Origin of the sequence: Methylophilus sp. VKM B-3414 (genome assembly GCF_032248435.1) — a bacterium.
Classification (GTDB): Bacteria; Pseudomonadota; Gammaproteobacteria; order Burkholderiales; family Methylophilaceae; genus Methylophilus; species Methylophilus glucosoxydans.
This window is the reverse complement of sequence record NZ_JAVTLI010000003.1, coordinates 519,045-576,120: the sequence shown is the minus strand read 5'-3', so window position 1 is coordinate 576,120 and position 57,076 is coordinate 519,045. Positions and strand designations below refer to the sequence as shown.

60 protein-coding genes and 5 tRNA genes (2 of these 65 only partly in view) are annotated in these 57,076 nt (G+C 50.8%); 7 read left to right on the top strand and 58 right to left on the bottom strand.

The window, feature by feature from the left end; genetic code table 11:
- The 26 genes from rplC to Q9292_RS04860 all read right to left on the bottom strand — a co-directional run.
- Positions 1–151, bottom strand: partial view of a 50S ribosomal protein L3 gene (gene rplC / locus Q9292_RS04985; protein WP_049637763.1) — the 5' end (the start) only. It extends 500 nt beyond the left edge of the window; the window shows 151 of its 651 coding nt (coding positions 1–151); the start codon lies at positions 149–151; its stop codon lies beyond the left edge, outside the window.
- A gap of 138 nt (positions 152–289) precedes the next feature.
- Positions 290–598: a 30S ribosomal protein S10 gene (rpsJ, locus tag Q9292_RS04980; RefSeq protein ID WP_018986280.1), complete on the bottom strand. Its 309-nt coding sequence runs from the start codon at positions 596–598 to the stop codon at positions 290–292.
- A 58-nt stretch (positions 599–656) separates the two neighbouring features.
- Positions 657–1,847, bottom strand: coding sequence for an elongation factor Tu (gene tuf / locus Q9292_RS04975; RefSeq protein WP_194748734.1), 1,191 nt, complete (start codon positions 1,845–1,847; stop codon positions 657–659).
- A 36-nt stretch (positions 1,848–1,883) separates the two neighbouring features.
- Positions 1,884–3,977: an elongation factor G gene (fusA, locus tag Q9292_RS04970; protein ID WP_194748735.1), complete on the bottom strand. Its 2,094-nt coding sequence runs from the start codon at positions 3,975–3,977 to the stop codon at positions 1,884–1,886.
- A gap of 55 nt (positions 3,978–4,032) precedes the next feature.
- Positions 4,033–4,503: a 30S ribosomal protein S7 gene (rpsG, locus tag Q9292_RS04965; protein WP_194748736.1), complete on the bottom strand. Its 471-nt coding sequence runs from the start codon at positions 4,501–4,503 to the stop codon at positions 4,033–4,035.
- Between the two features lie 98 nt (positions 4,504–4,601).
- On the bottom strand, positions 4,602–4,985 hold the full coding sequence (gene rpsL, locus Q9292_RS04960) for a 30S ribosomal protein S12 (protein ID WP_194748737.1): 384 nt from the start codon (positions 4,983–4,985) through the stop codon (positions 4,602–4,604).
- Positions 4,986–5,192: 207 nt separating this feature from the next.
- Positions 5,193–9,452 carry a DNA-directed RNA polymerase subunit beta' gene (rpoC, locus tag Q9292_RS04955; protein ID WP_194748738.1) on the bottom strand — a complete coding sequence of 1,420 codons (4,260 nt, stop codon included), beginning with the start codon at positions 9,450–9,452 and terminating at the stop codon, positions 5,193–5,195.
- 23 nt (positions 9,453–9,475) lie between these two features.
- Positions 9,476–13,648, bottom strand: coding sequence for a DNA-directed RNA polymerase subunit beta (gene rpoB, locus Q9292_RS04950; protein WP_313985441.1), 4,173 nt, complete (start codon positions 13,646–13,648; stop codon positions 9,476–9,478).
- Between the two features lie 243 nt (positions 13,649–13,891).
- Positions 13,892–14,269, bottom strand: coding sequence for a 50S ribosomal protein L7/L12 (gene rplL / locus Q9292_RS04945; protein WP_194748740.1), 378 nt, complete (start codon positions 14,267–14,269; stop codon positions 13,892–13,894).
- 33 nt (positions 14,270–14,302) lie between these two features.
- Positions 14,303–14,800, bottom strand: a complete 498-nt coding sequence (gene rplJ / locus Q9292_RS04940) for a 50S ribosomal protein L10 (protein ID WP_194748741.1) — start codon at positions 14,798–14,800, stop codon at positions 14,303–14,305.
- Positions 14,801–15,076: 276 nt separating this feature from the next.
- Positions 15,077–15,763 (bottom strand): 50S ribosomal protein L1, encoded by a 687-nt coding sequence (gene rplA / locus Q9292_RS04935; protein ID WP_194748742.1) that lies wholly within the window; start codon positions 15,761–15,763, stop codon positions 15,077–15,079.
- A gap of 1 nt (position 15,764) precedes the next feature.
- A complete protein-coding gene (gene rplK, locus Q9292_RS04930) occupies positions 15,765–16,196 on the bottom strand; it encodes a 50S ribosomal protein L11 (RefSeq protein ID WP_029147986.1) in 432 nt (143 codons plus the stop codon).
- Between the two features lie 90 nt (positions 16,197–16,286).
- Entirely contained in the window at positions 16,287–16,823 is a 537-nt protein-coding gene (gene nusG, locus Q9292_RS04925) for a transcription termination/antitermination protein NusG (protein ID WP_194748743.1), read from the bottom strand.
- Positions 16,823–17,170 (bottom strand): preprotein translocase subunit SecE, encoded by a 348-nt coding sequence (secE, locus tag Q9292_RS04920; protein WP_275357986.1) that lies wholly within the window; start codon positions 17,168–17,170, stop codon positions 16,823–16,825. Before secE ends, nusG begins: the two co-directional genes overlap by 1 nt.
- Before the next feature lie 43 nt (positions 17,171–17,213).
- Positions 17,214–17,289: transfer RNA gene (locus tag Q9292_RS04915), tRNA-Trp, on the bottom strand.
- A 58-nt stretch (positions 17,290–17,347) separates the two neighbouring features.
- The gene (tuf, locus tag Q9292_RS04910; protein ID WP_194748734.1) at positions 17,348–18,538 is read right to left on the bottom strand and encodes an elongation factor Tu; all 1,191 of its coding nucleotides are present in this window, start codon (positions 18,536–18,538) and stop codon (positions 17,348–17,350) included.
- Between the two features lie 122 nt (positions 18,539–18,660).
- A tRNA-Thr gene (locus Q9292_RS04905) sits at positions 18,661–18,735 on the bottom strand.
- Positions 18,736–18,755: 20 nt separating this feature from the next.
- Positions 18,756–18,831, bottom strand: a tRNA-Gly gene (locus Q9292_RS04900).
- A 70-nt stretch (positions 18,832–18,901) separates the two neighbouring features.
- A tRNA-Tyr gene (locus tag Q9292_RS04895) sits at positions 18,902–18,986 on the bottom strand.
- A gap of 62 nt (positions 18,987–19,048) precedes the next feature.
- Positions 19,049–19,124, bottom strand: a tRNA-Thr gene (locus tag Q9292_RS04890).
- 128 nt (positions 19,125–19,252) lie between these two features.
- Complete coding sequence (locus Q9292_RS04885; RefSeq protein ID WP_194748745.1) at positions 19,253–19,660, bottom strand: ClpXP protease specificity-enhancing factor; 408 nt, start codon at positions 19,658–19,660, stop codon at positions 19,253–19,255.
- Positions 19,661–19,721: 61 nt separating this feature from the next.
- Complete coding sequence (locus Q9292_RS04880; protein ID WP_194748746.1) at positions 19,722–20,321, bottom strand: glutathione S-transferase N-terminal domain-containing protein; 600 nt, start codon at positions 20,319–20,321, stop codon at positions 19,722–19,724.
- A gap of 65 nt (positions 20,322–20,386) precedes the next feature.
- The gene (locus Q9292_RS04875) at positions 20,387–21,097 is read right to left on the bottom strand and encodes a cytochrome c1 (RefSeq protein WP_313985429.1); all 711 of its coding nucleotides are present in this window, start codon (positions 21,095–21,097) and stop codon (positions 20,387–20,389) included.
- On the bottom strand, positions 21,097–22,383 hold the full coding sequence (locus Q9292_RS04870; RefSeq protein ID WP_275357632.1) for a cytochrome b: 1,287 nt from the start codon (positions 22,381–22,383) through the stop codon (positions 21,097–21,099). Before Q9292_RS04870 ends, Q9292_RS04875 begins: the two co-directional genes overlap by 1 nt.
- Positions 22,384–22,388: 5 nt before the next feature.
- Positions 22,389–23,009, bottom strand: a complete 621-nt coding sequence (petA, locus tag Q9292_RS04865; RefSeq protein WP_194748749.1) for a ubiquinol-cytochrome c reductase iron-sulfur subunit — start codon at positions 23,007–23,009, stop codon at positions 22,389–22,391.
- A 116-nt stretch (positions 23,010–23,125) separates the two neighbouring features.
- Positions 23,126–23,872, bottom strand: a complete 747-nt coding sequence (locus Q9292_RS04860) for a Nif3-like dinuclear metal center hexameric protein (RefSeq protein ID WP_313985422.1) — start codon at positions 23,870–23,872, stop codon at positions 23,126–23,128.
- 67 nt (positions 23,873–23,939) lie between these two features.
- Between Q9292_RS04860 and Q9292_RS04855 the strand changes: the two genes are divergently transcribed.
- Positions 23,940–25,097, top strand: coding sequence for a S1C family serine protease (locus Q9292_RS04855; RefSeq protein WP_194748751.1), 1,158 nt, complete (start codon positions 23,940–23,942; stop codon positions 25,095–25,097).
- 13 nt (positions 25,098–25,110) lie between these two features.
- On the opposite strand, the gene tatC is transcribed toward Q9292_RS04855, so the two are convergent.
- The 28 genes from tatC to Q9292_RS04715 all read right to left on the bottom strand — a co-directional run bounded on the left by tatC (position 25,111) and on the right by Q9292_RS04715 (position 46,457).
- Positions 25,111–25,848 (bottom strand): twin-arginine translocase subunit TatC, encoded by a 738-nt coding sequence (gene tatC / locus Q9292_RS04850; protein WP_194748752.1) that lies wholly within the window; start codon positions 25,846–25,848, stop codon positions 25,111–25,113.
- A gap of 31 nt (positions 25,849–25,879) precedes the next feature.
- Positions 25,880–26,401 carry a Sec-independent protein translocase protein TatB gene (tatB, locus tag Q9292_RS04845; RefSeq protein WP_194748753.1) on the bottom strand — a complete coding sequence of 174 codons (522 nt, stop codon included), beginning with the start codon at positions 26,399–26,401 and terminating at the stop codon, positions 25,880–25,882.
- Between the two features lie 13 nt (positions 26,402–26,414).
- Complete coding sequence (tatA, locus tag Q9292_RS04840; RefSeq protein ID WP_194748754.1) at positions 26,415–26,597, bottom strand: Sec-independent protein translocase subunit TatA; 183 nt, start codon at positions 26,595–26,597, stop codon at positions 26,415–26,417.
- 25 nt (positions 26,598–26,622) lie between these two features.
- Positions 26,623–26,952 carry a histidine triad nucleotide-binding protein gene (locus Q9292_RS04835; protein ID WP_194748755.1) on the bottom strand — a complete coding sequence of 110 codons (330 nt, stop codon included), beginning with the start codon at positions 26,950–26,952 and terminating at the stop codon, positions 26,623–26,625.
- Positions 26,949–27,269 (bottom strand): phosphoribosyl-ATP diphosphatase, encoded by a 321-nt coding sequence (locus Q9292_RS04830; protein ID WP_194748756.1) that lies wholly within the window; start codon positions 27,267–27,269, stop codon positions 26,949–26,951. The genes Q9292_RS04835 and Q9292_RS04830 overlap by 4 nt, the downstream gene beginning before the upstream one ends.
- A complete protein-coding gene (gene hisI / locus Q9292_RS04825) occupies positions 27,262–27,645 on the bottom strand; it encodes a phosphoribosyl-AMP cyclohydrolase (RefSeq protein WP_194748757.1) in 384 nt (127 codons plus the stop codon). The genes Q9292_RS04830 and hisI overlap by 8 nt, the downstream gene beginning before the upstream one ends.
- A complete protein-coding gene (gene hisF / locus Q9292_RS04820) occupies positions 27,642–28,406 on the bottom strand; it encodes an imidazole glycerol phosphate synthase subunit HisF (RefSeq protein WP_313985411.1) in 765 nt (254 codons plus the stop codon). Before hisF ends, hisI begins: the two co-directional genes overlap by 4 nt.
- 2 nt (positions 28,407–28,408) lie before the next feature.
- Entirely contained in the window at positions 28,409–29,152 is a 744-nt protein-coding gene (hisA, locus tag Q9292_RS04815) for a 1-(5-phosphoribosyl)-5-[(5-phosphoribosylamino)methylideneamino]imidazole-4-carboxamide isomerase (protein ID WP_194748759.1), read from the bottom strand.
- Positions 29,153–29,205: 53 nt separating this feature from the next.
- Entirely contained in the window at positions 29,206–29,850 is a 645-nt protein-coding gene (gene hisH, locus Q9292_RS04810) for an imidazole glycerol phosphate synthase subunit HisH (RefSeq protein ID WP_313985806.1), read from the bottom strand.
- Between the two features lie 14 nt (positions 29,851–29,864).
- Complete coding sequence (gene hisB, locus Q9292_RS04805; protein ID WP_313985406.1) at positions 29,865–30,455, bottom strand: imidazoleglycerol-phosphate dehydratase HisB; 591 nt, start codon at positions 30,453–30,455, stop codon at positions 29,865–29,867.
- A 152-nt stretch (positions 30,456–30,607) separates the two neighbouring features.
- Positions 30,608–31,492, bottom strand: a complete 885-nt coding sequence (hxlA, locus tag Q9292_RS04800) for a 3-hexulose-6-phosphate synthase (RefSeq protein ID WP_194748761.1) — start codon at positions 31,490–31,492, stop codon at positions 30,608–30,610.
- Positions 31,493–31,708: 216 nt separating this feature from the next.
- The gene (gene hisC / locus Q9292_RS04795; protein ID WP_313985401.1) at positions 31,709–32,773 is read right to left on the bottom strand and encodes a histidinol-phosphate transaminase; all 1,065 of its coding nucleotides are present in this window, start codon (positions 32,771–32,773) and stop codon (positions 31,709–31,711) included.
- A 9-nt stretch (positions 32,774–32,782) separates the two neighbouring features.
- Positions 32,783–34,078 carry a histidinol dehydrogenase gene (gene hisD, locus Q9292_RS04790; RefSeq protein WP_313985803.1) on the bottom strand — a complete coding sequence of 432 codons (1,296 nt, stop codon included), beginning with the start codon at positions 34,076–34,078 and terminating at the stop codon, positions 32,783–32,785.
- A 13-nt stretch (positions 34,079–34,091) separates the two neighbouring features.
- Positions 34,092–34,733 carry an ATP phosphoribosyltransferase gene (gene hisG, locus Q9292_RS04785; RefSeq protein WP_275357652.1) on the bottom strand — a complete coding sequence of 214 codons (642 nt, stop codon included), beginning with the start codon at positions 34,731–34,733 and terminating at the stop codon, positions 34,092–34,094.
- A gap of 2 nt (positions 34,734–34,735) precedes the next feature.
- Entirely contained in the window at positions 34,736–36,001 is a 1,266-nt protein-coding gene (murA, locus tag Q9292_RS04780; protein WP_313985396.1) for a UDP-N-acetylglucosamine 1-carboxyvinyltransferase, read from the bottom strand.
- 2 nt (positions 36,002–36,003) lie between these two features.
- Complete coding sequence (gene grxD / locus Q9292_RS04775) at positions 36,004–36,312, bottom strand: Grx4 family monothiol glutaredoxin (protein ID WP_194748765.1); 309 nt, start codon at positions 36,310–36,312, stop codon at positions 36,004–36,006.
- 30 nt (positions 36,313–36,342) lie between these two features.
- Entirely contained in the window at positions 36,343–36,588 is a 246-nt protein-coding gene (locus Q9292_RS04770; RefSeq protein ID WP_194748766.1) for a BolA family protein, read from the bottom strand.
- A 54-nt stretch (positions 36,589–36,642) separates the two neighbouring features.
- Positions 36,643–37,449 carry an ABC transporter permease gene (locus Q9292_RS04765; RefSeq protein ID WP_194748767.1) on the bottom strand — a complete coding sequence of 269 codons (807 nt, stop codon included), beginning with the start codon at positions 37,447–37,449 and terminating at the stop codon, positions 36,643–36,645.
- A complete protein-coding gene (locus Q9292_RS04760) occupies positions 37,446–38,360 on the bottom strand; it encodes an ABC transporter ATP-binding protein (protein WP_313985388.1) in 915 nt (304 codons plus the stop codon). The genes Q9292_RS04765 and Q9292_RS04760 overlap by 4 nt, the downstream gene beginning before the upstream one ends.
- 74 nt (positions 38,361–38,434) lie before the next feature.
- Complete coding sequence (locus Q9292_RS04755) at positions 38,435–38,728, bottom strand: lipid asymmetry maintenance protein MlaB (RefSeq protein WP_313985385.1); 294 nt, start codon at positions 38,726–38,728, stop codon at positions 38,435–38,437.
- A gap of 31 nt (positions 38,729–38,759) precedes the next feature.
- Complete coding sequence (locus tag Q9292_RS04750) at positions 38,760–39,362, bottom strand: phospholipid-binding protein MlaC (protein ID WP_194748769.1); 603 nt, start codon at positions 39,360–39,362, stop codon at positions 38,760–38,762.
- Positions 39,363–39,386: 24 nt separating this feature from the next.
- Positions 39,387–39,932 carry an outer membrane lipid asymmetry maintenance protein MlaD gene (mlaD, locus tag Q9292_RS04745; RefSeq protein ID WP_275357661.1) on the bottom strand — a complete coding sequence of 182 codons (546 nt, stop codon included), beginning with the start codon at positions 39,930–39,932 and terminating at the stop codon, positions 39,387–39,389.
- 34 nt (positions 39,933–39,966) lie between these two features.
- Positions 39,967–40,761, bottom strand: a complete 795-nt coding sequence (gene mlaE, locus Q9292_RS04740; RefSeq protein ID WP_194748771.1) for a lipid asymmetry maintenance ABC transporter permease subunit MlaE — start codon at positions 40,759–40,761, stop codon at positions 39,967–39,969.
- Complete coding sequence (locus tag Q9292_RS04735) at positions 40,761–41,564, bottom strand: ABC transporter ATP-binding protein (RefSeq protein ID WP_194748772.1); 804 nt, start codon at positions 41,562–41,564, stop codon at positions 40,761–40,763. Before Q9292_RS04735 ends, mlaE begins: the two co-directional genes overlap by 1 nt.
- A 129-nt stretch (positions 41,565–41,693) precedes the next feature.
- Positions 41,694–42,332, bottom strand: coding sequence for a prepilin-type N-terminal cleavage/methylation domain-containing protein (locus Q9292_RS04730; RefSeq protein ID WP_313985379.1), 639 nt, complete (start codon positions 42,330–42,332; stop codon positions 41,694–41,696).
- Between the two features lie 204 nt (positions 42,333–42,536).
- Entirely contained in the window at positions 42,537–43,679 is a 1,143-nt protein-coding gene (ccsB, locus tag Q9292_RS04725) for a c-type cytochrome biogenesis protein CcsB (protein WP_194748774.1), read from the bottom strand.
- Between the two features lie 24 nt (positions 43,680–43,703).
- The gene (locus tag Q9292_RS04720) at positions 43,704–45,623 is read right to left on the bottom strand and encodes a cytochrome c biogenesis protein ResB (protein ID WP_313985376.1); all 1,920 of its coding nucleotides are present in this window, start codon (positions 45,621–45,623) and stop codon (positions 43,704–43,706) included.
- Positions 45,624–45,827: 204 nt separating this feature from the next.
- A complete protein-coding gene (locus Q9292_RS04715) occupies positions 45,828–46,457 on the bottom strand; it encodes a c-type cytochrome (RefSeq protein ID WP_313985373.1) in 630 nt (209 codons plus the stop codon).
- Positions 46,458–46,567: 110 nt separating this feature from the next.
- Between Q9292_RS04715 and yihA the strand changes: the two genes are divergently transcribed.
- A complete protein-coding gene (gene yihA, locus Q9292_RS04710) occupies positions 46,568–47,203 on the top strand; it encodes a ribosome biogenesis GTP-binding protein YihA/YsxC (protein WP_313985370.1) in 636 nt (211 codons plus the stop codon).
- 36 nt (positions 47,204–47,239) lie between these two features.
- Here the strand turns inward: yihA and trmB are convergent, their stop codons facing one another.
- Positions 47,240–47,950 carry a tRNA (guanosine(46)-N7)-methyltransferase TrmB gene (trmB, locus tag Q9292_RS04705; RefSeq protein ID WP_313985367.1) on the bottom strand — a complete coding sequence of 237 codons (711 nt, stop codon included), beginning with the start codon at positions 47,948–47,950 and terminating at the stop codon, positions 47,240–47,242.
- Between the two features lie 173 nt (positions 47,951–48,123).
- Positions 48,124–49,293 (bottom strand): class I SAM-dependent methyltransferase, encoded by a 1,170-nt coding sequence (locus Q9292_RS04700; RefSeq protein ID WP_313985364.1) that lies wholly within the window; start codon positions 49,291–49,293, stop codon positions 48,124–48,126.
- A gap of 40 nt (positions 49,294–49,333) precedes the next feature.
- Between Q9292_RS04700 and Q9292_RS04695 the strand changes: the two genes are divergently transcribed.
- The 4 genes from Q9292_RS04695 to topA all read left to right on the top strand — a co-directional run bounded on the left by Q9292_RS04695 (position 49,334) and on the right by topA (position 54,088).
- A complete protein-coding gene (locus tag Q9292_RS04695; protein WP_313985361.1) occupies positions 49,334–50,086 on the top strand; it encodes a pteridine reductase in 753 nt (250 codons plus the stop codon).
- Between the two features lie 7 nt (positions 50,087–50,093).
- Positions 50,094–50,414, top strand: a complete 321-nt coding sequence (locus Q9292_RS04690; protein WP_313985358.1) for a hypothetical protein — start codon at positions 50,094–50,096, stop codon at positions 50,412–50,414.
- 68 nt (positions 50,415–50,482) lie between these two features.
- Entirely contained in the window at positions 50,483–51,424 is a 942-nt protein-coding gene (gene ttcA / locus Q9292_RS04685; protein ID WP_275357675.1) for a tRNA 2-thiocytidine(32) synthetase TtcA, read from the top strand.
- 111 nt (positions 51,425–51,535) lie between these two features.
- On the top strand, positions 51,536–54,088 hold the full coding sequence (gene topA / locus Q9292_RS04680) for a type I DNA topoisomerase (RefSeq protein WP_194748783.1): 2,553 nt from the start codon (positions 51,536–51,538) through the stop codon (positions 54,086–54,088).
- 49 nt (positions 54,089–54,137) lie between these two features.
- Here topA and Q9292_RS04675 read toward each other — a convergent pair whose 3' ends face one another.
- Positions 54,138–55,391 carry an HD-GYP domain-containing protein gene (locus Q9292_RS04675; protein ID WP_313985352.1) on the bottom strand — a complete coding sequence of 418 codons (1,254 nt, stop codon included), beginning with the start codon at positions 55,389–55,391 and terminating at the stop codon, positions 54,138–54,140.
- A gap of 113 nt (positions 55,392–55,504) precedes the next feature.
- Positions 55,505–56,668: a methionine adenosyltransferase gene (gene metK, locus Q9292_RS04670; RefSeq protein ID WP_313985349.1), complete on the bottom strand. Its 1,164-nt coding sequence runs from the start codon at positions 56,666–56,668 to the stop codon at positions 55,505–55,507.
- A 165-nt stretch (positions 56,669–56,833) separates the two neighbouring features.
- Between metK and dapF the strand changes: the two genes are divergently transcribed.
- On the top strand, positions 56,834–57,076 hold the start of the coding sequence (dapF, locus tag Q9292_RS04665; RefSeq protein WP_194748786.1) for a diaminopimelate epimerase. Its footprint extends 588 nt past the window's final position; 243 of the gene's 831 nt are visible here — the first part of the coding sequence; its start codon is at positions 56,834–56,836; its stop codon lies beyond the right edge, outside the window.

Here is a 57,076-nt window from a genome sequence, read left to right as displayed (position 1 = left end):
CCTGAAGGCCAGTATAACCATCAGTTGCGACTGTCTTTACTTGTGTCACGCGGTTAGGAATCACTTCCAGCACTGTTACAGGAACGCTTGCGCCTTCTTCTGTAAAAATGCGGGTCATGCCCACCTTGCGACCAATAAGCCCTAAGCTCATGATCAGTTCCTTATAATAGTTAAAGTGAACGATTACAATTGACCGTCCACCGAAGAGCGCGGATTATACCGAACTATTCTTGATTTGACAATAACCTTTTTCTTTCGAAAAGGTTATTTCTAATGACAACTTTAAAAATTAAAGCTTGATTTCTACATCTACGCCAGCTGGCAAATCCAATTTCATCAATGCATCTACAGTCTTGTCTGTAGGATCAACGATATCCATCAAACGCTGATGGGTACGGATTTCAAACTGGTCACGGGAGGTTTTGTTCACGTGTGGTGAACGCAGAATGTCAAAGCGTTCGATACGTGTTGGCAATGGCACTGGACCTTTTACAACTGCACCAGTACGTTTCGCAGTATCCACAATTTCCAAAGCAGATTGGTCGATCAAACGATAGTCAAATGCTTTCAGACGGATACGAATTTTTTGAGCTGCCATGTTTTTTCCTTAAAAAGAGCAAAAAGCGGCAGGATACGCCTGCCGCTCATAAAAAGAATTACTCGATGATTTTGGCAACGACGCCAGCACCAACGGTACGACCACCTTCACGAATCGCGAAGCGCAGACCATCTTCCATCGCGATAGGTGCGATCAATGTCACAGTGATAGATACGTTATCACCTGGCATCACCATTTCGGTACCTGCTGGCAATTCAACTGCACCAGTCACGTCAGTGGTACGGAAGTAGAACTGTGGGCGGTAGCCGTTGAAGAATGGTGTATGACGACCACCTTCATCTTTACCCAACACGTAGATCTCAGCTGTGAACTTGGTGTGTGGTTTGATAGAACCGGATTTAGCCAGCACTTGACCACGCTCAACTTCTTCACGCTTGGTACCGCGCAGCAGTACGCCTACGTTGTCACCCGCTTGACCTTGGTCCAGCAGTTTACGGAACATTTCAACACCAGTACAGGTGGTTTTCAAGGTTGGCTTCAGACCAACGATTTCGATTTCGTCACCGACTTTAACGATACCACGCTCAACACGGCCTGTTACTACAGTACCACGACCAGAGATAGAGAATACGTCTTCTACTGGCATCAGGAAGGTACCGTCAATGGCACGCTCTGGGGTTGGGATGTAGCTGTCCAATGCGTCAGCCAATGCGAAGATCGCTGGTTCGCCGATTTCTGATTGGTCGCCTTCAAGGGCCAATTTAGCAGAACCTTTGATGATTGGGGTGTCATCACCTGGGAAGTCATACTTGCTCAGCAAGTCACGCACTTCCATTTCAACCAGTTCCAACAACTCAGCGTCGTCAACCATGTCAGCTTTGTTCAGGAACACAACGATGTATGGTACGCCAACCTGACGGGCCAACAGGATGTGCTCACGTGTTTGTGGCATAGGGCCGTCAGCAGCGGAACATACTAGGATCGCGCCGTCCATCTGGGCAGCACCGGTAATCATGTTTTTAACGTAGTCGGCGTGGCCTGGGCAGTCAACGTGTGCGTAGTGACGGCTTGCAGTCTCGTACTCAACGTGTGCTGTGTTGATGGTAATACCACGTGCTTTTTCTTCTGGTGCCGCGTCAATTTGGTCGTAAGCTTTTGCTTCGCCACCAAATTTCTTGGTCAACACTGTGGTGATCGCCGCTGTCAATGTTGTCTTACCGTGGTCAACGTGACCAATCGTACCAACGTTCACGTGTGGCTTGGTACGTTCAAATTTGCCTTTTGCCATGATGTTTTTCCTTTAATTCAATACTTTAAAAATCAATTATTTTTTGTTGATGATTGCATCAGCAACGTTTTTCGGCGCATCTGCGTAGTGTTTGAATTCCATGCTGTAGGTTGCACGACCTTGTGACAAGGAACGCACGACAGTGGAGTAACCAAACATCTCTGACAGCGGCACTTCAGCTTTAATCGCTTTACCGCCACCAGGCATATCATCCATGCCCTGAATGATGCCACGACGAGATGACAAGTCACCCATCACATCACCCATGTACTCTTCAGGCGTTTCAACTTCAACCGCCATCATTGGCTCCAGCAAGACTGGATCTGCTTTACGCATACCATCTTTGAAACCGATAGAAGCAGCCATCTTGAACGCGTTTTCGTTCGAGTCAACGTCATGGTAGGAACCATCAAACAGGGTCACTTTTACGTCGACCACTGGGAAGCCTGCCAGAACACCTGCTGGAATCGTTTCACGCAACCCTTTATCTACTGCAGGGATAAATTCACGTGGCACAGTACCGCCTTTAATGGCATCCACGAACTCGTAACCTTTACCAGCCTCATTTGGCTCCATTTTGAGCCATACGTGACCGTACTGACCTTTACCACCGGACTGTTTAACGAATTTACCTTCAACCTCAACCGCTTTACGGATCGCTTCACGGTAAGCCACTTGTGGCGCACCTACGTTGGCTTCAACGTTGAATTCACGCTTCATACGGTCAACCAGAATCTCCAGGTGCAATTCACCCATACCGGAAATAATGGTTTGGCCAGACTCTTCGTCGGAACGCACGCGGAAAGAAGGGTCTTCTTGTGCCAAACGACCCAATGCCAAGCCCATTTTTTCCTGATCGCTCTTGGTTTTTGGCTCAACAGCCACGTGAATCACTGGCTCAGGGAATACCATGCGTTCAAGGATGATAGGCTTGTCTGGAGAGCACAGAGATTCACCTGTGGTCACTTCTTTCAAACCGATACAGGCTGCAATGTCGCCTGCCAACACTTCATCCACTTCTTCACGGTTATTCGCATGCATCTGAACGATACGACCGATACGCTCTTTTTTACCCTTCACAGAGTTGAGTACGGTATCACCCTTGTTCAACACACCAGAGTAAACACGGATAAAAGTCAACTGACCGACAAACGGGTCTGTCATCAATTTAAATGCCAGCGCAGAGAACCCCTCTTTGTCATCTGCTTTACGGCTGGCTGGTTTGCCATCATCATCTTCACCGGTCACATCAGGAATATCTACTGGAGATGGCAGGAACTGAATCACCGCATCCAGCATACGTTGCACGCCTTTGTTTTTAAAGGCAGAACCGCACAGCATCGGCTGAATTTCACCCGCAATGGTACGCGTACGCAGACCAAACACGATGTCCTTCTCTTCCAGATCACCGTTTTCCAGGTATTTGTTCATCAGATCTTCGCTGGCTTCAGCCGCAGATTCAACCATCTGCTCGCGCCATTTTTTAGCAGTCTCAACCAGATCAGCCGGAATCTCACCGTAAGTAAATTTCATGCCTTGAGAAGCCTCATCCCAGATGATGGCTTTCATTTTCATGAGATCAACGACGCCAGTGAAAGTATCTTCACGGCCAATTGGGATCACCACAGGCACTGGGCTTGCGCGCAGACGCGTTTTCATCTGCTCAACCACTTTGAAGAAGTCGGCACCAGAACGGTCCATTTTGTTCACAAAGGCCAAGCGAGGCACTTTGTATTTGTTGGCCTGACGCCAAACAGTTTCAGATTGTGGTTGCACACCACCTACCGCACAGTACACCATGCAGGCGCCATCCAGCACACGCATGGAACGCTCAACTTCAATCGTGAAGTCTACGTGCCCAGGGGTATCAATAATGTTGAATCGATGCTCAGGCAAAGACAGGTCCATGCCTTTCCAGAAACAGGTGGTCGCAGCGGAAGTAATGGTAATCCCACGCTCCTGCTCTTGTTCCATCCAGTCCATGGTCGCTGCACCATCGTGCACCTCACCAATTTTATGGTTCACACCAGTGTAGAACAGAATACGTTCTGTCGTGGTTGTTTTACCTGCGTCAATGTGCGCAGAAATACCAATATTACGGTAGCGTTCAATAGGGGTTTTACGTGCCACGATGCTTTACCTTTGCTATCAATTCAACTAATTATTAAAGAACGAGGTCGTTTAATTAAAAACGGAAGTGTGAGAAAGCCTTGTTGGCTTCTGCCATACGATGAACTTCTTCACGCTTCTTCATTGCGGCGCCGCGGCCTTCTGAGGCTTCAAGCAACTCAGCAGCCAGACGCAAGCCCATGGACTTTTCGCCACGCTTGCGCGCTGCATCACGCAACCAACGCATTGCCAAGGCGCTACGACGGCTAGGACGCACTTCAACAGGCACCTGATAGTTAGCACCACCGACGCGACGGCTTTTCACTTCAACGATAGGGCGCAGATTGTTCAACGCTGTGGTGAATAATTCCAGCGGATCTTTGCCACTCTTGCTGGCTACTTGATCAAATGCACCGTAAACAATACGCTCAGCAACAGATTTCTTACCACCTGTCATCAGTACGTTTACGAATTTGGATACTTCCTGGCTACCAAATTTTGGATCCGGCAAGATATTACGTTTGGGAACTTCTCTACGTCTAGGCATAACTATTCTCTTTCAATTAAATTTTGCTAGCTACAACACTGCAAGGCATTTCAGCCGCTATTAAAAATTGGACCAATGTCCGAAACCAACTTAACAAATTAAGCTTTAGCTTCTTTAGGACGTTTAGCACCGTATTTGGAACGTGACTGTTTACGATCTTTCACACCAGCCGTATCCAAGCTACCGCGCACCATGTGGTAACGCACACCTGGCAAGTCTTTTACACGACCACCGCGAATCAGTACCACAGAGTGCTCTTGCAGGTTATGGCCTTCACCGCCGATGTAGCTAATGACTTCGTAACCGTTAGTCAGGCGCACTTTGGCAACCTTACGCAACGCGGAGTTTGGCTTTTTAGGAGTAGTGGTGTACACACGGGTACATACACCACGCTTTTGTGGGCAGGATTCCAGGGCTGGAACCTTGCTCTTGGTTACCACTTTAACGCGTGGTTTACGTACTAACTGATTAATGGTTGGCATTGCCTTAACCTCTTCACCTTAAAAAATCCACCAACTGAGCAGGAAACTCAGGACCGGCGGCATATCAACAATAACACCTTATTGAGACAATAAGGCTATTCTGAGAAACCCAGCATTTTAATAAACGAGTCAAGGGGTGTCAAGCATTATTCATACTTGAACACCCCTTGTTTTATTACCCGGCCTGACGACCGGTAAAGCCTAAAATTACTCGGTCGCGTTGTCGTCCGTTGCGGTTTCTTCAACCACTTCTTCTGGTGCAAACATCGCTTCAGCGGCCAACATCGCTTCTGAAGGCTCAGCGACATTTGGCGTCAACGACGCAATTGCTGCACGCTTGCGAGACTCGTGATACGCCAAACCGGTACCGGCTGGAATCAGACGGCCGACAATCACGTTTTCTTTCAAGCCACGCAGATCGTCGCGTTTGCCCAAGATCGCAGCCTCGGTCAACACTCTTGTCGTTTCCTGGAAGGATGCGGCAGAGATGAAGGAGTCCGTAGACAGCGATGCCTTGGTAATCCCCAGCAATACGTACTCGAATGTTGCCGGACGTTTGTTTTCGGCAATGACGCGTTCGTTTTCAGTCAACAAGTCTGCACGTTCTACCTGCTCACCCGGGATGAAGCTGGTATCACCAGCATCTTGCACTTTCACACGGCGCAACATCTGACGCACAATGACTTCAATGTGCTTGTCGTTAATCTTCACGCCCTGCAAACGATACACGTCTTGTACTTCGTCAATGATGTAACGTGCCAGTGCCTCACGACCTTGCAGACGCAAGATGTCTTGCGGATCTGCCGGGCCGTCGACAATCGTTTCACCCTTGGTGACCACTTGACCATCGTGCGCGGTCACGTGCTTGTCCTTGGCAATCAGGAACTCGCTGGTAATACCGTCGAGGTCAGTAATGACCAGACGCTGCTTACCCTTGGTGTCCTTACCAAATGACACAGTACCGGTCACTTCTGCCAGCATGCCGGCATCTTTGGGTGAACGCGCTTCGAACAGTTCAGCCACACGTGGCAGACCCCCGGTAATATCCCGTGTTTTGGAGGATTCTTGCGGGATACGTGCCAGCACTTCACCCACACCCACTTCCTGACCATCTTTCACGGTAATGATACAACCCAGCTGGAAGGTGACGTTGACCGGCGTTTCAGTACCGGCAATTTTAACTTCCACACCATTGGCATCCAGCAATTTCACCTGTGGACGCAAGCCTTTAGTCGAGCCCGCTCTTTGTTTAGGATCAATCACCACCAGTGAGGACAAGCCAGTGACTTCATCCACCTGCTTGGCAACCGTGACGCCTTCTTCAACGTTCTCGAACTTCACGCGACCCGCATACTCGGTAATAATCGGACGAGTATGTGGATCCCAAGTCGCCAAGGCCTGACCCGCTTTAACCGTCTTACCATCATTGATGGTCAGCGTCGCACCGTAAGGCACTTTATGACGCTCACGCTCACGGCCATTGTCGTCAGAAATCACAACCTCACCGTTACGGGAAATCACGATTTGCTCACCACGTGAGTTGGTCACGTAACGCATGGTCGATGTGAAGCCAGCAGTACCGTTAGACTTGCTCTCTACTTGTGACACAGAAGCTGCACGGGATACCGCACCACCAATGTGGAATGTACGCATGGTCAACTGTGTACCAGGCTCACCGATGGACTGTGCCGCAATCACGCCGACAGACTCGCCGATACTGATCAGCTTGCCACGACCCAAGTCACGACCATAACACTTGGCACAAATCCCGTAACGTGTGTCGCAAGTCAGGGCAGTACGCACTTTGACTTCATCAATGCCCAACGCATCAATTTTCTCGACTTCGTCTTCACCCAGCAAAGTACCGGCTGCGAATACCACTTCCTGTGTTTCAGGATGCAAGATATCCAGAGCAGAGGTACGACCCAGGATACGGTCATGCAAGGGCTCAACCACTTCACCGCCTTTAACCAGCGCCTTGGTGACCAAGCCTTCGGTGGTGCCACAATCGGTCTCGGTCACAACCAAGTCTTGTGTCACGTCTACCAGACGGCGTGTCAGGTAACCGGAGTTCGCTGTTTTCAGCGCCGTATCGGCCAGACCCTTACGCGCACCGTGGGTTGAAATAAAGTATTGCAACACGTTCAAGCCATCACGGAAGTTCGCCTTGATCGGCGTTTCAATAATGGAACCATCTGGTTTCGCCATCAGGCCACGCATACCAGCCAGCTGACGCACCTGCGCTGCGGAACCCCGCGCACCGGAGTCGGCCATCATGTAAATCGCGTTAAAGGATTCCTGACGAACAGCTTTACCGTCTTTGGTGACCACGTTGCCGTCAGCGTCCTTGACATCTTCTTCGCGCAACTGCTTCATCATGGCCTCAGCCACTTTGTCACCAGCACGACCCCAGATGTCGACCACCTTGTTGTAACGCTCACCCTGTGTCACCAGACCGGATACATACTGGTCTTCGATCTCTTTCACTTCAGCATCGGCAGCCGCAATCAATTGCTCTTTCTCTGGTGGCACCAACATGTCATTGATGCTGATAGAGATACCGGCTTTGGTTGCGTATGAGTAACCGGTGTACATCAGTTTATCCGCGAAGATCACGGTTTCACGGATGCCTACCTTACGGAAGCTGGCATTGATCAGGCGTGAAATTTCTTTTTTCTTCAGTGCCTTGTCAATGTAGCTGTATGGCATGCCTGGTGGCAGAATTTCAGACAGCAAAGCACGGCCAACGGTGGTGTTATACCGATTGAATTTCTCGGTTTTGTGACCGGTCACATCCATCTCGAACTCACGGATACGCACCGTAATCTTGGCGTGCAAATCGATCAGCCCCTGGTCGTACACACGTTGTACTTCCTTGATGTCACTGAAGATCATACCTTCGCCACGTGCAGCCACTTTTTCGCGAGTCATGTAATACAGACCCAACACGATATCCTGCGAAGGCACAATGATAGGCTCGCCGTTGGCTGGAGACAGTACGTTGTTGGAAGCCAACATCAAGGTGCGGGCTTCCATCTGTGCTTCCAGGCTCAATGGAACGTGTACCGCCATTTGGTCACCGTCAAAGTCAGCGTTAAAGGCTGAACACACCAATGGGTGCAACTGGATCGCTTTACCTTCGATCAGCACGGGCTCAAATGCCTGGATACCCAAACGGTGCAGCGTAGGCGCACGGTTCAACAACACCGGATGCTCGCGGATCACGTCTTCCAGGATATCCCAAACTTCTGGTCCTTCTTCTTCCACTTTCTTCTTGGCAGCCTTGATGGTGGTTGCCAAGCCTAACACTTCCAGCTTGTGGAAAATGAAAGGCTTGAACAATTCCAGCGCCATTTTCTTAGGCAAACCGCACTGATGCAGTTTCAACTGCGGACCGACCACGATCACGGAACGGCCGGAGTAGTCCACACGTTTACCCAACAGGTTTTGACGGAAACGACCGCCTTTACCTTTGATCATGTCAGCCAGTGATTTGAGCGGACGCTTGTTGGCGCCGGTCATCACTTTACCGCGACGACCGTTATCCAGCAGAGAGTCAACAGCCTCTTGCAACATACGTTTTTCGTTACGGACGATGATTTCAGGCGCTTTCAGCTCTAACAAACGCTTCAAGCGGTTGTTACGGTTGATCACACGGCGATACAGGTCGTTCAGATCCGAGGTCGCAAAGCGGCCACCATCCAGTGGCACCAATGGACGCAGCTCTGGTGGCAACACTGGCAAGATTTCCAGAATCATCCACTCTGGCTTGATGCCAGATTTCTGGAAGGCTTCCAGCACTTTCAGACGCTTGGCGATCTTCTTGATTTTGGCTTCAGAGCTGGTCGCGGACAGTTCGCTACGCAATGTTTCAATCTCGCGCTCAATGTCCATGGTGCGCAACAATTCACGCACGGCTTCAGCACCCATCACGGCGTTGAATTCGTCACCGTATTCTTCCACCTTGGCCAGGTAGTCATCTTCAGTCAGCAACTGGCCACGGGTCAGCGGCGTCATGCCTGGATCAATCACGATGAATGCTTCAAAGTACAACACACGTTCGATGTCACGTAAGGCGATATCCAGCACCATGCCCAAGCGGCTAGGCAGGGATTTCAGGAACCAGATGTGGGCGACAGGTGAGGCCAGCTCGATGTGACCCATGCGCTCACGACGCACTTTGCTCAGTGTGACTTCAACGCCACATTTTTCACAAATCACACCGCGGTGTTTCAAACGCTTGTATTTACCGCACAAGCACTCGTAATCTTTGATCGGGCCAAAGATTTTGGAGCAGAACAAACCGTCCCGCTCAGGTTTGAAGGTACGGTAGTTGATGGTTTCTGGCTTTTTCACTTCGCCATAGGACCATGAACGGATTTTTTCAGGTGAAGCCAGCGCGATCTTGATCGCGTCGAACTCTTCTTCTTGCGTAACCTGTTTAAATAAATCTAATAACGCTTTCATAGAGACTCTCCTAATGGCGGGGCTTAGTTACGGTCCAAATCAATATCAATGGCCAGTGAACGGATTTCTTTCACCAGCACGTTGAATGATTCAGGCATACCCGCATCAATTTTGTGCTCACCTTTGACGATGTTTTCGTACACTTTGGTACGGCCATTCACGTCATCTGATTTCACGGTCAACATCTCTTGCAAGGTGTATGACGCACCATAGGCTTCCAGTGCCCACACTTCCATCTCACCGAAGCGCTGGCCACCGAACTGGGCTTTACCACCCAGCGGCTGCTGTGTCACCAGGCTGTAAGGACCGGTAGAACGTGCGTGCATCTTGTCGTCGACCAAGTGGTGCAGTTTCAGCACGTGCATGTAACCGACAGTCACTGGACGCTCGAACGCATCACCGGTACGGCCATCAAACAATTTGACCTGTGTTTTGCCAGCGTGGAACTGCAATTTCTTGGTGTGCTCGTCATCATCAGGGAAAGCAAGATCCAGCATGGCTTTAATGTCAGACTCAGCGGCACCGTCAAACACTGGTGTCGCGAACGGCACGCCGTGTTTCAGGTTCTGCGCAAGGTCAATCACTTCCACATCTGTCAGACCAGCAATGTCTTCTTTCTTGCCAGTGCTGCTGTTATAGATCTTGTCCAGGAAGCCTCGGATTTCGGCCACTTTGGCTTCTGCTTGCAGCATATCGCCAATGCGTTTGCCCAGACCTTTGGCAGCCCAACCCAGGTGGGTTTCCAGAATCTGACCGATGTTCATCCGTGAAGGCACGCCCAGCGGGTTCAACACGATATCCAGCGGTGTACCATCAGCCATGTATGGCATGTCTTCGACCGGGCAGATTTTTGAAATCACACCCTTGTTACCGTGACGACCGGCCATCTTGTCACCAGGCTGAATACGACGTTTCACGGCCAGATAGACTTTGACCATTTTTTGTACACCTGGTGGCAGTTCGTCACCTTGTGTCAGTTTACGCTTCTTCTCTTCGAATTTGTTATCGAATTCGATGCGGGCCTGGCTCAAGCTGTCTTTCAACTGCTCAAGTTGACGGGCAGCCTCTTCATCGCTCAAACGGATGTCAAACCAGTCATAACGACCCACGCTCTCCAGATATTCCTGAGTCAGGGTGTCGCCTTTTTTCAGCTTGTTCGGACCACCTGTGGCCACTTTACCCGTCAACAGACGGCTGATGCGGCCAAAAGTATCGTCTTCTACAATACGCATCTGGTCGCCCAAATCTTTCTTGTAGTGAGATAACTGATCATCAATAATTTGTTGCGCACGGGCATCACGGTCGATACCTTCGCGTGTGAACACTTGTACGTCGATCACAGTACCGGTCATGCCAGAAGGCACGCGCAGTGAAGTGTCTTTCACGTCAGACGCTTTTTCACCGAAAATCGCACGCAGCAGCTTTTCTTCTGGCGTTAAAGTGGTTTCACCTTTAGGGGTCACTTTACCGACCAGCACGTCACCCGCTTCCACCTCGGCACCAATATAGATAATCCCGGAGTCATCCAGACGGCCCAGCATGCGCTCGGACAGATTGGAAATATCGCGGGTAATCTCTTCAGGTCCCAGTTTGGTATCACGTGCCACCACTGACAGCTCTTCAATGTGGATGGAGGTGTAACGGTCATCAGCCACTACGCGCTCGGAGATCAGAATCGAGTCTTCGTAGTTGTAACCGTTCCAAGGCATAAAGCCAACCAGCATGTTCTGACCCAGCGCCAACTCACCCATATCCGTAGAAGCACCATCCGCCACCACGTCGCCTCGGCTAATGATATCGCCTACTTTAACCAGCGGACGCTGGTTAATATTGGTGTTCTGGTTAGAACGGGTGTACTTGGTCAGGTTGTAGATATCCACACCCACTTCGCCGGCTTGCGCTTCAGCATCGTGGACACGAATCACAATACGGCCTGAGTCGACGTAATCGACCACGCCACCACGACGGGCAGTCACGACAGTCCCGGAGTCCACCGCGACTGTACGCTCAATGCCTGTACCGACCACGGCTTTTTCAGCACGCAGACAAGGCACGGCTTGACGTTGCATGTTGGCACCCATCAAGGCACGGTTCGCGTCATCGTGTTCCAGGAAAGGAATCAATGAAGCCGCAACAGACACGATCTGGCCTGGTGCGACGTCCATATACTGCACGCGCTCAGGTTGCGTCATGGTAAATTCGTTGTGGAAACGCGCAGAGACCAATTCCTCCTTGAAGCCACCGTCTGTAGACAGTTCGGTGTTAGCCTGTGCAATCACATACTGGCTTTCTTCAATGGCTGACAGGAAATCAATCTTGCCTGACACCTTGTTGCCTTCAACCAGACGATAGGGGGTTTCCAGGAAACCATATTCGTTGGTACGGGCATACAGCGCCAGTGAGTTGATCAAACCAATGTTTGGACCTTCAGGCGTTTCAATTGGACAAACTCGGCCATAATGGGTGGTGTGTACGTCACGCACCTCGAAGCCGGCACGCTCACGGGTCAAGCCACCTGGGCCCAAAGCGGAGATACGGCGTTTGTGCGTAATCTCGGACAATGGGTTAGTCTGGTCCATAAACTGCGACAACTGGCTAGAACCGAAAAACTCACGAATCGCACTGGAGACTGGCTTGGCGTTGATCAAGTCATGCGGCATCAGATTCTCGGACTCAGCCTGTGACAGACGCTCTTTGACGGCACGCTCAACACGGACCAGACCGGCACGGAACTGGTTCTCGGCCAATTCACCCACGGAACGGATACGACGGTTACCCAAGTGGTCAATATCGTCAATCTCGCCACGGCCATTGCGCAACTCAATCAGCACGCCAATGACAGCGAGGATATCTTCATTGGATAGCACATTGCTACCGGTATCGCCTTGTGGGCCGACTTTTTCGTAGAAACGACGCATCCAGGTTGCTGAACGTTCTTCCAGCTTGCTTGGATAAGCACGGCGGTTGAATTTCATACGCCCCACTACGGACAGGTCATAGCGATCTTCAGAGAAGAACAAACCATTAAACAAGGCCTCTACAGCCTCTTCGGTTGGCGGCTCGCCTGGGCGCATCATGCGGTAAATCGCTACACGTGCACTGTACTGGTCAGGAATCTCATCACTGCGCAATGTTTGCGAAATGAAATTACCATGATCCAAGTCGTTGGTGTAAATGGTGTCGATTTCTGAAATCTTTGCCGCGACCAATTTTTCAAGCAATGATGGTGTCACTTCATCATTGGCGTTAGCAATCAGCTCACCGGTTTCAGTATCAATAATGTTTTTGGCAACTGCGCGACCCATCATAAAGTCGGTCGGTACCGCCATGGTGGTTACGCCCGCTTTTTCGATGTCACGGATATGTTTAACGGTGATACGTTTGTCTTTTGCAACCAGCACATTACCGTCTTTGTCAGTAATGTCGAATTTGGCAACTTCACCACGCAGGCGGTCTGCCACCAACTCAAACTCCACGCCTTTCGGGCCGATGTGGAAAGTGTCGGTGTCGTGGAAGGTTTCCAGAATTTGTTCTGGGGTGTAGCCCAATGCCTTCAGCAGGATGGTCACTGGCATCTTGCGGCGACGATCCACACGGAAGTACAGATAATCTTTAGGGTCAAACTCAAAGTCTAACCAGGAGCCACGGTAAGGAATAATCCGTGCAGAGAACAACAACTTACCGGAGCTGTGGGTTTTACCACGATCGTGCTCAAAGAATACGCCAGGGCTGCGGTGCAATTGGGACACAATGACACGCTCGGTACCATTAATCACGAAAGAGCCATTTTCGGTCATGAGCGGCAATTCACCCATGTAGACTTCTTGTTCTTTGACTTCTTTGACGGTTGGTTTGGACGCTTCACGGTCCATAATGGTCAGACGCACCTTGACACGCAGTGGCACGGCGTAAGTCAGCCCACGTTGCTGACATTCTTTCACGTCAAATGGCTCTGCGCCTAATTGGTAGCTCACATAGTCCAGACGGGCATTCTCTGAATGGCTCACAATCGGGAAAATGGAACGGAAAGTCGACTCTAGGCCTTCGTTTTTACGTTGGTCCGCTGGTACATTTTCCTGCAGGAATGATTTATAGGACTCCAGCTGCATGGCCAGCAGATAAGGTACCTCTTGAACGCTGTCACGCTTGGCAAAGCTTTTGCGAAGGCGTTTCTTTTCGGTAAAGGAATAGCTCATAGCGTCTCCTGAAATTTTTGAGGGTAGAAGACAAAACACTTTTCATCCACTGCAATGTTTTGACATCTAACTTCGCATTTAAAATCAGCCACTTAAATTAGCCGGTTAGCTTATCTATATGTGGCCACAATACCGCTTTTACAACAGGCTTCCAGACAATTACAGTTTATTTACAATCTGCAACGCTAGAAATGGCGAAGGCCGACGGTCTCCCGTCAGCCCAGCCAGATTCACAATTGTGAATTATTTCATCTCAGCAGTAGCGCCCGCTTCGATCAATTTCTTCACAGCGGCTTCAGCGTCAGCTTTGCTTACGCCTTCTTTAACCGCTTTAGGTGCGCCGTCTACCAGGTCTTTAGCTTCTTTCAAGCCCAAACCTGTCAGTTCACGAACTGCTTTAATCACACTCACTTTGTTGTCGCCAGCGCCATTCAAGATGACGTTGAACTCAGTTTGCTCAGCAGCAGCTGGAGCAGCACCAGCAGCAGCGCCGCCAGCAGCCACTGCAACAGCAGCAGCAGAAACACCAAACTTCTCTTCGATTTCTTTGATGAACGCAGTCAGTTCCAATACGGTCATGCCACCGATTGCATCTAAGATGTCAGCATTAGAAATTGCCATGATATAAATTTCCTAAAATAATTTGATTAAAAATTAAGCCGCTTGCTTTTCTTTTTCGTCGCGTATTGCAGCAACGGCACGAGCAAACTTGGTTGGGACTTCGTTGAGTGTGCCAGCCAATTTGGACAGCAACTCATCACGGCTCAATGTAGATGCCAACGCTTGCACGCCAGCCACATCAAGACGCTCATTAGGCATCGCGCCCGCTTTCAGTACGAACAATTCGTTATCTTTTGCGAAATTGTTCATGACTTTGGCGGCAGCAACTGGATCGGTAGAAATACCGTACACCAGTGGCCCAACCATGTCGTCAGCCAATGCGGCAAAAGGCGTACCTTCTACTGCACGACGAACCAAGGTGTTTTTCAACACACGCAGATACACACCTGCATTACGTGCATCAGCACGCAGTTTCGTCATATTGGCTACGCCAATACCACGATACTCAGCAAGTACGATTGCTTGTGCGTTTGCTACTTGCGCAGCAACCTCGGCAACGACTTCTTTTTTCTCTGTAAGATTAAGACTCAAGGTCTGTTCTCCTTCCGTTAATGAAAGCCCGGTTAAATCACCGGGCCACTCACGGCGTCCTTGTGCAGGGCATGGATATATCCTGTGTTGGGGATCGCCATCTGCGTTGGTTTCAAACTGCTGCAAACAGAGGATTACTCACCCATTTGCATTCAATTTTCAATTAAGTAAAACACCAACGGTCTTTGATGTTCTTGAGTGCTTACAAAATTGCATAAACACTCAAGCCCAAAGTACTTGCCCGATCCATTAACGGACCGGGACTTGATTCAATGCTTAAGCAGCGACTGAAGCTTGGTCAACACGTACGCCAGGACCCATGGTGCTGGAGACGGACAATTTCTTCAGGTATACGCCTTTGGAGCTGGCTGGCTTGGCTTTGTTCAATGCTTCGATCAAAGCAGACAGGTTGCCTTGCAGTTGCTCAACAGTAAATGAAGCACGGCCGATGGTGCAGTGAACGATACCGCCTTTATCAGTACGGTATTGCACTTGACCCGCTTTAGCATTTTTAACTGCAGTCGCTGCGTCTGGAGTCACTGTACCGACTTTAGGGTTAGGCATCAAACCACGTGGACCCAACACTTGACCCAAGGCACCAACGATACGCATCGCATCAGGTGTAGCAATGGCTACATCAAAATCCAACATACCGCCTTTGACTTGCTCGGCCAGATCTTCAAAACCAACGATATCAGCACCAGCTGCTTTTGCAGCTTCAGCTTGTGCGCCTTGTGCAAACACCGCCACACGCACTGTTTTACCAGTGCCGTTAGGCAATACGATCGCGCCACGCACCAGCTGATCAGATTTACGTGGGTCGATACCCAAGTTAATCACTGCGTCTACAGATTCGTTAAATTTGGCAGTTGCGCCTTCTTTTACCAGACTCAGCGCATCAACTACCGGGTACAGCTTGTTGCGGTCAATCTTTGCACGCAACGCATCAATTCTTTTAGCCATGTTATACACCCTCCACTTCGATACCCATGCTGCGTGCGCTACCAGCGATGGTGCGAACGGCTGCGTCCATGTCGGCAGCGGTCAGGTCAGGCATTTTTGTTTTGGCGATTTCTTCGGCTTGTGCACGAGTAATCTTGCCAACTTTGTCCGTATGAGGACGTGGAGACCCTTTTTCCAGCTTGGCTGCTTTTTTGATCAGCACAGTTGCCGGAGGGGTTTTCATCACGAATGTGAAGCTCTTGTCTGCAAACGCAGTGATCACCACTGGGATAGGCAGACCTGGTTCAACGCCTTGTGTTGCCGCGTTAAACGCTTTACAGAATTCCATGATGTTCAGACCACGTTGACCCAGTGCTGGACCGACTGGTGGGCTTGGGTTGGCTTTACCTGCAGGGATCTGCAGCTTGATATAGCCAATGACTTTCTTTGCCATGTTTGACTCCTTGAATGGGTAATAGCGCCTGTGGCAGGCTCCCCGTTAAAAAATATCGACCGCCAGTCAGGCCGTCGACACAATGCACAACTAGACTTCTTTTTCTACTTGTGCAAAATCCAGTTCAACCGGTGTCGCACGGCCAAAAATGACCACTGAAACACGCAGTTTGTTTTTGTCGTAGTTCACTTCCTCTACGCTGCCAGAGAAGTCCTTGAATGGACCATCGATCACACGAACACTCTCGCCCTTTTCAAAGGTCATCTTCTGTGTCGGATTAGATTTGCTGTCATCCATGCGACGCAGAATAATTTCGACTTCCTTATCCTTGATCGGGGTTGGACGTTGTGCAGTGCCACCGATGAATGAAGTCACACGTGGTGTACTTCTCACCAAATGCCAACTTTCGTCAGTCATTTCCATTTGCACCAACACGTAACCAGGATACAAGCGACGCTCAGAAATGGTCTTCTGACCATTTTTCAGCTCAATCACCTCTTCTACCGGCACCAGAATGTCACCGAACTGATCCGGGATATTCGATCTTGCGACGCGCTCTTCCAAACCGGCCTTGACGGATTTCTCCATGCCGGAGAAGGCCTGAACTGCATACCAACGCATAGCCATTAAGCCCCCCTACCCATAATCCATTGCACCATGTAGGCAAAACTGATGTCTACCAACGCCAAGAAAGCAGCCATGATCACAACCAGCACCACAACAGCCAGTGTCGTTTGCATAGTTTCCTGACGCGTTGGCCACACCACACGCTTGGCTTCAGCAACAGACTCATTAAAGAAAACCAGCGCCTGCTTACCTTGTGGCGCAGTCCACGCGACCGCTACAGACGCGACAATACCTGCCAACACGGCAAGTATCCTGATAACCATTGCTTTATCTTCAAAAAGATAAAAACCGGCAATCCCCAAAGCTAATAACAACAGGGATAAAGCCAGTTTGATTTTATCGATCATATACTTAACTTTATGATTAACACCACAGACTATTCTGGGTGTTTGGCAGGCCAAGAGGGTCTCGAACCCCCAACCCTCGGTTTTGGAGACCGATACTCTACCAATTGAGCTATTGGCCTGTACTCTTTAAAGCGAAAGCTGCACGGGTTGTAGCGCAGCTTTCACCTACATCAACAATTACTCGATGATTTTGGCAACGACGCCAGCACCAACGGTACGACCACCTTCACGAATCGCGAAGCGCAGACCATCTTCCATCGCGATAGGCGCGATCAATGTCACAGTGATAGATACGTTATCACCTGGCATCACCATTTCGGTACCTGCTGGCAATTCAACTGCACCAGTCACGTCAGTGGTACGGAAGTAGAACTGTGGACGGTAGCCGTTGAAGAATGGTGTATGACGACCACCTTCATCTTTACCCAACACGTAGATCTCAGCGGTGAACTTGGTGTGTGGTTTGATAGAACCGGATTTAGCCAGCACTTGACCACGCTCAACTTCTTCACGCTTGGTACCGCGCAGCAGTACGCCTACGTTGTCACCCGCTTGCCCCTGGTCCAGCAGTTTACGGAACATTTCAACACCAGTACAGGTGGTTTTCAAGGTTGGCTTCAGACCAACGATTTCGATTTCGTCACCGACTTTAACGATACCACGCTCAACACGGCCTGTTACTACAGTACCACGACCAGAGATAGAGAATACGTCTTCTACTGGCATCAGGAAGGTACCGTCAATGGCACGCTCTGGGGTTGGGATGTAGCTGTCCAATGCGTCAGCCAATGCGAAGATCGCTGGTTCGCCGATTTCTGATTGGTCACCTTCAAGGGCTAATTTAGCAGAACCTTTGATGATTGGGGTGTCATCACCTGGGAAGTCATACTTGCTCAGCAAGTCACGCACTTCCATTTCAACCAGTTCCAACAACTCAGCGTCGTCAACCATGTCAGCTTTGTTCAGGAACACAACGATGTATGGTACGCCAACCTGACGGGCCAACAGGATGTGCTCACGTGTTTGTGGCATAGGGCCGTCAGCAGCGGAACATACCAGGATCGCGCCGTCCATCTGGGCAGCACCGGTAATCATGTTTTTAACGTAGTCGGCGTGGCCTGGGCAGTCAACGTGCGCGTAGTGACGGCTTGCAGTCTCGTACTCAACGTGTGCTGTGTTGATGGTAATACCACGTGCTTTTTCTTCTGGTGCCGCGTCAATTTGGTCGTAAGCTTTTGCTTCGCCACCAAATTTCTTGGTCAACACTGTGGTGATCGCCGCTGTCAATGTTGTCTTACCGTGGTCAACGTGACCAATCGTACCAACGTTCACGTGTGGCTTGGTACGTTCAAATTTGCCTTTTGCCATGATGTTTTTCCTTTATTAGTACTAAATAAAGCCAATAATATTGTTTTCACAAATTATGCGACGCGGATGACAGCACCCTTGCGCGACTACTTACCAAGCCCCATATCACTACAGAGCGCATCTGGTGCCCATGGCGGGAATCGGACCCGCGACCTCTCCCTTACCAAGGGAGTGCTCTACCACTGAGCCACATGGGCGTTTTGCCTTTTGTTATTGTTGGAGCGGGCGACGAGGTTCGAACTCGCGACATCTTGCTTGGAAGGCAAGTGCTCTACCAACTGAGCTACACCCGCACTATGCAGAACACCCAAGGAAGGCTCTCACCAACCCGCTTTACAGCAACACCTACAGGCAATCATTTTTTGGTGGAGGGGGCTGGATTCGAACCAGCGTACTCAGAGAGAACGGATTTACAGTCCGTCGCCTTTAACCACTCGGCCACCCCTCCAAAAAATCGACCGCGATTATCGCGGTTTATGTCATCAACGTCAATGTCAACTGACATAAATTTGGTGCCGGGTATCGGAATCGAACTGATGACCTTCGCATTACAAGTGCGCTGCTCTACCAACTGAGCTAACCCGGCATTTCAGGAAGGCGCAACTATATCACTTTTTTTGGGATGTGATCTAGTGCTTTTATGAATTTTTTTATTTTTTGTTGAAAAAATTGCATTCAAAATGAAGCATCGGCTAAACACCGAGCACAGCAGCCTTACTTCACTACTTTAAGGTGTGACTTTTTCGCTTGCGCATCCACCGCAGACGCTACCGGGGACACCATTTTTTCAGGCGCTGGCGGCACACCATCCACAACTTCAAAAAACATACCTTGCCCATTCTCCCTGGCAAATACGCCTCCGATCCGGTTTATCGGGACATAAATATGTTGCGCAACGCCATTAAAGCGTGCAGAGAATACAACCGCATCATTATCAATATGCAAATCTTTAACAGCGGTGTAGTTCACATTCAGCACAATCTCGCCATTTTTGACATAAGCCATCGGCACACGCGTCTGCGCATCCACTTTGACCAGCAAATGCGGCGTCAGATTATTATCCAGACACCATTCATGTATGGCGCGAATCAAATAAGCCGTGGTCGGAATCAATGTACTCATGTTGGACTTCCTTAAAAAAACAGCGCGAATATGGATTCGCGCTGTTTATGCATGACTGATGTTATTTACGCATCGCCTTTTCAGAGGGCGTCATAGCCTCTGCATACATTGGGCGCGAGAACAAACGCTCGGCATACTTGAGCAATGGCGAAGCCTGGTTTGGCAACTCAATGCCATAATGCCCTAAACGCCATAACAATGGCGTGATCGCCACATCCAGCATGGAGTACTCGTCGCCCATCAGGTAGTTTTGCTTGCCAAAAATCGGCACCAACTGCGTCAGGTTATCGCGAATGACCTTGCGTGCACGATCCGCGGTTTCCTGATTATCAGATTCAACATCCTTGATATGACTGAACAAGTCTTTTTCAAAGTTATACAAGAACAGTCTTGCACGTGCGCGCATGACCGGGTCAGCTGGCATAAGCTGAGGATGCGGAAAACGCTCATCGATATACTCATTGATGATATTGGCTTCTGACAAGACCAGGTCACGCTCGACCAACACCGGCACTTCACCATACGGATTCAAAATGGCCAGATCTTCAGTTTTATTGGTCAAGTCCACATCAATGACTTCAAAGTCCATGCCCTTCTCGAACAGCACGATACGGCAACGGTGACTGTAAGGATCAACGGTACCCGAATACAATCTCATCATAATTTATTTTCCCTATAAAAAAAGACACCAAGGCCTCACGCCTTGGTGTCAGACTTGGTTGGCAATTAGCGAATATCTTTCCAGTATTCGGCTTTGATTTTTTTCACCAAGAAGAACAATCCTGACAGGAACAGCAACACTGCCACCCCAATCCACAAACGGGATTGTTTGGCTGGCTCTGCCATAAATGCGAGGAAGTTAGTCAGATCACCGACAAACTGGTCATACTCTTGCGGATTGAGCTTACCGGCTTTGTCCAGTTTAAGGGCGTGTGTTTCGTGATCGAGCACTTGCACGCCTTGCAACTCATATAGCACATGCGGCATGGCTACCTTGTCAAACACCAGGTTATTCCAGCCAGTGGGACGTGACTCATCCTTGTAAAAGCTGCGCAGATAGGCATACACCCAATCCGCACCACGCGCACGCACTTCAACGCTCAAATCAGGCGGTGCAGCACCAAACCATTTTTTCGCATCTTTAGGATTCATGCTAATGCGCATGGTTTCGCCCACCTTCTCACCGGCAAACAACAGATTGTCTTTAATCTCTTTGTCGGTCAGGCCAATGTCCTGCAAGCGGTTGTAACGCATGTAGTTGGCGCTGTGGCAATTCAGACAGTAATTTACAAAGATCTTGGCACCACGCTGCAATGACGCTTTATCCGTCATCTTGATTGGCGCCTTGACATCAATATGCACCTCATTTGCAAACGCCATCACTGACGCCAAGAGGGCCAGACCTGCAAAGGCCTGCAAAAACAATTTTTTCATCATTAGTATGTCACCCTTTCTGGCACAGGCTTGGTTTGATCTTTTTTGGTATACCAAGGCATCAAGACAAAGAATGCAAAGTACACCACTGAACAAATACGAGCCAACACAGTCGCGCGGTCTGCACGACCCATCCATGGTCCAAATTGACCCCAGACATCACCTGGCACGGTTCCCAGATAACCCAGGATCACGAAGCTGATCACAAAAGCAGCCAACCAGCGTTTGTACAACTTGCCACGGTAACGAATAGACTTCACCGGACTCTTGTCCAACCACGGCAAGAACGCAAAGGCCACGACTGACAAGCCCATGGCTACCACACCAGGGAATTGCGAGATACCGATAGGCGGCACTGCACGCAAAATGGAGTAGTAAGGCGTGAAATACCAGACTGGCGCAATATGCGGCGGTGTTTTCAAAGGATCTGCCGGAATAAAGTTATTCGCTTCGAGGAAGTAACCACCCATTTCAGGCATAAAGAACACAATCGCAAAAAACACCATCAGGAAGACAACTACACCCACCAGATCTTTCACAGAGTAGTAAGGGTGAAATGGAATGCCATCCAATGGAATACCGGTTGCCTTGTCTTTATAGGCCTTGATTTCAACGCCATCAGGGTTGTTAGAGCCCACTTCATGCAAAGCCACGATATGCACAGCAACCAGCCCCAGCAACACCAGCGGTAAGGCGATCACGTGGAAAGCAAAGAAACGGTTCAGGGTAGCATCGGAAACCAGATAGTCACCACGCAACCACTCAGACAAGTCAGGACCAATAAACGGCACAGTTGAGAACAGGTTCACAATCACCTGCGCACCCCAGTAAGACATTTGACCCCATGGCAGCAGGTAGCCAAAGAACGCTTCGCCCATCAGCACCAGGAAAATGCCCACACCAAACAACCAGATCAACTCACGCGGCGTGCGATAAGATCCGTAAATCAGGCCACGGAACATATGCAAATAGACCACCACAAAGAACATGGAGGCGCCGGTCGAGTGCATGTAACGGATAATGTTGCCGCCAAATACGTCCCGCATGATGTATTCCACCGAAGCAAAGGCCAACTCGGCATCCGGCTTGTAGTTCATGGTCAGAAAAATACCGGTGACAATTTGCAGCACCAGCACCAACAAAGCCAATGACCCGAAGAAATACCAGAAGTTGAAATTTTTCGGTGCGTAATACTCGGTAAGGTGTCCCTTGATGGTACTGGTCAGCGGGAATCTGGCATCAAACCAACCCAGTAAACCAGTGGCAGTTGTTTTTTTAGTCGTTGCCATGATAGTTAAGCCTCCGCCTTTTTGTCATCGCCAATCAGCAAGGTCGTGTCAGTCAGATATTGATGCGGCGGCACCAGCAGATTTTTTGGTGCCGGAGAGCCTTTGAACACACGGCCAGCCAAGTCAAATTTAGAGCCGTGGCAAGGACAAACAAAACCACCATCCCAGTCTGCTGTCATTGCAAAGTTGTCGTTTGGTGAACAACCCAGATGCGTACAGGTCCCCAACATGACCCCGAACTCTGGCTTGATAGAACGATCCTTGTTTTTACAATACTCAGGCTGTTGCGGCACCTCCAGATTCGGATCCGACAACTGGTCATCATGCTTGACCAACTTATCCAGCATTTCTGGCGTACGACGCACGATCCACACCGGTTGACCACGCCATTCAGCCGTCATTTTCTCGCCCGGCTTCAACTTGCTGATATCCACCTCGACAGGTGCGCCCGCCGCTTTGGCACGTTCACTTGGCAGCATGCTACCAACAAACGGTACCGCTACCGCAGCAACCCCAACAGCCCCGGTGGCGGCAGTCGCTTTCACCAAAAAATCGCGTTTTTGCAAATCCACCTCAGATGGCTGGCAAAACGACAAACAGTTGTTGTCAATTTTGTTTTCTGACATTGGCTTCCTTAATCTACCCTTTTGAGGTAACAGTGAGTATAAAACTTGAGTCGCGATTATACATTTTTCGCAGAAACAAGCCAAATTTATTTCAATAAGTCATTGATATTAATCAATTAAACAGGGTTACCCAACTCAACATAAACATGCTCCAAGCCATGCGTTTGTGCAAGCCACTGCCCAAGCGCCTGGACGCCATAACGCTCAGTGGCATGATGCCCGGCACTGAGGTAAGCCGTGCCTGATTCGCAGACGGTATGCCAGGTTTGCTCGGAGACTTCACCACTGATAAACAGGTCCACGCCAGCAGTGACCGCCTGTTGAATATAAGATTGGGCAGCGCCAGTACACCAGGAGACAGTGTGTACTAACTTATCAGGGGCCCCAAGCACTTGTGGCTGCCGCCCCAATCGTTGGGCAACATGCTCTGCCACCTGCGCCAGCGACATCGGTTGCGGCAAGGTGGTCACAGGCAGCATATTCTTATCATCGAGATAGCGTGTCACCGGCCAGCCGAACACCTGTCCCAGTTGCACATTGTTTCCCACCTGCGGATGTGCATCTAGCGGCAGGTGATACGCCAGCAGGCTGATATCATGTGTGAGCAAGCGCTTGAGGCGCTGACGCTTGAGCCCAGTCACCTCTGCTGGCTCGCCACGCCAGAAATAGCCATGATGCACTAGAATCGCATCCGCATTGGCGGCAATGGCCGCCTCAATCAGCGCCTGACTGGCAGTCACGCCACTGATAATGCGCCGCACTTGGGGCCGCCCCTCCACCTGCAAGCCGTTGGGGCAATAGTCCTGGAATTTGCTTACTTGCAAAAAATTAGCCAATTCACTAACAAGAAGATTCAATTCCATCTCTGAGTCTCATATACTAGTCGTTGTTAAAGACATTCACTTATTGCACATTTCTCTTTTGGCATCTATGCGACATCTCTGGTCTATCTTCTCACAAGCAGTCACCGTTTGTCTGGGCATTTTGTTTGTCTTAAAACTTTTTTATCCCACCCTGCTCACGCAACCCGTGAACAAAACCCTGGTGATCAAGGAAACGGCCGCCACTAGCCAGGCCATGGTCGCGAAGTCCGGCTACCGCAATGCCGTGAGCAAGGCCATGCCCTCAGTGGTGAATATTTTCACCACTGCCCGCATGAGCCAGGATCCACACCGCGCATTGAAGAATGACCCATTGTTTCGTCATTTTTTCGGTGATGAAATTGAAGAAGAGGATGAACAACCTGAAAACAGCCTCGGTAGCGGCGTGATTGTCAGTGCCGATGGCCTGATCCTGACCAATAACCATGTGATTAGCTCAGCCGATCAAATTGAAGTTGCGCTTAGCGATGGCAGCAAGTCCTCAGCCACAGTGGTCGGGACCGATCCCGAGACCGATCTGGCCGTACTCAAAATAGACCGCAAACAACTTCCCGCCATTACATTCAGCAATAGTGACCAGATGAAGGTAGGGGATGTCGTCCTGGCAATTGGCAACCCGTTTGGCGTTGGACAAACCGTGACCCAAGGCATTATTAGCGCACTGGGACGCAACCATCTGGGCATCAATACATTTGAGAACTTTATTCAAACCGATGCCTCCATTAACCCTGGCAACTCCGGTGGCGCGCTGATCGATGTCAACGGCAACCTGATCGGCATCAATAGTGCCATTTATTCCCGCAATGGCGGCAGCATGGGGATAGGCTTTGCTATTCCGGTCAGCATCGCCAAACAGGTCATGGAACAAATTACCTTTAATGGGTCGGTGACGCGTGGCTGGATAGGCATAGAAGCGCAAGACATTACCCCAGAACTCGCGGAATCCTTTAACCTTAAGAATGTCAACGGCTCCTTGATTGCCGGTGTGTTGTTAGACAGTCCGGCTGATCGCGCCGGCTTGCGTCCTGGCGACATCCTGATTGCCATCGACAACAAACCTGTGTCTGACAGCCAGGCAATGCTAAATATAATCGCCATGCTCAAGCCACGTGACAAGGCAACATTGGCAATCTTGCGCGCAGGCAAGAAAATGGAGATCAGCCTGATCGTAGGTAAGCGCCCACTGCCAAGCAAAGTAGCGCAATAACTAGAAAGTGGAATTAAGTTGGTGTAGCACTGTCTGCTGGCGATTGCGGCAACCAGCGAACCACCAGCAGGCCCAGCTCATAGAGCAACCACAACGGGATGGCCAGCATGCATTGAGAGACAATGTCTGGTGGCGTAAAAATGGCGCCCAACACAAAAGCGCCTACGATTACATAAGAGCGCGCCTCCTTGAGTTGCGCCAAAGTCACCCACCCCATCAATGATAACAATATGACGGCGATGGGCACTTCAAACGCAAAGCCAAACGCCAGAAACATGCCGATGACAAAGTCGAGATACTCAGCAATATCCGTCATCACCGCGACACCCGCCGGCGCACTGCCCACCAGAAAGCCAAACACAACCGGGAACACGGCAAAATAGGCAAAGGCCATGCCCATAAAGAATAACCCGATGGCCGCCGCAAGCAGGGGCCGAATCAATCGTTTTTCATGTGCGTATAACCCCGGTGCGATAAATGCCCAGCACTGATAAATCATCCATGGCAACGCGATCAAAAAGGCTGCCATCATGGTCACTTTCATCGGCACAAAGAAGGGCGTGGTGACTGCTGTCGCTATCATTTGCGCCCCTTGCGGCAACTTTGCCAGCAAGGGTGCCGCCAGCAAATGATAAATGCGGTCAGCAAACGGAAATAAAGCCACAAAAATGACCAGCCAGCCCGCAACCGCACGCAACAAACGGTTACGCAGCTCAATCAGGTGGGAAATAAAACTTTCAGTAGGCGTCATAATTTATAAAGCGCGATCAAACTACAAACGCTTAGAGGATGGGTTCATTCGGTGGCGTATCGTTTGCCGTCTTCGCCGCCTGCCGTGCGCGGCGCTGTCTCGGCTTTGCCGCAGGGGCTTCTGCAAATAACTCGGCTTGTGGCGCTGGCGCAGATTCAGAAACCACCAATGCGCTAGGCACTGCTGCTTCAGCAGGCTGCTCATCGTTCACCGGTGATGACTTGCGTTGACGTGGTTTGCGTGACGGTTTAACCGGCTCAACAACCTTCTCTGGCTGGACACTGGTTTCGGCGATCGAATTCTCAGGCAAAATATGCTGTGCCGCATCGTCATATACCGACTGCAAGCCCGATTTTACTTCGTCTTGCAGTTGTTGCAACTCGGCAAACCTGGCTTCACGATTAACCTCATCTTTTACCTGGCTGACAAAGCGTTGCATGCGCCCAAAAAAAGCGCCCGCAGTGCGGGCGACTTTAGGCAGTTTTTCCGGCCCGATCACCACCAAGGCAACCAGCGCAATCACCAGTAATTCTGAAAACGAAATATCAAACACAATCGGTCAGTACTCACTTACTTTTGTCAGAAATCTCATCAGGCTTAGAACCTTCTTTGCCGTCATTCATTGCTTTTTTAAACTCATTGACCGCGCCACCTACATCACCGCCAATATTACGCAGCTTTTTGGTACCAAACACCAGCACCACGATCAGTAACACGATCAGCCAATGCCATAAACTGAATGAACCCATTGCAATCTCCTTAACGCGTCAACTTTTAAGCGGCAGGCCCGCCACCAAAGACATGCAGATGGATATGGAACACTTCCTGGCCACCCTCACGCCCGACATTCATCACTGTTTTATAGCCAACCAACCCTTGCTCAGCAGCCAGCTTGGCACCCAGCAACATCATTTTACCAAGGAGCGCCTGATGCTCAGCAGTACATTCTTTAAGCGTTTCAATATGTGCTTTGGGGACAATCAGAAAATGCACCCGCGCCAGTGGCCGAATATCATGAAATGCGATGACCTCGTCATCTTCATACAGCAATTTCGCCGGAATAGTGCCAGCAACAATTTTACAAAAAATGCAGTCTGCACTCATTCTTTTCTGCTCGCTTTCTCAACGATGCCCGACAGCCCTTCACGCCGCGCAAGCTCATTAAGCACATCCTGCGCCTGCAAGCCGGCATGACTTAACATCACCAGGGTATGAAACCATAAATCGGCGGTTTCATAAATCAGCTCTTCCTTGTTGCCGCCTTTGGCCGCAATCACTGTTTCCGTCGCTTCTTCACCCACTTTTTTGAGGATGCTGTCCATGCCTTTGGCATAGAGTTTGGCGACATAGGAGCTGGCCGGATCGGCACTTTTACGCGCTTCCAGCAACTCAGACAAGCGGCTTAATACGTCATCACTCATGGTAAATCGCTTTCGGATCTTTGAGCACAGGCTCTACAGTCACCCAGGTATCGCCCTGTAATTGCTGAAAGAAACAGTTATGCCTACCTGTGTGACAGGCGATGCCACCCAATTGTTCGACCGTGATCAGCACGACATCATTATCGCAATCGAGACGAATGTCGTGCACGATTTGCGTGTGCCCAGACTCTTCACCTTTATGCCACAGTTTGTTGCGCGAGCGCGAATAGTAAACCGCATGACCAGAGTCCCTAGTCAATTGCAAGGCTTCGCGGTTCATCCAGGCAAACATGAGAATTTTACCGGTGTCTTTTTCCTGGGCGATGACCGGCACCAAGCCTTCTGCCGTCCAGGCCACTTGCTCCAGCCAGCTCATCGCACTTCTATCCCATGTTCACGCATATAGTCTTTCGCTTGCTGCACAGTGAATTCACCATAGTGAAAAATACTGGCAGCCAGAACAGCGTCGGCGCCACCAACGGTGACACCCTCCACCAGATGTTGCAGATTCCCCACGCCGCCGGAAGCAATCAATGGCACATCCACTGCTTCGCTGATCGCTTTGTTGAGCGGGTTATTAAATCCGATTTTGGTCCCATCGCGGTCCATGCTGGTGACCAGCAACTCACCGGCCCCCAGACTCACCATCTTTTGCGCCCATTTGACGGCATCGAGACCGGTCGGATTACGCCCGCCATGGGTGAACACTTCCCACTCAAACGGCTGGTTATCCACTTTTTTGGCATCAATCGCAACCACTATACATTGCGAACCAAAACGACCGGCAGTATCTTCAACCACTTGCGGATTAACCACGGCAGTGGTGTTGATGCTTACTTTATCGGCCCCCGCATTCAGCAGCCGACGCACATCTTCAACCTTGCGCACGCCGCCACCGACGGTTAACGGGATAAAGATCTGCTCGGCCACACGCTCAATAATGTGCAGAATCAAGTCACGATTGTCTGAGCTGGCGGTAATATCCAGAAACGTCAGTTCGTCCGCGCCCTGGTCGTTGTAGCGCTGTGCGATTTCCACCGGATCGCCTGCATCGCGCAATTCCAGAAAGTTCACGCCTTTGACGACACGTCCGTCAGTCACATCCAGGCAAGGAATAATGCGTTTGGCGCAGCCCATTTTTATTGACCACTCAGCTGGTCAGCTAATGCTTGCGCAGCAGAAAAGTCCAGTGTACCTTCATAAATGGCGCGGCCGGTAATGGCACCCATGATGCCTTCATCCTGCACGGCGCACAAGTTGCGCACATCATCCAGATTGGTCACCCCGCCACTGGCGATCACCGGAATCGTTAATGCCTGCGCCAATGCTACAGTCGCTTCAATATTCACGCCGGTCAACATGCCATCCCGGCCGATATCCGTGTAGACAATACTTTCCACACCGTAATCTTCAAATTTCTTCGCCAGGTCAATCACGTCATGCCCCGTCAACTTGGACCAGCCATCCACGGCTACTTTGCCGTCTTTGGCATCCAGCCCCACCATGATCTGGCCTGGGAAAGCGTAGCAGGCCTCATGCAGAAAACCCGGATTCTTCACAGCGGCGGTCCCAATAATGACATAGCTGATACCATCATCCAGATAGCGCTCTATCGTATCCAGATCACGGATGCCACCGCCCAATTGAATAGGGATATCCCCACCTATTGCAGCCACAATAGACTTGATCGCACCTTCATTGACAGGCTTGCCCGCAAAGGCCCCATTCAAGTCCACCAGGTGTAAACGCTTACCGCCTTTATCTGCCCAATGTCTGGCCATCGCTGCAGGATCTTCGGAAAATACGGTGGACTCTTCCATCAGTCCCTGCTTCAAACGCACGCAGTGGCCATCTTTTAAATCAATTGCTGGAATGATTAACATGTTGTTTTCAGTAGATAAATAACGAGTAGTGACTAAAACGACTGTAGCCCGTCTTAGGGCTTCCAGTTTACAAAATTACGTAAAAGTTGCAAGCCTGCACTGGCGCTCTTTTCCGGGTGAAACTGCACGGCAAATACATTGTCACGTGCAATCGCGCCGGTAAAATCAAATGGATAGGCGGTGGTCGCAGCGGTCAATGCCGTCTCATCCGGGACCACATAGTAGCTATGCACGTAGTAAAAACGGGCCTGGTCAGGAATCTCCTGCCACAAGGCATGCGGCTGAGTCTGATGTACCTGGCTCCAGCCCATGTGCGGGACCTTGAGCTTTTCACCATGCACATCCACCATTTTTGCCTGAGGAAAGCGCTTGACCTCGCCGGCATACACGCCTAGCCCAGGCACATTGCCTTCTTCAGAATGCTCAAACAACATTTGCAAACCAATACAAATGCCGAGGAAAGGCTTTTGCTGTGTTGCATCAAGCACTGCCTGGCGCAAATTGCGCGCATCCAGTTCACGAATGCAATCCGGCATGGCGCCCTGCCCCGGAAACACTACCCGCTCCGCCTGGGCAATTTGCGCAGGATCGCTGGTGACTGCAACCGTGGTATCAGGCGCTACCGCTTTGAAAGCATTGGCAACTGAACGGAGGTTTCCCATGCCATAATCAACAATGGCGACTTGCAAACGATTCATCATAAACAATCGGGCTATAACGCACCTTTGGTTGATGGCATCAAGCCGGCCATGCGAGGATCCTGGGTGGCCGCCATACGCAAGGCACGGCCAAACGCTTTAAAAATCGTTTCCGCCTGGTGATGAGCGTTTTGGCCTTTGAGATTATCAATGTGCAGCGTGACCAGTGCATGATTGACAAAGCCCTGGAAAAATTCGTGAATCAGATCTACATCAAACTCACCGATCATGGCACGCGTAAAGGTGCAATCAAACGCCAAGCCCGGACGACCGGACAAATCCAGCGCCACACGGCTCAAGGCTTCATCCAGCGGGACATAGCTATGCCCGTAGCGCGTCAAGCCTTTTTTGTCGCCCAACGCTTTGCTGAATGCCTGACCCAAGGTAATCCCAATATCTTCAACCGTATGGTGGGCATCAATATGCAAATCCCCCTTGGCATGCACTTTCAGATCTATCATGCCATGACGGGCGATTTGATCCAGCATGTGATCCAAAAAGCCCAGCCCACTGTCCAGTTCAGACTGCCCTGTACCATCGAGATTAATCGACACAGTAATTTTGGTTTCTAGCGTATTACGCGTAACTTCGGCTTGACGTGACATATGAGAGAGGAAGGTGATCACTGAGAGTTTGCAAGTATTACACGCATTTTACAGCAAGTCTTGGCAGACAGGCAAAACCAGTTGTGAAAAACAAAAAAGCAGCCCAATGGACTGCTTTTTTGAATCGTGCATTTATCAGAAATAAAAGCGGATTATTTTGCTTCTTCAGTCGCTGGTGCAGCTTCTGCAGCAGGCGCTTCAGCGGCTGGAGCAGCTTCTTCAGCAGCAGGTGCTTCGGCAGCAGGCGCCTCAGCAGCTGGGGCAGCCTCTTCAGCAGCTGGTGCTTCTGCAGCAGGCGCAGCTTCTTCAGATTTTTTACCCAACAAAGAGAATACCAATACTGCAGCAACTGCAGCAATAATCCATGGCAGCAACTTGTTACCACCTTTAGCAGCACCAGCACCTGCACCGTGTGCAATTTTGGTGATTTCTGTTGCAGCAGCAGCAGGATCAGCAGCACCGTAGATCGCTGCACCAGCAACGACGATATCAGCACCAGCGTCAACCACTTGTTTAGTCGTTGCAGCTTTTACACCACCAGCCACAGACACTTTAGCGCCTGTTTTCAGACCGGACACCAAGCCCAAGTCAGCGAATGGAGTTTGACCAGCCGCTTGTTGGTCCAAGCCAGTGTGCACGCCGATGATGTGTGCACCCAACTTAACAACTTCCAGCGTACGGGCTTTTTTGTCTTTTACGTTGATCAGGTCGATTTGCGCTTCTTTGCCATATTTGTTGGCAGCATCAATCACGCCTTTGATGGTACCGATGTCAGCAGTGCCCAAAACGGTACAAATGTCAGCACCTGCTTTGTAGAATGGCTCAGCTTCGTAGAAGCCAGCATCCATGGTTTTCAGGTCAACCAAAATTTTGTTGTTAGGGAATTTTGCACGCAGTGCTTTCAACAGTTCGATACCGTTGTGCTTGATGCAAGGGGTACCGATTTCCAAGATATCAACGTGTGGCGCCACTTTAGCTGCTAAAGCGATCGTCGCGTCAAAATCCAATGAGTCCAATGCCATCTGGGTTTGTGCCATTTTTCTTCCTCCGAGTTTGCTCTATTTTCAATCCAATGAATCTATGCGCAGCAATCATGCAAACGCAACCGTCACTGCACATTATGTACAATAGGGTGCATCATAACCGGATTTGCCACACAATGACAATATTCGCTGGATATTTTTATGTGCGATTACAATCAATTAACCGCGATTAGCCCGTAATTTAGTACAAATCCCGCGCTTTTGACGACATCAGGCTTGCACAAGCGCACGTATTGCCTGCATCAAGGCCTGATTTTGCGACTCGTTGCCGATGGTAATCCGTAAAAAATCAGAAATTCTGGCTGGTTTTTTGAAATGGCGGACGATCACGGCGCGTTCACGCAGCCCTGCGGCCAACTGCTCACCCACATACGCCGGGTGACGGGTAAAAATAAAGTTTGCCCCGGAAGGCAACACTTCAAATCCCAACGCTTCTAGTGCACTGACCAGGCTGGTACGCGACGTGATGACCTGTTGACGCGTTTGCTGAAAGTAAGCTTCATCCTGCAATGCCGCAATGGCACCCGCCTCGGCAAAACGATCAATCGGATATGAGTTAAAGCTGTCCTTGACCCGGATTAATGCCTCAATCAACGCGGCATTGCCCAACGCATAGCCCACGCGCAAGCCTGCTAACGAACGTGATTTCGAATAGGTATGCGTCACCAGCAGATTTGGGTAACGATGAATCAGTGCGACCGCGGATTCGGTGCCAAAGTCAACATAGGCCTCATCGACCACCACCACAGATTGCGTATTGTGGGCCAGCAAGCGCTCAATTTCGCTTAATGGCAGCGGAATGCCGGTTGGCGCGTTGGGGTTAGGGAAAATAATCCCGCCATTGGGGCGCAAATAATCGTCTATCGCCACTTCAAACTGCGCATTGAGCGCAACCGTTTCAAAGTGGATGCCGTACAAGCCGCAGTAGACCGGATAGAAACTGTAACTAATATCAGGAAACAACAAAGGCAAGTCGTGCTTGAGCAAGGCCTGAAACACGTGCGCCAACACCTCATCGGAACCGTTGCCGACAAACACCTGATTGGCTTGCAGCCCATGATATTCAGCCAACGCCGCCTTGAGGCGACTGGAATCCGGATCGGGATACAGGCGCAAACTGTCTGCAGCTTCTGCCTGCAAGGCAGCAATCACCTTGGGGCTGGGACCATAAGGATTTTCATTGGTATTAAGCTTGACCAGATTTTGCAACTTGGGCTGTTCGCCCGGCACATAAGGGGTCAACTCATGAACAATCTTGCTCCAATATTGACTCATGGCTGCCTCTTATTTCAAGCGATACTCAGCACTACGCGCGTGCGCCTGCAGGCCTTCGCCATACGCCAACGTCGCAGCAATCTTGCCCAGTGTTTGCGCCCCCGCAGACGACACCATAATCAGGCTTGAACGCTTCTGGAAATCATAGACCCCCAACGGCGAACTGAATCGGGCGGTACGTGAAGTCGGCAGCACATGGTTTGGGCCGGCGCAATAATCGCCCAGCGCCTCACAGGTGTCACGCCCCATGAAGATCGCCCCGGCATGCTTGATCTGCTTGCTAAAGGCCAAGGCATCATCCATGGATAACTCCAGGTGTTCTGGCGCGATGTAGTTACAAATCTCGGCGGCCTCAGCCAGGTCCTTTACTTGTATCAGTGCACCCCGGTTTTGCAGCGAGGTACGAATAATCTCCTGGCGCGGCATGTCGACCACCTGACGGGCAATACTGGCCTCCACCTGATCCAGAAATTCTGCGCTTGGCGACAGCAATATCGCCTGAGCCAACTCGTCATGTTCCGCCTGACTGAACAGATCCATGGCTGTCCAATCTGGATTGCTCTTGCCATCGCTGATGACCAGAATCTCAGAAGGACCTGCCACCATATCAATACCGACGACCCCGAACACCCGACGCTTGGCCGCAGCCACATAGGCATTGCCTGGCCCGACAATTTTGTCTACCTGTGGCACGGTTTCAGTGCCATATGCCATCGCCCCCACGGCTTGTGCACCGCCAATACAGAACACGCGATCCACGCCACAGACCGCTGCCGCAGCCAGCACCAATGAATTTTTCTCGCCATTCGGTGTAGGCACAACCATCACCAAATCTTGCACACCCGCCACCTTGGCAGGGATCGCATTCATCAGCACAGAAGAAGGATAAGCCGCCTTACCGCCAGGCACATACAAACCCACGCGATCCAACGCCGTCACCTGTTGACCAAGCAAGGTGCCATCAGCCTCGGTATATTGCCAGGACTGCATGACCTGCTTTTCGTGATAGCTACGCACCCGGTCAGCTGCTGCCTGCAAAGCCTCGCGCTGTGCCGCCGGCAGGCTGGTTAAGGCCGCTTGCAACTCCGCTTGAGGAATTTCCAATGCAGCCAGACTGGAGGCATTGGTTTTATCAAAGCGGTTGGTATATTCAAGCACAGCTGCATCGCCGCGTGCCTTCACATCCTTGAGAATGTTGGCGACCACCAGGTCTATGCTGTCATCTTGCGCGGTCTCAAAAGCCAGCAATGCCTTCAATTCGGCATCAAAGCCCTGATCCTGTGTATTTAAGCGTTTAATCTTCATCATTTTCTAAACATTAATCTTTGCGGACAGCGCCCGCAAAGCTATCAATAATCGGCTGCAACAAAGGCCGATTCACTTTGTAAGAGGCCTGATTGACCACCAGCCGTGAGCTGATGGCGCCAATCTCTTCTACTGCTTTGAGCTTGTTGGCGCGTAAAGTTCCACCGGTGCTGACCAAATCCACAATCGCATCGGCCAAGCCGACCAACGGGCCCAATTCCATCGAGCCATAAAGCTTGATCAAATCCACATGCATGCCTTTGGCGGCAAAATGCTCGCGTGCAGTTTTCACATACTTGGTCACCACCTTGAGGCGCGCGCCCTGACGGATGCTGGCTTCATAATCGAAGTCATCACGCACCGCCACCATCATTTTGCAGCGCGCAATATTCAAGTCCAGCGGTTGATACAGGCCTTCTCCACCATGCTCATCCAGGACATCCTTACCGGCAATACCAATATCTGCTGCACCATATTGCACATAAGTGGGCACATCGGTCGCACGGACGATCACCAACCGGACATCCTCACGGTTGGTAGGCAAAATCAGTTTGCGTGAGGACTCAGGGTCTTCTAATGCCTGAATCCCTGCTGCGGCCAACAAGGGCGTGGTTTCCTCAAAAATACGCCCCTTGCTGAGTGCGATAGTAATCATGATTAATTCGATCTGCGCACTTTGGCGCCCAGTTGATTCAATTTTTCTTCGAGTTTTTCGTAGCCGCGGTCCAGATGGTAAATACGATCTATCACGGTTTCCCCCTCAGCGACCAGGCCAGCCAGAACCAAGCCGGCAGACGCACGCAAATCGGTGGCCATTACATTTGCGCCTTCCAGTACGGAGACACCTTTCACCAATGCAGTATTGCCCTGCACATCAATATTGGCCCCCATGCGCTGCAACTCTTGCACATGCATGAAGCGGTTTTCAAAAATGGTTTCAATCACCGTAGATACGCCCTCTGCCACCGTATTCATGGCCATGAACTGTGCCTGCATATCGGTAGGAAACGCAGGATGCGGCGCCGTACGCACATTGACGGCTTTGAGTTTGCCATCACTTTTGACCGTAATACTGTTCGCGTCATGACTGATTTGGGCACCGGCTTCACGCAGTTTTTCGATCACCGCCTCCAGCAAATCAGGACGTGCGTTTTTCAAGGTCACTTCACCACCGGTCATGGCAGCGGCCACCATATAGGTGCCGGCTTCAATACGATCACACACTATATGATGCTGTGCGCCAAGCAAACGCTCCACCCCTTCGATGGTAATCGTGTCTGTGCCAGCGCCTTTAATGTTGGCACCCATTTTATTCAGGCACTCGGCCAGATCAACCACCTCAGGTTCTTTGGCAGCGTTTTCCAGCACCGTCGTGCCCTGCGCCAGCGCAGCGGCCATCATGAGGTTTTCGGTACCGGTAACAGTGACCAGATCCATATAATACTTAGCGCCTTGCAGGCGGCGGTTAGGCAAGTGCAAGGTGCTGGCCTGGATGTAACCGTGCGTGATATGCATGGCAGCCCCCATGGCTTGCAGACCTTTGATATGCAAATCGACCGGACGCGAACCAATGGCGCATCCGCCAGGCAAAGACACGCGGGCAGTACCAAAACGCGCCAGCAATGGTCCTAACACCAGGATAGATGCACGCATGGTTTTCACCATGTCATAGGTGGCTTCAAACGAGGCCACATCGCTGGCATCCATTATGACCTGATCCGCCTGTTTGCTGACCTTGACGCCCATGGTGTCCAGCAGCTTCAGCGTAGACGCCACATCACGTAATTCAGGCACCCCCGTGAGCGTAAAAGGCGTTTCCGCCAGCAAGCCAGCGCACAAAATTGGCAACGCGGCATTCTTGGCGCCAGACACGACGACTTCGCCGTGCAAAGGCACGCCACCTTCAATAATCAGTTTATCCAAAATTACGCTTTCGCCAACAGTTCTTGCAATTCACCACTCTGGTACATACTGCGCATAATGTCGGCGCCGCCGATAAACTCCCCGCCTACATACAGTTGCGGGATAGTCGGCCAGTTAGCAAATTGTTTGATGCCTTCACGCACCTCCATGTCTTGCAACACGTCTACCGCAACAAACTCAGCACCACAGGCGTTGAGGATTTGCGCAGCCACGCTTGAAAAACCGCATTGCGGAAACTTGGGGCTACCTTTCATATACAGCACCACCTTGTTGCTGGTCACTGTCTCTTTGATTTTTGCTTGTACATCCATGATTCATCACTCCATCGTGTTAAGAACGCTTCAGGCCTGCAGTTGCTGCCATTGCGTCGGGGTATAGGTTTGCATAGACAGCGCATGGATTTCAGCGCGCATCCGGTCTCCCAGTGCGGCATAGACAAGCTGGTGCTGCTGCACCATGCGTTTACCTTCAAATGCCGGACTGACTATCACCGCATCAAAATGCGTGCCGTCATCGCCATTGACTTTCAGGTAATCGCACTCCAACCCGTTGCGGATATAAGCCTCTAATTGCGCTGCTGTTAACACAAAACCTCTCTTGTTCTACAAAATACAGTTGAATCTAGCCAGGGGTCTGGCCAGCTAACTGCGTAATTTATAACCGGATTTTAACATCTTTAGGCATAGCCACGCCAATCCGAGCAAGAAGCTAGCCACCACTGCCAGACTCAGCCATGGCGACACGTCTCCCTGCCCGAAGAAGCCATAACGAAAACCGTCTATCATGTAAAAAAATGGATTCAATTGCGAGACCGCCTGCCAGAAAGGGGGGAGCGAGTGAATCGAATAGAAAACACCGGATAAAAACGTCAGCGGCATGATGACAAAGTTTTGAAAAGCGGCCATCTGGTCGAACTTGTCCGCCCAGATACCGGCAATCACACCAAAAGTGCCCAGCAATGCGCTACCACAAAGGGCGAACGTGATAATCCACCCGGGATGCACTGTTGGTACCGACACAAAACACAACGCAACCAGATAAATACTCAACCCAACCACTAAACCACGGATCATGGATGCCGCCAGAAAAGCGATAAAAAACTCCATGGTCGTCAGCGGCGTGAGTAGCAGGAAGACAATGTTGCCCATCACTTTAGACTGGATCAGGCTCGATGAGCTATTGGCAAAGGCATTCTGCAACAAGGACATCATCATCAGGCCGGGCACCAGAAACGCGGTATAACTGACCTGATCGTAGACTTTGACGTGGGACTCCAGCACATGCGAAAAAATCAGCAGGTATAACAATGCCGTTAGAATGGGCGAGGCAATGGTTTGAAATGCCACGCGCCAAAAACGCAACAGCTCTTTTTTAAACAGCGTATAAACGCCGCGACGCTGCGGGCTGATTTTGTCATCCAGCCAAAAAAATGGATTCAGCCACTTCATGCCGGCACTCCTTGCTGATTCCCCACCAGGTTAAGAAAGACATCTTCCAGATCCGCCTCCTGCAGTTGCATGTCCAGCACATGCACGCCCGCCTGACGCAACGCAGTCAGCACCGTTTCCACCTGCGTTAACTCCGTGATCGCCAGGACGACCTCCTCCCCGTTTTGCTGCTTGAGTAGCGGCTGTAACACAGCAGGCAAGGCCGCCGACAAGCGTAACGACAACTGCTTTGCGGCATGGCTCTTGAGCAAAGCGCGCGTACTGTCTAGCGCCACAACGCGGCCTTGCTTCATCATTGCCACGCGCTGACACAAAGCCTCAGCCTCTTCGAGATAATGCGTGGTCAAAATAATCGTATGTCCTTGCTGATTCAGTGTTTGAATAAACGCCCACAGCATTTGCCGCAATTCGACATCCACCCCTGCGGTCGGCTCATCGAGCACGATGACGGGGGGCTTGTGCGCCAGCGCCTGCGCAATCAGGGCCCGACGCTTCATGCCGCCTGACAGTTTTCGCATATTGGTATAGGCTTTGTCAGTGAGCCCCAGCCCTTCGATAATCTCATCGACCCAGACATCATTCTCGGGGCCATGTCCAAAATAACCAGCCTGGAAACGCAGCATTTCACGCACATTGAAAAACGGATCAAATACCAGCTCTTGCGGCACCACGCCCAATGCCTGACGCGCACGCTGATAATCAGACTGCACATCGTGCCCCATGATGCGGATGCTGCCGCTCGTGGGTTGCAACAACCCCGCCATCAAATTGATCAGCGTGGATTTGCCTGCCCCGTTAGGGCCAAGTAAGGCAAAAAACTCGCCTTGCTCAATCTGCAAATCCACGCCCCTTAGGGCTTCAAACTGACCAAACCGTTTGGTAATTCCTGTGATTTCTATGGCAGCGGCCACGTCTATCCTTTCGCTATCCCAAAAAAACGAAACCCCACCTCGTCTGAGCTGGGGCTGTTCGATTTTGTGAGTGGTTAATTCAACAAGAATCCATCGACACCGTATAGCTGCATTAAACTTCGCAGATTGTCTGGCACCCCGACGACTGACATGTTACCCGGGTGCGTATAGTCATGATTAAGTCTGCGCTGTATCTCAAGAATCATACTGATCGCCACCGTATCTACCTCTTTCACCCCTGAAAAGTCCAGGGTCAGTGGCGAGGCCAACTGCAATTTTTGCAAGTCAGCTAAAGTTTCGCTGACATTGGCAATCAGCAAATCACCTTTAAAGTGCAAACTATTTTGTTGTTGCGTCAGTTGAGCCACCCATTTCTCCCGATTTTTTCAGACCACGCAGTTATTTACCTGTGGCTGCCTTGTTCTTGTCCGCCAGTTTTTTCGTCAGGCTATCCAGCCCATTTTGGCGAATTTCTTGTGCAAACTGGCTACGGTAGTTGGTGACCAGACTCACGCCTTCAATGACGATATCAAACACTTTCCAGTCATCGCCTTTTTTTCCCAACGTGTAATCAACGGCAATCGGATCACCACCAGGCTGCTGTATCGCCGTTTTGACGGTTGCTGTATCCGCCCCGGACTCCATGCGGAAAGGCTTGTATTCAATTACCTGATTTTTGTATTTAGACAATGCAGTGGCATAAGTGCGTAACAGCAGCGTCTTGAACTCAGCCTGGAAAGCTGTTTTCTGATCTGGGCTCGCATTGGTCCAGTTTTTACCTAACACCAGACGTGACACTTTCTCAAAATCAAAGTTTGGCAGTATCTTTTCTTCTGCCAGACTGAAAATCTTTTGCTGGTTGCCCGCTTGAATATCCTTATCGCTTTTGATGACTTCAATCACATCGTCGGCGGTCTTTTTCACCAGTTGATCGGGCGCCATTGCTGCCATTGCTACACCACTGACCAACCACATGGCTGCTGCCATCCACCACTTTTTCATCGCTATCCCTTTATATCGTTTGAGTTATTTGCCCACTTTATCAAGCGGGCTGGCATCTAACGCATCAACTGTACTTTCGGTTGATGCAGCTGCCGTTTTATTTCCATTCTCGTTACTTTCTGTCGCCTTGCTATACAAGAACTGACTAATCAGTTTTTCCAGCACAACCGCATCCTGGGTCTGTGTGATCTTGTCACCATTTTTGAGGTTGATTTCGTCACCACCGGCTTCGAGCCCAACGTATTGCTCACCCAGCAATCCTGCAGTGTAAATGTTGGCGAACGTATCTTTGGGGAATGCATAACGGGCATCAATGTTGAGACTCACGACGGCCTCATAAGTTTTAGGATCAAACACAATATCATTGACGCGACCGACCACCACCCCTGCACTTTTCACAGGGGCGCGAGGTTTGAGGCCGCCAATATTCTCAAAGTTCGCCGTCACGGTATAGGTCTGGCCAATATTACTGGTAGTGAGATTGCCCACTTTCATGGCCAAGCCCAATAAAGCGGCCAATCCTAATGCCACAAAGATCCCTACCCATAAATCAATTGTTGTTCTTTCCATTGCTGCTCCCGCAAATATCTCGTACGTTGTCCTGCTAAACCGCGATCATGAACGAGGTTAATATAAAATCCAGCCCCAATACCGCCAGTGACGAACTCACCACTGTGCGTGTTGTGGCCCGGCTGACCCCCTCAGCGGTCGGCGGTGCATCATAGCCCTCAAACAAGGCAATCATGGTACAAGCCACGCCAAACACCAGGCTCTTCAACACGCCATTCAGGATGTCATACTGCCAGTCCACATTGGCTTGCATCTGTGACCAGAATGCGCCAGCGTCAACGCCAATCAAAGGCACTGCCACCAAATAGCCGCCCAAAATACCCACCATCGAGAACAAGGCCGCCAATATCGGCATGGCAATCACCCCCGCCCAGAAACGCGGGGCAATGACGCGTGCGATGGGACTGACCGCCATCATTTCCATGGCAGAAAGCTGCTCTGTCGCCTTCATCAACCCGATTTCAGCAGTAATGGCGGTACCGGCACGTCCGGCAAATAACAAGGCCGTAACCACCGGCCCCAACTCGCGCACCAGGGCCAACGAAACCAATACGCCAATCGCTTCCGACGAGCCGTATTTTTGCAACGTGTTATAGCCCTGTAAGGCCAGCACCATGCCGACGAAAAACGCGGAGACCAGAATAATGATCAGCGAGAGGACGCCAGTAAAATAAACTTCGCGGATCGTGAGCCGAAAGCGGCGAAAACTCTCGCCGGAGGAAATCAGCGTTAACCACAACAAGCGACCACCCGCTCCCAGACGCCAGATTTTATTGATAAAGCCCGCCCCCAGCTTGGTCAGCAGCCGTTTGATTTTATGCACAATCATTAACGCGCCCCTCTTAACAAACTGGCATGATATTCAGGCGCCGCATAATGGAAAGGAACCGGACCGTCTTTTTCACCATGCACAAATTGATGGATAAACGGCAACTCGGACTGACGCAGCTCATCGGGCGTGCCCTCAGCAGCGACAATGCCGTCGGCGACGAAATAGACGTAGTCTGCAAACTGGAACGTCTCTTCAACATCATGCGTGACAATGATAGAGGTTGCCCCCAGCACGTCATTCAGGCTGCGAATGAGGTCGCAAATAACGGCCATGGAAATCGGATCCAGTCCGGCAAATGGCTCGTCATACATGATAATGCTGGGATCCAGGGCAATCGCGCGCGCCAGTGCAACACGTCTGGCCATACCGCCTGACAGCTCTGTAGGCATCAGGGCATGCGCACCCCGCAAACCAACCGCATTCAACTTCATCAGCACCAGGTCACGAATCATGCTTTCGGGCAAGCTGGTATGCTCACGCATCGGAAACGCAACATTTTCATACACGGATAAATCGGTGAACAAGGCACCATGTTGAAACAACATGCCCATTTTCCGGCGCAGTCGATAAATGCCTTCACGATCTTGCTCATGAACGACCTCACCAACCACTTTGACTTGCCCCTTGGTCGGCTTTAACTGCCCACCGATCAAGCGCAACAAGGTGGTTTTACCGCTGCCACTGCCGCCCATGATGGCAACCACCTTACCTTTGGGAAACGTCATGTTGATGCCTTTATGCAACAATCGGCCTTTGTAACCGAAAGACAGGTCTTGAATTTCTACAATTGCGTTCGCCATAGGAAGTGGGAGTTGTAAATCGGCTCTTATTCTAAAACAGATTCAAATTGAAAAGATGTATGTAAACCTCATAATACAAAAAGCCTGAAAAACCAGGCTTTTTGTATCAGCAATCTGTTGTATTCTACACTAAAAACTCATGCACACTAAGTAGGACGTGCCGGGTAGCGGTGTGGCAACACCGGCACTAGGTGTGCCATTAACGACAACACGCATGGCGCCAGTATTGCCTACACCGTCATCCAGCATGGTATCCAATTGCGCCGCATAACGCCCTAAAATCGCATCGGAACACATGGCGTGCGCACTGCTAAACGCGCCTGCGGTGACCGCTGTCAAAGCGGTCACGTTGCTGACACCCAACTGCCCGCCTTCGCTATTACGTGGCACATACTGCGTACTGGTGGGGTCGGTTGATCCGGTAGCCAAGCCCGCCAATCGCAGGTGTTGCCAGATTAAAAATGATTCATCCGTATCCGTGTTTGAATTCCAAGCACCCTGAATCAAGCCATTTTGTGTTTGCCCGGTCGTAGTCGCATTGGTGCCGTTGACATGGATATCCGCCGCATGATCATCCCCAGGCAAGACGCGAAAACGGTCTTGATAGCCATAAAAATAAGTGGGGATATTTCTAAAGTCACTGGCGAGACTTTTCACCTTGGCGTTGGCAATCAATTCTTGCCCGCGCATCACCCCGGCCAATAGCAACCCGGCGATCACCAGCACAATCGCCAATTCAATCAAAGTAAACCCTTGTTGTGTTTTCATGTTAAATCCTCCTGATAGCTTAAACCTGTTGTTAAAAGCATGACCCAAGACGCATCTGCACCGACACTATGAATAGCCCGGCACAGCAACAACTTTAACATTAATTAAATGTATTTAACAAATAAAACACCAGGAATCTAGCAAAAAGACCAAAGAAAACGGGCAGATGTTTACACATCTGCCCGTTGAAATGGCTACTTAAAATTAAAGCGTACCGTAAGAATGCAGCCCGCTTAAAAACATATTTACGCCCAAAAATGCAAACGTTGTCACCAGCAAACCGACCAGCGCCCACCAGGCCAACATGCTACCGCGCAGGCCTTTCATGAGACGCAAATGCAGCCAGGCCGCATAGTTTAGCCAGACAATCAGTGCCCAGGTTTCTTTAGGGTCCCATGACCAGTAGCCTCCCCAAGCCTCTGCGGCCCACATTGCCCCTAAAATCGTTGCAATCGTGAAAAATGCAAAACCGACCGCAATCGCTTTATACATCAAATCATCCAGCACATGCGGCGCGGGCAAGCGACTCGCCAGAATGCCCCGCTTTGCCAGCAGGTAAGCCCCGGCAACCATCGCCGCCAGCGAGAAGGCGCCATAGCCAATAAAATTGGCGGGCACATGAATTTTCATCCAGTAACTTTGCAAGGCAGGCACCAATGGCTGAATCTCGTTGGCATGACGATCGAAGGTATACCAGAGAATAAAGCCCACCGCGGCATTGATCACCACCAGCACAAAACCACCCAATTGGCGCGTTTTAAACAATTGCTCATAGTGCAAATACAACAAAGCCGTGATCAGGCAAAACAGGATAAACACTTCGTATAAATTGCTGATCGGAATATGGCCGATATCGGGTGCAATCAGGTAGGACTCATACCAGCGCACCATCAGGCCGACAAACCCAAACAAGGTCGCCGTCCATGTCAGGGCCGAGGCCACTTTGGCGGTGAACTCTGATTTTTGGAACATGGCCAGCCAATAGGTCAGCATGGCCAGTACAAACAGCACATTCATCCACATGATGGCAGACTGGCTGGCCAACAGAAACTTGAGCAAGAAGCGTTGACCACCCTGACTCAAGTCGCCCTGATAAACGTAGACGCCAATCAGGCTCAGCACAGCCACACCCAAGACCAGGCGGGCAATGGCTGACCAGCGCCAGCCCAAATAACTAAATACCGCGACTGCCCCAAACAGAAAGCTGACCTCGTAAATATCCATGAAGCCTGCATAGCGCTGATACGAAAACACCGCACCCGCCAGCAATAGAATGGCATAGACCCAATCAAACTTGCTTAACGACTGCCAGAAGGATACTGGCTTGGATAACGTTGACGTATTCATCTTATTCCCCGATTCAATAACGCATTATGCTGAAGGTGCTTGCAACAGCGTTGAAAGTTGCTGGCGCGCACGCGCAAAATCCTGATCCAAGTCCATATTTTTACGGTTAGACGACATGGCCACCAGGACTTCGTGCTGTGCAGGTTTGATCAATAACCACAAGCGACGTTCCTTAATATAGAACATGGCAAAAATACCCATTACCAACATCACCGAACCCAGATATACCCAATTCTGCCCAGGCGAGCGCGTCAGCTGGAAACCACTGGCTTGTTTCAGCGTGTAATTCTTGAGCTGAAAATAATACGGTGTGCCATAAAAGAATAAGTCATTCATGGCATTCAGGCTATCCTGTATAAAGATGGCGCTGGTCTGATCCTCAGCGATAGGCTGCAAGTGACGTTGTGCACGGCTCATTTGATATGCCTGCATCGCTGCACGGTTCAACAATTTGAGATAAGTTTGTGCCGCTTGCTCGCGCTGGTCTTTGGGCACAGCGCTTTCAATAATGCGCGACAACTCACTGTAGCCGCCACGCTTGAAGGTCATCAGTAGCTGCTGCAAGCTTTGCTCAAACTGCGCTCGTAATGTGGGGTTATTACCTGGCATTTGCGCGGCCACCTGCTGCGCGATCGCCTGAATCGACTTGTCATCGCGCAAGGTTTGGCGCAATCGCATAAAACCGGTGATTTCCATGTCGTCATCTGCGGGAATGCGCAAGTACTTGAAGTCCTCCTGCACGGTCTCACGCATGCCAGAGACGAAATAAGCGCGGCCATCCAGCATCAGAGGCTGCATGTAATTGACATACTCACGTGCCTGGCCACTGGCATTGCGCAATTTGAACGTGGTGTTTGGACCCACATTGTGCGGCTTACCTTTACCATCCGCCGACAAATTCAGGATATTAAACTGGCGAAACTCATTGAATTCGACTGTCAGCTTTTGCGCGCCGTCACCGAGCGAGCCTTTTTGCAAGATCACGCCATCCACATCAAATCCATCCTGCTGGTTAGCGGCCAAATCCCAGAGTTTGAATTTGAGCTGTGAGCCACCATCCTGAAAGTCAGATTGGTAAATCGCAATCCCTTTGTAAATAAAAGGATGATTCACTCTGACCGTCGCCTCAATCGGTTGCTTCAGGTCTGAATCAGTGATGAGGATATCGCTTTCAAACGATTTCGGCATCCCGGTCGGGTAATGCTCGATACGGAAGTCCTTGAGCATGACCGTAAAAGGTAATTCTTGGACCAGATAGCCATCACGCACCCGCAAGAAAGACACGTTATCCCGTTCGCCTTCCGGCAAGGTCATATTGGCGCGGAATGAAAGGTTGCCCACCCCCAGCCGACTCTCAGGCGGCACCTGGCGTGAAGGAATATCGCGCGTCTCAACCTTTTTATAACCCAGCAATTCCTGAATCTTGAACGGCAAATTGCCATCGAGCAGGCCACCAAAACAAATCACCACAATCGCGGCATGCGTAAAGATATAGCCCAAGCGCTGATGCGTCCCCAATTTGGCCGCAATCAGCACATCGCCATTACTTTGTGGCGTCGCCTTAAAAGTGTAACGCTCTGCCGTCAACCAAGCGGACAACTGTGAATGTAAGGCGGTTGCTGCCGAAGCCGTCGTCAGACTGGCCTGATGCTCAAATAAACGTAAGGATTTTTCAGTCGCATGCTCTTTATAGGTTTTCCATTCCTTGAGCATGAGCGGTGTATTCCGCAGCACGCACAAGGTAGTTGAAATCACCAAAAACAGTAAAATCACCAAAAACCACGCCGCATGATAGACATCCAGCAACCCCAGCAATTCGAACAATTCAAACCAGAATTGACCGAACTTGACGATGTAATTGGTATAGGGCTCATTCTGCTTGAGTACGGTACCAATAATCGACGCAACGCCCAACAGCGTTAACAAGCTCACGGCAAAACGCATGGAACTCAGTAACTCATAAACACGCCGGGAAAATGAAGCTGGAGATTTCAAATCGTTCTCGTCAAAAAGATGGATAAGTTTGGTTGCTGGTCAGTCACGGTCTTAACGCAAGGCCCGCTGTTGTGGACGACACAAAACTGCAAAGGTTGCATACGGCTACAGTAAAAAAGGTGGCCAAAGCCACCTTTTTCGAGCAGTCAAAAATTAACGCAAACCTTGGATATAGTCTGCAACAGCCTGCATCTCGGCATCGCTCATTTTACCGGCGATGGTCATCATCATTGGTGCATTGGCGCGCTCACCCGTGCGGAAAGTACGTAGTTGCTGCAAGGTGTAATCTGCATGCTGCCCGGCCAAGCGCGGAAACTGCTTGGGCAACCCGGCACCCGTTGCGCCATGACAAGCTGCACAGGCAGGCACTTGCGTTGCAGCAATCCCGCCGCGATAGATCTTCTCGCCCAGTGAGCCTTTACCATTGCTTTTCGCCTTGTTCAGCTTGATGCTTTGGGAAGAAAAGTATTTTGCCAGGCCTTCCATGTCTTCCTGGCTTAAGGCACCGGCCATGCCGGACATGACTGCGTTGGCACGCGTACCTTCCTTAAAGTTAGTCAACTGCTTGACCAGATACTCAGGATGCTGACCCGCCAACTTGGGGTTGGTCGTAATCACACTGTTACCATCTGCGCCATGACAAGCCGCACAGACGTTCTGCACGATTTTCTCAGGGCCATTGACCACTGGTGCCGCCACCGCAGGGGCCGCTTCCTCAGCAAAAACAGGCTGCAAGCCAGTTGCCAGCAATAAAAACAATCCCGCTTTAAAACTCTTTAACATATCTGAATGCCCCAACGTTTTTATTCTGCAGCATTTTATCAAACAAAGCCTGTTCGTGATAGCATGCAAGCCTGAATAGTCCACAAATCTTGAGTCAGCTCAACGCCATCATGCCTGTTTTCCAAAATGCCAGCTTTCACCTCTCTGCACACCACCTGCGGGACCTGCCCCCAGCCAGTGGCATTGAAGTAGCGTTTGCCGGCCGGTCTAACGCCGGAAAATCGAGCGCGCTGAACACTTTGGCCAACCACAACCGGCTCGCGTTTGTGAGCAAGCAACCAGGCCGCACACAGCTGATTAACTTTTTCACCCTGGGCGATGACAAGCACCTGGTTGACCTGCCTGGCTACGGTTACGCCAAGGTGCCTGAAGCCATGCGCATGCATTGGCAAAACGTGCTGTCCCGCTACCTGAGCGAACGCAGCAGCCTGGCCGGCCTGGTACTGGTCATGGATAGCCGTCACCCACTCACACCACTAGACCGGCAAATGCTGGACTGGTTCTGCCCCAGCGGCAAACCGGTGCACGTACTGCTGACCAAAAGCGACAAATTGTCGCGCAGCGAATCTACCATCACCTTAGGTAAAGTCCGCAAAGAGCTCCAAGCCAACTGGGGAAATGCCATCACCGTGCAACTCTTTTCCAGCCTGAAAAAGCAAGGGGTTGATGAAGCAGAAAAAGTGCTGGGCGAATGGTTTTTCGGTGGTGACACCCAAACGGAAGCGGTGGCGCCAGCCAGCGAATAAAAAAGGCAGACGCACAGTCTGCCTTTTTAGTGGGCCTTAAACGCGCCTGAACACCAAATCCCACACCCCGTGTCCCAACTTGAGACCCCGGTTTTCAAACTTGGTGAGCGGGCGGTAGGCCGGTTTCTCGGCGTAATCTGCCGCAGTATTCTGCAACTGTGGCTCTGCGCGCAATACCTCAAGTACCCACTCGGCATACTCCTGCCAGTCAGTCGCCACATGAATGTAAGCGCCCGCTTTCAATTTTGAGCACAACAGTTTTACAAACTCAGCCTGGATCAATCGACGTTTGTGATGACGTTTTTTGTGCCAGGGATCGGGAAAGAAAATGTGTACGCCATCCAGCGAACCGTCTGCCAACATCTGCTGTAACACCTCAACCGCATCATGCTGAATAATACGGATATTCTGGATATCGCCCTCCTGCATCAACTTGAGCAGACTCCCCACGCCTGGGGTATGTACCTCGACTGCCAGAAAGTCATAGTCAGGCAAGGTTTGTGCAATCTTTGCCGTCGCATCCCCCATGCCAAAGCCGATCTCAAGGATTTTTTTGCTCTCGCTACGCCCGAATGCCTGATTCAGATCGAGCGGCTGCGCTGCATACTCGATCCCGAATTGCGGCCAGGCCGTTTGTAATGCGCGCTCCTGGCCCTTGGTCAAGCGGCCCTGACGCAGCACAAAACTGCGGATACGGCGTTGATAAGGCGCTTCGTCAATCGGGAGGGTTTGGTCTAATTCACTCATGGGGCGCATTATACTTGAGAGGCATGCTTTTGATTTTGTGATTTTTACGGCCTGCGCTTTCAGCTTCATTGCAACCACTCGCGAGTACAACAATGTGTCAATCAAGGTTGCATTCACTCAAGCGCAAACATGGCTGTTTCAAGCATACACGGCCTCCATCGACCAGCCCAAACTTAAAGCTGATGCCGCTTATCCCCTTGCAAAAAGCCCAGCAATGGCAACGAGATCCCTTTACTCAAAGCCAATACCTTGAATAGTTCGCCCATCTCCGCCGGTGACAACAGCTTTTGCACCGCAGCCACCTGCGGCAAATAATGGGCACTGTCTTCGGGATTGATCTGCTGTAGCAATTGCAGAATGCCGCAATTGATCAAAAATTGGGCTTGATTGGTGTATCCCGCGCAATCGAGTCCATGTGCCAATGCCGTTTCGGCCATGGCGGTAAAATCGACGTGGGCGGTGATGTCTTGCAAGCCGGGATACCGCAACGGATCATCATGCGCATAGTGCTGATAATGACACATCAGCGTGCCCTGGTTGCGCTGCGGGTGATAGTACTCGCGGGCACTGAAGCCGTAATCAGGCAGCAAGATCAATCCTTGCTGTAGCATCGCGGCTAGACTGGCGATCAATCCTTGTGCCGCAGGATTAACTTCGGTGAGATATCCTTCTGGCAACTGAGCGGCGTCGATGTGTGCGACGCCTGCCTCATTTTGCAAAGGGCGCGTTTGCCATACAAACCCATGTTCATAGCCAACCCCGCGCTCTAGCCAGCGGCCGCCATGCCACTCCACCAGCTGTACCGGGATCGCATCCAGCACTTCATTGCCAATCACCACGCCCGTGAATTGTTCAGGCAAACGATCCAGCCATTGCACCCGTGCATAAAGCTCGGCTGGCAAGCCTGCCTGCAAGCTTTCTTGCTGGCGCATCCGTAAGTTGGCACTTACCTCAAGGATAGAGTAGTGTGGGAGTAGCTGGTGCTGGGTATGCAGCGCTTGCAGCAAGCCTTGCGCCAATCTGCCGGTGCCTGCGCCTAGCTCCAAAATAGCCCCCCCGGTTTCTAACAGCACAGGGGCGAGCTGGTTGGCGATGGCCTGCGCAAAGAGAGGCGAAATTTGGGGAGCAGTCACAAAATCGCCGCCTATACCGAACTTATTGCCGCCGCCGCTGTAATATCCGAGGTGTGGCGTATACAAGGCTTGCTGCATGTAATCCGCAAAGGAAATCCAGCCGCCTTGTTGCTCAATATGCGCTTTGATCTGTTGGTGCAGGGCGTCGCTGTGCGCCTGCATCAGCGCATCCGGCACAGGCAAGCGGGAAGAAGTGGGTTGAACAGTCATTCAATCATTATAATGTGAGCCGTTTAGAAAAGAGTACAACGTGAAATTCAGCCCTAACAATAAAGTGGTATTGATTACTGGCGGTGCCAAGCGGGTAGGCGCCGCCATCACCCGCGCCTTGCACCAGCAAGGGGCCAATGTGATGTTGCACTACCACACCAGTCAGCAAGAAGCCGAAACATTGCAAGCAGAGCTCAACCAGACGCGTGCCGACAGTGTAGCGATCATGCAGGCCAACCTACTGCAAACGGCAGATTTACCCAAACTGATCCAAGCCACCTTGCACCAATTCGGCCGACTCGATGCACTGATTAACAACGCTTCCAGCTATTATGCGACACCCCTCGGTGGCATTAGCGAAGCACAATGGGACGAACTCACCGGCAGCAACCTTAAAGCACCCTTATTTTTAAGCCAGGCCGCCGCCGATGCCCTGTTCGCCAGCCAGGGATGCATCGTCAACATCACGGATATGCACATAGAGCGCCCCAAAAAGCATTACATCATTTACAGTGCCGCAAAAGCCGGCCTGGTCAACCTGACCAAATCGCTGGCGCAGGAGTTGGCGCCTAATGTACGCGTCAATGCGGTCGCACCTGGGCCAGTGTTGTGGCCAGAAGACAATCAGGAGTTTGATGAAACCTACCGGCAACAGGTCGTCAACCAGACCCTGCTTAAACGCACAGGCGAACCGGATGACATTGCCAAGGCGGTCAAGTTTCTGGTGTATGACGCGCCGTTTATCACTGGCCATGTGCTGGCCGTGGATGGCGGCCGCCATTTAAGTATTTAACTTAGCGATGCGGATTAAAGAGCAGACCATCACTATCCATGCTGCTGCGCCCCCCAAACCCGAATTGGGTGCAGCCTGCAATGGCTGTGGTGTCTGTTGTGCGGCCGAGCCCTGCCCGGTGAGTCTGACCCTGCTCTGGCCGCATCAAACCCCGTGCCGCGCCCTGATCTGGAGTAAAGTTGAAAAACGTTATTTTTGCGGCATGGTCAGTGCGCCGGCGCAATTTTTAAGCTGGCTACCGACCAGGCTCAACCGTGCGGCCAGCCGATTATTCAGACGCTGGATTGCTGCAGATACGCGATGCGATGCAGATGTTACGCTGGAATAAACAAAATCACCTCAAATAATCAAACACTTACCATTTTTACGCCCGGCTTTCCGCTATAATGCGCGCCTATGAAGATCAAACATTACCCTGACGATGTCAGCCAGAATTTTTTAAAGCTGCGCAACCAGTTGATTAGTGCCACCGGTAAAGCCATTGGTGACTACAACATGATTGAGGAAGGCGATACCGTGCTGGTGTGCATGAGTGGGGGCAAAGACAGCCATGCCATGCTCATGATTCTGCTGGCGCTGCAAGAACGCGCGCCGATCAACTTCAAACTGATTGCGATGAATCTGGACCAGAAGCAGCCGGGCTTTCCAGCCGACATTCTGCCGGCCTACTTTGAAAAACTGGGTGTGGAATATCGCATCGTCGAGGCCGACACCTATTCCATCGTCAAGGAAAAAATCCCTGAGGGTAAAACCACTTGCAGCCTGTGTTCACGCCTGCGTCGTGGCATTATTTACACCACGGCGCAGCAATTGGGTGCCAACAAGATTGCGCTGGGACACCATCGCGATGACATTGTGCAAACCTTGTTCTTAAACATGTTTTACGGGGCCAAGATGAAGGCGATGCCGCCCAAGCTGGCGACCAACCGTGGCGAATTCATGGTGATCCGCCCGCTGGCCTATTGTGCCGAAAAAGACATTGCCGCTTATGCACGCGGCATGCAGTTTCCGATTATTCCGTGTGATTTGTGCGGCAGCCAGGAAAACTTGCAGCGGCAAAAGGTAAAAGACATGCTTAACAACTGGGAGCGTGAACAACCCGGGCGCATCAATAATATTTTCCGTGCCATTGGTAATGTGGAGCCCTCACACTTGGCAGATTTTGACTTGTATGACTTCAAGCATTTGAGCCAGGCCAAAGAGGAGGATGAAGATCCCATGTTTGACCATGAGAAATTTTCGAGCAACGACATGGCACTGACCATTGCCACGCAAGACGAAAAACATATTGCCTTTGCACGCAAACCGTTTCCAGTTGCGGTGTCCACTGAAGAATAAAACAACTATTTGAGGATGGCAGGTGTATAAAACGGCACTTTCTTGTATGGAAGGTTGTCTAGCCGTTGCAACGCTTGCTATTATCTAGCCAACGCTTAAACAGACTACGCAATGTCCAAACTACTGATTGTAGAATCCCCTTCCAAAGCCAAAACCCTAAAAAAGTATTTGGGCGGCGACTTTGAAGTCTTGGCCTCTTACGGGCATGTACGAGACCTGATTCCGAAAAATGGCGCCGTCGATCCAACTCAGCAGTTTGCCATGAAGTACGGCATTATCGACCGCAACAGCAAGCATGTAGATGCGATTGCCAAAGCAGTCAAAAATGCAGACAGCATTTATCTGGCAACCGACCCGGATCGCGAAGGCGAGGCCATCTCCTGGCATATTGCCGAGATTCTGGCCGAGAAAAAGCTGATCAAGAACAAATTGCTCAAACGCGTTGAGTTTAACGAAATCACGCAAACCGCCGTCAAGTATGCGATTGATCATCCGCGCGACATTTCGATGGACCTGGTCAATGCGCAGCAGGCGCGCCGCGCGCTGGACTATCTGGTTGGCTTTAATTTATCGCCCCTACTATGGAAAAAGATCCGCCGCGGCCTCTCGGCTGGCCGCGTGCAGAGCCCGGCCTTGCGCCTGATTGTTGAACGCGAGCTCGAAATCGAAGCCTTTAGCAGTCAGGAATACTGGAGCATCCATATGGGTGCGCTCAAGCATGCGCATGGTTTTGAAGCCAAGCTGGTGCAGCTCAATGGGGTAAAAGTCGAACAGTTCACCGTCATCAATCATGACCAGCAAGCCGATATCGTCGGCAAACTGCTGCTGGCGTCTGCCGGCAAAACAACGGTCACCCGCGTTGAGAAAAAACAACGCAGCCGGAGTCCGGCCGCCCCATTCACCACTTCAACCTTGCAACAAGAGGCCGTGCGCAAGCTGGGCTTTACCACCAGCCGCGCCATGCGTGTTGCACAACAACTGTATGAAGGGGTAGACGTGGGTAGCGGCACCGTCGGTTTGATTACCTACATGCGTACCGACTCATTCAGCCTGGCCACTGAAGCAGTCATGCAAATCCGCGACTACGTGAAAAAGCATTTTGACGCAGACTACCTGCCCAAAGCGCCCATCATGTACAAAACCAAAGCCAAGAATGCCCAAGAGGCACACGAGGCGATCCGCCCAACCGATATTACACGGACGCCAGCCAGTGTGCGTCAATATCTGAATGACGAGCAGTTCAAACTGTATGAAATGATCTGGAAGCGCACGCTGGCTTGTCAGATGACACAGGCCAAATATGACGCGGTCAGTGTTGATCTGGCCGTCGGCTCCGAGGCTAATCTGTTCCGTGCCAGTGGGCAAACGCTGGTCTTCCCTGGCTTTATTGCCGTCTATATGGAAGGCAAGGACGACGACAAAGACGACGAAGATGCCGAGGCCAAACTACCGCACCTGGAAACAGGCGAAGTGCTGAACGTTGAGCGTATTTATGGCGAGCAACATTTTACCGAGCCGCCGCCGCGTTACTCTGAGGCCAGCCTGGTCAAAGCACTGGAAGAATACGGTATTGGCCGCCCCTCGACGTATGCGAGCATTATCTCCACCTTGCAAGACCGCGAGTATGTGCTACTGGATAAGAAACGCTTTACCCCTACGGACGTAGGTCGTGTCGTCAACAAGTTTTTGACCGAGCACTTTACCCAGTATGTGGATTATGACTTTACCGCCAAACTCGAAAACGAGCTCGATGAAATTGCAGAGGGGAATTTAGACTGGGTGCCCGTCATGGACAAGTTCTGGCAAGGGTTTAACCAGCAGATTCAGGTCAAGGCCGATGTCGAACGTCCGGGCAACGAGCTCATCGATGAACAATGCCCCAAATGTGGCCGCCAGTTGCAGAAACAACTGAGCCGCTATGGTAGCTTTATCGGTTGTACCGGCTACAACGCCACCCCCAAATGTGATTACAAACGCAGCCTGGATGGTGAAACCAATGCCGCCGCCGAACCGGTCGTCATCGGTCAGGACACGGAAACCCAAAAAGACATTTACCTGATGAACGGCCCTTATGGCCCCTATTTGCAGGTAGGTCAGCCCGTGGAAGGCGAAAAGAAAAAACCAAAACGCGTCAGCATCCCCAAAGAGATTCCCCTCAGCCAGATCAACATTGATACGGCGCACATGCTGCTCAGCCTGCCTCGGGACCTAGGAGCACACCCGGAAACCGGTAAAAAAATCGTCGCCAATATTGGCCGCTTTGGCCCCTACGTCAATCACGACGGCAAGTTCAAGTCCATCCCAAAAACTGAAAGCGTGTTCAGCATTACGCTGGAAGGCGCAGTCGCACTGTTGGCGGCTGCCGGGGGCCCGGCACCGCTGGCTGATTTGGGGGCGCACCCTTCAGGCGAGGGGCGTATTGAGGTATTCTCAGGACGTTATGGTCCTTATGTACAACATAGCGGGATCCGCGCCACACTGCCAAAGAGTGTGACGCCGGAAGAGTTAACCGTTGAGCAAGCGCTAGAGTTATTGGCCGAAAAAGCAGCGAAAGACGGCGGCACTAAAACTGGTAAAAAAACGACAGCTAAAAAAGCGCCTGCCAAAAAGACAACAACCAAGACAACCACCAGCAAACGCACAAAAAAAACCGAAGCAGAATAAATAAAGGGAGCTAAGCTCCCTTTATTTATTGTTGCTGCGATGGCGAGGACTAATGATTCGTCCATAAATGATCAATGTTGTCTACGCCCCAGGCTGCAGCGGACTCATTGCCTACAATCTCATCCATTCCCTTGGATAAATCTAATTCAACCACGGGAATACGCGTTTTGGATTTTGTGGAGAAAAACACCTTCACGACCGGCTTGAGTAAACTGTCAGGCGATTGCCTGACCACGACAGCCAAACGGCCAGACTTCAAAATTACCACAGTCCCCACAGGATAAATACCCAAGCTCTTGACGAAAGCCTTAAAGATGACCGGATCAAAATGCCCGGCCCAACTGGCCATACGTTTGAGTGCCATACCCGGCTCCCAAGCCGGTTTATATGAACGGGTCGACGTAACGGCGTCATACACGTCACAAATAGCGCCCATCTTGGCAAAAATACTAATGTGGTCTCCAGACAGTCGCTTGGGATAGCCGCTTCCGTCCACTTTCTCATGATGATGCAAACAAACATCGAGCGTGACTTCATCGGCAACATTCGCTTTAAGCAACATATCGTAGCCCAACTGCGGATGCTGGCGGACGATATCAAACTCCTGATCAGAGAGTGCGCCAGGTTTATTCAAAATATCCAGCGGAATCGCAGCTTTGCCCATATCATGCATTAATCCGGCCAATCCGGCTTTACGGATCTCTGCATCAGAAAGCTTGAGCTCTTTTGCCAGGGCCGCCATCAGTGCGCATACCGCCACCGAGTGCATATACGTGTAATCATCTACCGTTTTTAGCCGTACAAGACTAATCAGCGCATGCGAATTACGCGTAACAGAGGCAGAAATTTCTTCCACGATGGGCATCACTGCTTCCGCCTCTATTGCTTTACCCAGGCGCAAATCCTGAAACATTGAGTTAATGGCTTTGCGCGAAGAAGCAATGATCTTAACCGCTTGCTCTCGCTCAGCCTCAATCGTGGTCGGGGTGTGTCTATTCGGATCAGGTGAGGCGGGCGGTGGGGAAGGTGCCGGACCATCCAGCTCAAGCATGACCAGCTCCTTATCGGACAAGGCTGGCTGCGGAGGGGGCTCGGATAAGGTTTTTTTGGCCTTAGCAACATCCAGGCCCTGGCTGATATCAATCACTACCTCTTGGATGCGGCTGGCAAGGAGTTTTTGCAAGTCTTCAGGGTCTTTGAGCACAAACTTGCTGCGCCAAAATGGATGATCCATCCACTGCCCCTTGAGCTCATGAATGTACATGCCTAGGCGCACTTCCTTCACTTTAATTGTTTTAAGCATCCCGTTTACAACCCCCATACAACTGCTAACAATTTTACAATTGATCCAGGTCAAAAAGCCATAAAAAAAGAGGGCAAATGCCCTCTTCAAAATTACTTTTACGTGAATGTTGTTTACAATCCTGCCGCCGCGCGCAGTGCTGCCGCCTTGTCGGTATTTTCCCAGCTGAACTCAGGTTCATCGCGGCCAAAGTGACCATATGCTGCTGTTTTGCTGTAAATAGGTCGCAACAGGTCCAACATTTTGACAATGCCTTTTGGACGCAAGTCAAAATGCTCGCGTACCAATTGTGTCAGACGTTCATCAGACACCTTGCCGGTACCATAGGTCTCGACCATGATAGAGGTCGGTTGCGCCACGCCAATCGCATAGCTCACCTGTACCAGACACTTATCTGCCAAGCCTGCAGCCACAATGTTTTTGGCGACATAACGACCTGCATAAGCGGCTGAGCGGTCGACTTTGGAAGGATCTTTGCCTGAGAATGCGCCGCCACCATGGGGTGCAGCACCGCCATAGGTATCCACAATAATTTTTCGGCCAGTGAGGCCGCAATCACCTTGCGGGCCGCCTATGACAAAACGACCGGTCGGATTGACCAGATACTTGATCTCGCCTTTGATCAATTCTGCGGGCAAGGTCGGTTTGATAATTTCTTCAATGACAGCTTCACGAATAGCTTCTAAATTCATCTCGGGGGCATGCTGGGTAGACACCAGCACGGTGTCAATTTTATGCGGTTTGCCATCGACATACTGGATAGTGACTTGTGATTTGGCATCCGGACGCAGCCAAGGCAAGCGGCCATCTTTACGCAATTGCGATTGACGCTCCATGACACGGTGACTCAACCAGATGGGCAAAGGCATCAGTTGAGGCGTTTCGTTCACGGCATAACCAAACATCAGACCCTGATCACCCGCGCCCTGATCCAGAGGATCATCATTGGCGTTATCGACGCCTTGCGCAATGTCCGGGGACTGTTTGTCATAAGCCACCAGTACCGCACAACCTTTGTAGTCAATGCCGTAATCGGTATTGTCGTAGCCGATACGTTTGACCGCATCCCGGGCCACTTTGATGTAATCCACATTCGCTGTGGTTGTAATCTCACCAGCCAACACAATCAAACCAGTATTTGCCAGAGTTTCCGCCGCCACACGTGCTGTCGGATCTTGGGCGAGAATGGCATCGAGAATGCTGTCAGAAACTTGATCGGCCAGTTTGTCAGGATGACCTTCGGAAACGGATTCCGAAGTAAAAAGATATTCACTCATGTTTGACGCCTTGAAAAGTATAAAGTTAATAAAAGCAGCGGACTAAAGGCTAAAGCCCGCCACAAATCGTGGGATGGCTGATTCTACCCGAGTTTAAAAACAACTAGGAATAAATATAATGTCCATAGATGCCTTCAACGGCGCGATAAGGTATTATCTTGAGCTATGAAATTAAGATTCACCAAAATGCAGGGCGCCGGCAATGACTTTGTCGTCATTGATGCGACTCGCGCACCCGTCAACCTCTCCCATGCCCAAATCCAGCACATCGCCAACCGCTATTTTGGCGTGGGTTGCGACCAGTTATTGATGGTCGAGTCGACGACCACGCCTGACGTGGACTTTCGTTACCGCATTTTTAATGCGGATGGTGGCGAAGTTGAGCAATGCGGCAATGGGGCCAGGTGT

Excerpts from the sequence above, each read along its gene's own strand:
- rpsJ (WP_018986280.1), bottom strand. The coding sequence starts at position 598 with ATGGCAGCTCAAAAAATTCGTATCCGTCTGAAAGCATTTGACTATCGT.
- tuf (WP_194748734.1), bottom strand. The coding sequence starts at position 1,847 with ATGGCAAAAGGCAAATTTGAACGTACCAAGCCACACGTGAACGTTGGT.
- rpsG (WP_194748736.1), bottom strand. The coding sequence starts at position 4,503 with ATGCCTAGACGTAGAGAAGTTCCCAAACGTAATATCTTGCCGGATCCA.
- rpsL (WP_194748737.1), bottom strand. The coding sequence starts at position 4,985 with ATGCCAACCATTAATCAGTTAGTACGTAAACCACGCGTTAAAGTGGTA.
- rpoC (WP_194748738.1), bottom strand. The coding sequence starts at position 9,452 with ATGAAAGCGTTATTAGATTTATTTAAACAGGTTACGCAAGAAGAAGAG.
- rpoB (WP_313985441.1), bottom strand. The coding sequence starts at position 13,648 with ATGAGCTATTCCTTTACCGAAAAGAAACGCCTTCGCAAAAGCTTTGCC.
- rplL (WP_194748740.1), bottom strand. The coding sequence starts at position 14,269 with ATGGCAATTTCTAATGCTGACATCTTAGATGCAATCGGTGGCATGACC.
- rplA (WP_194748742.1), bottom strand. The coding sequence starts at position 15,763 with ATGGCTAAAAGAATTGATGCGTTGCGTGCAAAGATTGACCGCAACAAG.
- rplK (WP_029147986.1), bottom strand. The coding sequence starts at position 16,196 with ATGGCAAAGAAAGTCATTGGCTATATCAAGCTGCAGATCCCTGCAGGT.
- nusG (WP_194748743.1), bottom strand. The coding sequence starts at position 16,823 with ATGGCTATGCGTTGGTATGCAGTTCAGGCCTTCTCCGGCATGGAGAAA.
- secE (WP_275357986.1), bottom strand. The coding sequence starts at position 17,170 with ATGATCGATAAAATCAAACTGGCTTTATCCCTGTTGTTATTAGCTTTG.
- tuf (WP_194748734.1), bottom strand. The coding sequence starts at position 18,538 with ATGGCAAAAGGCAAATTTGAACGTACCAAGCCACACGTGAACGTTGGT.
- Q9292_RS04885 (WP_194748745.1), bottom strand. The coding sequence starts at position 19,660 with ATGAGTACATTGATTCCGACCACGGCTTATTTGATTCGCGCCATACAT.
- Q9292_RS04880 (WP_194748746.1), bottom strand. The coding sequence starts at position 20,321 with ATGATGAGATTGTATTCGGGTACCGTTGATCCTTACAGTCACCGTTGC.
- Q9292_RS04875 (WP_313985429.1), bottom strand. The coding sequence starts at position 21,097 with ATGATGAAAAAATTGTTTTTGCAGGCCTTTGCAGGTCTGGCCCTCTTG.
- Q9292_RS04870 (WP_275357632.1), bottom strand. The coding sequence starts at position 22,383 with ATGGCAACGACTAAAAAAACAACTGCCACTGGTTTACTGGGTTGGTTT.
- petA (WP_194748749.1), bottom strand. The coding sequence starts at position 23,009 with ATGTCAGAAAACAAAATTGACAACAACTGTTTGTCGTTTTGCCAGCCA.
- Q9292_RS04860 (WP_313985422.1), bottom strand. The coding sequence starts at position 23,872 with ATGGAATTGAATCTTCTTGTTAGTGAATTGGCTAATTTTTTGCAAGTA.
- Q9292_RS04855 (WP_194748751.1), top strand. The coding sequence starts at position 23,940 with ATGCGACATCTCTGGTCTATCTTCTCACAAGCAGTCACCGTTTGTCTG.
- tatC (WP_194748752.1), bottom strand. The coding sequence starts at position 25,848 with ATGACGCCTACTGAAAGTTTTATTTCCCACCTGATTGAGCTGCGTAAC.
- tatA (WP_194748754.1), bottom strand. The coding sequence starts at position 26,597 with ATGGGTTCATTCAGTTTATGGCATTGGCTGATCGTGTTACTGATCGTG.
- Q9292_RS04835 (WP_194748755.1), bottom strand. The coding sequence starts at position 26,952 with ATGAGTGCAGACTGCATTTTTTGTAAAATTGTTGCTGGCACTATTCCG.
- Q9292_RS04830 (WP_194748756.1), bottom strand. The coding sequence starts at position 27,269 with ATGAGTGATGACGTATTAAGCCGCTTGTCTGAGTTGCTGGAAGCGCGT.
- hisI (WP_194748757.1), bottom strand. The coding sequence starts at position 27,645 with ATGAGCTGGCTGGAGCAAGTGGCCTGGACGGCAGAAGGCTTGGTGCCG.
- hisF (WP_313985411.1), bottom strand. The coding sequence starts at position 28,406 with ATGGGCTGCGCCAAACGCATTATTCCTTGCCTGGATGTGACTGACGGA.
- hisA (WP_194748759.1), bottom strand. The coding sequence starts at position 29,152 with ATGTTAATCATTCCAGCAATTGATTTAAAAGATGGCCACTGCGTGCGT.
- hisH (WP_313985806.1), bottom strand. The coding sequence starts at position 29,850 with ATGAATCGTTTGCAAGTCGCCATTGTTGATTATGGCATGGGAAACCTC.
- hisB (WP_313985406.1), bottom strand. The coding sequence starts at position 30,455 with ATGTCACGTCAAGCCGAAGTTACGCGTAATACGCTAGAAACCAAAATT.
- hxlA (WP_194748761.1), bottom strand. The coding sequence starts at position 31,492 with ATGGCACAAACCCAGATGGCATTGGACTCATTGGATTTTGACGCGACG.
- hisC (WP_313985401.1), bottom strand. The coding sequence starts at position 32,773 with ATGAGTCAATATTGGAGCAAGATTGTTCATGAGTTGACCCCTTATGTG.
- hisD (WP_313985803.1), bottom strand. The coding sequence starts at position 34,078 with ATGAAGATTAAACGCTTAAATACACAGGATCAGGGCTTTGATGCCGAA.
- hisG (WP_275357652.1), bottom strand. The coding sequence starts at position 34,733 with ATGATTACTATCGCACTCAGCAAGGGGCGTATTTTTGAGGAAACCACG.
- grxD (WP_194748765.1), bottom strand. The coding sequence starts at position 36,312 with ATGGATGTACAAGCAAAAATCAAAGAGACAGTGACCAGCAACAAGGTG.
- Q9292_RS04765 (WP_194748767.1), bottom strand. The coding sequence starts at position 37,449 with ATGAAGTGGCTGAATCCATTTTTTTGGCTGGATGACAAAATCAGCCCG.
- Q9292_RS04750 (WP_194748769.1), bottom strand. The coding sequence starts at position 39,362 with ATGAAAAAGTGGTGGATGGCAGCAGCCATGTGGTTGGTCAGTGGTGTA.
- mlaD (WP_275357661.1), bottom strand. The coding sequence starts at position 39,932 with ATGGAAAGAACAACAATTGATTTATGGGTAGGGATCTTTGTGGCATTA.
- mlaE (WP_194748771.1), bottom strand. The coding sequence starts at position 40,761 with ATGATTGTGCATAAAATCAAACGGCTGCTGACCAAGCTGGGGGCGGGC.
- Q9292_RS04735 (WP_194748772.1), bottom strand. The coding sequence starts at position 41,564 with ATGGCGAACGCAATTGTAGAAATTCAAGACCTGTCTTTCGGTTACAAA.
- Q9292_RS04730 (WP_313985379.1), bottom strand. The coding sequence starts at position 42,332 with ATGAAAACACAACAAGGGTTTACTTTGATTGAATTGGCGATTGTGCTG.
- ccsB (WP_194748774.1), bottom strand. The coding sequence starts at position 43,679 with ATGAATACGTCAACGTTATCCAAGCCAGTATCCTTCTGGCAGTCGTTA.
- Q9292_RS04720 (WP_313985376.1), bottom strand. The coding sequence starts at position 45,623 with ATGCGTTTTGCCGTGAGCTTGTTAACGCTGTTGGGCGTTGCGTCGATT.
- Q9292_RS04715 (WP_313985373.1), bottom strand. The coding sequence starts at position 46,457 with ATGTTAAAGAGTTTTAAAGCGGGATTGTTTTTATTGCTGGCAACTGGC.
- yihA (WP_313985370.1), top strand. The coding sequence starts at position 46,568 with ATGCCTGTTTTCCAAAATGCCAGCTTTCACCTCTCTGCACACCACCTG.
- trmB (WP_313985367.1), bottom strand. The coding sequence starts at position 47,950 with ATGAGTGAATTAGACCAAACCCTCCCGATTGACGAAGCGCCTTATCAA.
- Q9292_RS04700 (WP_313985364.1), bottom strand. The coding sequence starts at position 49,293 with ATGACTGTTCAACCCACTTCTTCCCGCTTGCCTGTGCCGGATGCGCTG.
- Q9292_RS04690 (WP_313985358.1), top strand. The coding sequence starts at position 50,094 with ATGCGGATTAAAGAGCAGACCATCACTATCCATGCTGCTGCGCCCCCC.
- ttcA (WP_275357675.1), top strand. The coding sequence starts at position 50,483 with ATGAAGATCAAACATTACCCTGACGATGTCAGCCAGAATTTTTTAAAG.
- topA (WP_194748783.1), top strand. The coding sequence starts at position 51,536 with ATGTCCAAACTACTGATTGTAGAATCCCCTTCCAAAGCCAAAACCCTA.
- Q9292_RS04675 (WP_313985352.1), bottom strand. The coding sequence starts at position 55,391 with ATGCTTAAAACAATTAAAGTGAAGGAAGTGCGCCTAGGCATGTACATT.
- metK (WP_313985349.1), bottom strand. The coding sequence starts at position 56,668 with ATGAGTGAATATCTTTTTACTTCGGAATCCGTTTCCGAAGGTCATCCT.